Genomic DNA, 56651 nt, shown 5'->3' with positions numbered 1-56651 from the left:
AGCATGATGGTAGACCAAAAATCCTCCACCACCGATCCCTGTGGAAGAAGGACGGGTAACGGAAACTGCAAAAGAAGAAGCGACTGCAACATCGATCGTGTTTCCTCCCTTTTTATAAATTTCCAGTCCCACCTTGGAGGCATCTATAGAATCCGTAGAGATCATGATCTTTTTGGATTCCGCAAATAAAGTGTTCGGATCTATACCGAATTTAGGGGCTACAAGATTCTGGGTAGAAACTTCCCTACCTTCGATGAATAGTACATTCTTCTTGCAAGATCCGAAAACAAGAAGAATCAAAATAGAAAGTAGGAAGAAACTTTGGGGACTAGGTCTAACCGTTCTAAAAGACATTATTTTTCTCTAGAACGGAAGACTAATTTAAGTTCCTCGTTTTGTATTTCCAAATTCACATCCCCGCCGTTTTTTAATTCTCCGAACAAGATCTCTTCGGATAGTTTTTTGGAAATATTGGAATCAATCCACCTTTGGACAGGTCTTGCCCCGAAAAGTGGATCATAGGATTTTTTAGCGATCCAGATCAGAACATCCTCTCCATAATGAAGTTGGATACTTTTCTCCTTCAATCTAGTTTCCAAAAGTTCTAATTGTTTACGAACCACCTTAGAAACGGTTCCTTCATCCAATGATGCAAATTCGATCACTGCAGTTAGCCTATTTCGGAACTCCGGAGAAAACTGCTTTTCGATGGCTTTTAGTCCTCGATCGGTCAAAGCAGTATTATCAAATCCTAATGGATTAGAAGCCCTTTCCCTTGCGCCGGTATTCGTGGTCATGATCAGGATGACCTGTTTGAAATCAGCCTTTCTACCGTTATTATCTGTGAGAGTAGCATGGTCCATGATCTGTAGAAGAATATTATAAATATCCTCATGCGCCTTTTCAATCTCATCCAATAGAAGAACACAATGAGGAGTGCGGACTATCGCATCCGTCAATTGTCCACCTTGTTCAAAGCCCACATAACCAGGAGGAGAACCGATTAGGCGAGAAACAGTATGTTTCTCCATATATTCACTCATATCGAACCGGATGAATTCCACTCCCAATATGGCAGCGAGTTGTTTAGATAATTCCGTTTTTCCCACACCGGTAGGTCCTGCGAATAAGAAAGACCCCACAGGTTTTCCAGGCTCAGAAAGCCCACTTCTAGAAAGTCGGATTGCTTGGACGAGCTCGATTACGGCCTTGTCTTGGCCATAAATTTTACCTTTTAATTCCTCGTCCAAGTTTTTGAGTTTTTCCCTATCATCTGCTTTCACGGTTCTTGGAGGAATTTTAGAAATTTTAGATACTAGTTCTTCAATTTCTTTTACACTCACTATCTTTGACTTGGAACTTTCTCTAAGTTTTACTTTTGCTCCCGCTTCATCTATCAGGTCGATCGCTTTGTCCGGAAGTTTACGATCTAAAATATAACGTTCTGCGAGTTTTGCAGCTTCTTCTACTGCCCCAGCGGAATATTTTACCGAGTGGAATTGTTCGTATTTAGGAAGAAGTCCCTTTAAGATCTGGATGGTCTCTTCTACGCTTGGTTCATTTACTTCTAATTTTTGGAATCTTCTAGAAAGTGCGTGGTCTTTTTCAAAGATCGCTTTGTATTCTTTATAGGTTGTAGTTCCAATACAACGTAGTTCTCCATTTGAGAGTGCAGGTTTTAAAAGGTTAGAAGCATCCAAAGAACCTCCGGATACTGCTCCCGCACCTATAATTGTATGGATCTCATCCACAAAAAGTATATTGTCCGGATCGGAAGAAATAGCCTGTACTACATTCTTCAATCTTTCCTCGAATTCTCCTCTGAACTTTGTTCCTGCCAGAAGTAATCCCATATCCAAAGAATATACTTTCGTATTTTTTAATACATCCGGGACTTTTCCGTTAACGATCTGAAGAGCAAGCCCTTCTACAATTGCAGTTTTTCCAACCCCGGCATCGCCTACGAAGATCGGATTATTTTTCCTTCTTCTTGCAAGAATATGTATAGTCCGTTCAATCTCTTCTGCTCTTCCTACAAGAGGATCTAATTTACCAAGACTTGCTTTTTCAGTTAAATTTACGCAGAAATCCGCAAGCGCATCCCCACTTTGTTTTTTAGAAGTCTCGTCCGTAGAATTTCCTTCTCCTACCTTCTCCCCTGATTTTTTGATCCCGTGAGAAATATAACGCACCACATCGAAGCGGGAAATATCCTGTCTTCCTAAAAAGAAAACTGCGTGAGACTGATCTTCTCTGAATAGAGAGGCTAATACGTAACCTCCATCTAATTTTTTCTTTTCGGTAGACTGCACATGGAATGCAGCTAATTGAAGAACTCTCTGAGCACCAATTGTATATTCAGGCTCTATCTCTCCAAAAGATTCAGGAACAGATTCCATCTCAGTATCTAAATATTCTTTCAATTCGGAGCGTAACTGATCCAGATCCGCGCCACATGCGAGAAGAACTTCCGCTGCGACAGGATCATAAGTTAAAGAAAGAAGAATATGCTCAAGTGTGATGTACTCGTTTCTTCTTTTGAGGGCTTCCGTTCTCGCTTGGCCCAGAGATTTTTCTAGTTCTTCGGATAATGTCATGATTCTTCCCCCTCTTCAATTTCCATCTGGCAATGCAAAGGATGTCCATGTTCCTCTGCAAGCATATGAGTCTCGTTCACTTTTGTTCTTGCAATATCATGAGAATAGACTCCGCAAAGTGCCTTCCCGGTAGTATGTGCCTGCAACATTATTTGTTCGCTCTCGACCTGGGTCCTATAGAATACCACGCGAAGTATCCAGACCACAAATTCCATAGGAGTATAATCGTCATTCAAGATCACTACCCTATACTTGGCTGGTTTTTTGAGTTTCAGCTTCTCTTTTGTGAGAACCTGCTCTTCCGTTTTTAAATCGCTCATCGGTCTTCGGATTCTCCCCTTACTGCCTCATCCTTTAGTGGGGAAGATAAATTGGTTTCTCTTATCATTTCCTGCATATGCATTCTTTCGCTTTCTAAAAAACGTTCAATCGCATTTCGAGCCTGGTCATGGAAAATAAAATGGGAGCTATAAGTTGGAACGGCAGGAAATCCTCGTAAAAATTTCTGCTCTCCTTGCGCCCCTGCTTCAAAAATTTCAAAACCATTCTTGATCGCGTATTCGATCGGAGCATAATAACAACATTCGAAATGTAGAAAAGGAAAATGCCCAGAAGATCCCCAGTACCTTCCATATAACTTCTTTCCCTTTTTCAGGTTGAATGTTCCGCCTATCGTGTCTCCGTCCTTTCGTGCTAAAAATAATACCAGATTTTGGGAAAACTTCTCCAAAATGATCTTAAAAAATTTTCGATTCAAATAAGGAGATCCCCATTTTCTGGAATAAGTCTCCGTATAAAAAGAATAGATGGAATCCATATCTTTTTCAGAGATATCTTTGCCTTCTTTACATAGGATCTCGATCCCTGATCCTTTGATGGTCTCTCTTTCCTTTTTGATCTGTATCCTTTTTTTGGATCTGAAATCTCCTAAAAAATTTTCGAAATCGGTATATGCTCTATTCTTCCAATGGAATTGGTGAGTGATTCGAGTAGAAAATCCCCTTCTCTCTAAAGCTTTCGCTTCTTCTTCCTCTAAAAAAAGGAAATGAATACTGGATAAGCCTTCCGTTTTTGCACTCTCTAATAAGGGGGGAAGTAGGATATCCAACGCTTCATCAGCAGAGACATTATTTCTTCTTAATATTTTTTTACCGTTCACAGGCGTAAACGGATAAGCAACAAGTCCCTTAGGATAATAAGAAAGTCCGTTCTGGGAGAAAAAATTTGCCCAGGAATGATCGAAAATATACTCACCATAAGAATCATACTTATGATAAAAAGGAAGAGAGGAATGTATCCCATCTTCGTCCTCAGCCACCCAATACTCGGGATGCCAACTGGTCCTTCCACCTACGCAGGAAGAAAGTTCCAGAGAATATAAAAACTCATGATTGGAAAAAGGATTTTCTGGATCTCCCAAAAGATTCCACTCCTCCGCTGAAATTTCTTGGAGAGAGGATATCCTGGTGACCTTTGTTTTGCCGGGCATTTTCTATTTCTTGGACGTTTTTGAGCCTTCTATCGTTCTCTCAGACTCGGAAAAAAATCGTTTTAACTTTTCCAGAGAACGATGGACGATCACTTTTACATTGGATTCCGAAAGTCCGGTGGTTTCCGAAATCTCCCTGACCGACTTTCCCTCTAATTTAGCCATAGTCAGGATCCTTCTCTGTCTGGGTTCCAATACATTTAGCCAAGATTCTAGTCCTTGTTGGACCTCCCACTTGTCTTCAATGGAAGTTTTTTCTTCCTGAGCAAAACCGTCCATCTCCGTGGAGACCATTCTATCCCTGGTTCCTTTCCTGCGGATATAGTCTATGGTCTTATATCTGGCGATGGAGAAAAACCAGGGTGCAAAGGGTTTTTCTTTCCTATACGTGGCCCGAGCTTTGTGGATCCCGATCAGAATATCCTGGATCAGATCCTCTCTATCTTCCTTGTCACGAACCTTGGAGCTCAAATGATTGTTTAATATTTCCCTGCATTTGGAAAGTAGGAGTTCATATTCCTTGGAATCTCCTTCTTGGGCTAAGCGCATTCTTTCCGAAAGAATTTGCCAGATTTCTTGCTTTTCCGCCATGTAACCTTATGCAGTTTGACTCGAATGAATTAATGAGTCGTATAAAGAAAAGCTATTGGACTGGATTTTTTAAGGATGTCCAATCTTTCTTATATTAATGCGGAAAATCTAAACCAGGAGGAAGTATGTCAAATTCAGAATCGGACAAGACCAAACAACTGATCCAAACATTGAGTTCCGACCTGGAAAAGGGAAGCCTAAACATTTATACCCTTTTCCTTTCCTGTTTGGGTTTAGTGATTTTCGGAATTCTATTAGGCTGGTCCGTTTCCAATCTGGTAGGTAAAAGTAGCGCGTTTCCTGGCTGGTGGCCGGAGCCTACATTATTGCTAATCTGGGGAATTGTCTCCGCTTATCTATTCTGCAGACTTGCCTTCCCTGAGGAAAGATCTGCTTGGGCATTCTGGGCAGCAGGGGCTTTTTTATTCGTTTGGGTCGTATTTATATTAAGTAGATTTTTTACGGAAGAAGTTCCGGACCATGTTCATGTAGGACTCTGTTCTGTAATTATTGCGACTATATCGATTTTATTTGGAGCCGGTGCTTGGTTCCTTTTGAAAAATACCGCGAGTTCCAGACCAGGACTTTCGGGTTTTTTATTTTTAAATCTTCTATTAGCAAGTTCTAATCTATGTTTAAAGTTTATTTGTTCGGTCCAAGATCCTTCTCATATTCTGATCTCTCATTTGGCGTTTACATTAGTTTGGATCGGGGTTTTATATATTCCAATCCGGAAAAAATTCAGTTGGTAAGTTTAATCTAAAAATTCCCAGGCAGTCCTAAGTTCTCCTGCCAATTCCACAGTCTCGAGTAGATCTTTAAAAAAATCATTTTGACCCAAAGTAGAGCCGTCACCAATCATCACTAAAAGTTTTTTAGCTCTAGTCATTCCGACATTCCATCTTCTGGTTTCAGACAAAAATCCGATCTGTCCTTCCGGATTGGAACGAACCAAACTAAAAATCACCGCATCCGATTCTCTTCCTTGAAAAGAATCCACAGTTTCTACTTCCAATTGAGAAGAATATTCCGGAAGTATTTCCTCCAATTTTTGTTTCAAAAGATATCTTTGGTATCTGTATGGAGAAAGAAGGATCAGATTTTTAGGTTCCCATCCGGACTCTAAAATTTTTTTGACTATATTAACCGTAAACTCAGCTTCCCAGGGATTTCCTAAACTTCCTTCTGAATTTTCTTCCGCGGTATCAGTTCCCGAACTATCTAAAAATACCAAGCTAGAGCCGAATGGTTCACCGGAATCAAATGGAATTTTTTCTCTAAAATTTTCTTCTAATCCTGATTTTAGTCGATTTTCATAAAATTTCAAATTTGGGAAAGTCTGGATAGGGTCCGTCATTCTGTATTGAGTATCTAATAGAAATACCCTTTCTTTGTCTTGAAAAACAGGAAGAAGTCTCTCCATTAAGGAAACTTTAAGTAACGGATCTTCAGAGATCACAGTAGGAGGAAGTTGGAACGGATCTCCTGCGATTACGAACTTCTCCGCTTTTAAGATTGGGATCCAAGAAGAAGGTTCAATCGCCTGGCTACCCTCATCTAAAATTGCATAATCAAATTCCAAATTATGAAGTTGGTAAGAAGAAGCTCCGGTATGTGTACAAACGATCACCGGATGGGACTCGAGCAGATATCGAATTAGGACCTTCTGCCTCTCTTTGATACTTTTCCGTAAGGAATCCGCCTCTTTATAAAGACTTCTTCTTTCTTCCGCTTCTTCTTTGCCGAAACTTCTTTTGTATTTGCGGGCCTTCTTCAATAATTCTTGGACTTCTTTTCTGTCCCTTTCTATCAGTTTCGCTTCCGGAGAATGATTTAATTTCATCTCCAAGGAGTTTTGAACTATATCCGGATGCATCCTAGCAGGATGACCTATTCTTAAAACAGGGACTTTCAGTTTTTCTAAAGATTCTACGAGCAGATCGGAAGCAGAATTCGTAGGGGCAGAAGCAAGTATTCTTTTACCTTCGGAGGCTAAGAGTCGAATCGCTTCTACGATTGTTTTGGTCTTACCGGTTCCAGGAGGCCCATGTACTAAAATAAAATCTTCCGTTTGTAAAATCGCGGATACTGCCTTTTTTTGGGAGTCGTTCAGAGTCTCCGGAAGATTTGTAAGAGCCTTAAAATTCGGTTTAGAAACTTCTAATTGATTGGAAAACAGATCTGCAAAGTATTTTTCTCTGGAGCCCTTTTTAGCGGAGATTACTTTCTCTAAGGCTCGATCCCATTCCTTAAAACTTGTCTCGTCCGGAAGTATTTCCAGAGCAAGTTTGCCCTCTTCTACCCAGTCCGGAACTTCTTCCATATAAACTAAGTACGAATCTTCATTTGCTTTCAGTAAAACTGAGATATATTCTTCAGACTCTTTTACAATTCGGACAGGTGTTCCTGGTCGGAATAGTTCTGGAATATTTTTGGATTTTGTGGGCTTGAGTAGTACTTTCCAGTTTCCATCCGCACTTAATTCGGCATCTTCGAATACTAATGGAAATACGGTGAATCCGTCTTGGACCCTTTTGTTCAGATCGGAGGAGGAAATTTCTTCCTTATACTTATCCAGCTCCGCTTTTCTTTCTTTTTTTAAAGATTCACGTAAGGCGGAATAATAAGATTCTTCCATTCCAATTAGAGTCGGTCAGGAGAAAGAACTACAATCTTATAGCTAGGAGTTTTTTGATCCTCACGAGTAGGAAGACTTTCCGCATAATGAATAGCGGAAGCTAGCGTAGTTCCCGTAGTCAGTCCTGCAAAAATTCCTTCTTTTTGGTAGAGCTCGGATTGATAACGAAGAGCCTCGTCTCTATCTACTCCAATATACTGATCAGTCACTTTTGGATCGAAAGATTCAGGAAGGCGGATACTGGAATCACCTTGGATCATTTTACGGATGAAGCGAGAATTTTTACTCACTCCCATAATCACTCGAAGAGAAGGTTTTTTACTTTTTAAATATCTTCCAACGCCGGAAAGAGTTCCACCGGAACCTCCACCAGCAACGAATGCGTCCACATTTCCAGCAAGATCTCTCCAGATCTCAGGCCCGGTAAATAAGAAGTGTGCATTCGTATTTGCCATGTCCTTAAATTCATTCAGGATCACGCTGTTTTTCTCTTTATCTTTTGCTGCCTTCGCAGTTTCTAAAAGAGAATCATCCCAGTTACCTTTTGCTAGTTGTACAACTTCAACATTGGCACCGTAAGATTTTAATTCTTTGATCTTTTCCTGATCCGTATCAGGAGCTAAAAATACTTTAAACTTGTATTGGCGAAGAGTAGAGATCCAAGCTAAAGAGATTGCGGTGGTATTATAACCTGCTTGGAAAATAGAACCGCCCGGTTTTAATTCCCCTCTTCTTTCTGCGGCAAGCACCATAGAAAGTGCAGTTCTATCTTTTACACTTCCTGTAGGATTACAGAACTCCGCTTTCAGATAAATTTCCACATTCGGAATATGAGAACCGATCTGATTGAGTCGGATCAAAGGAGTATTGCCGATCATCTGGAGAACATTCTCCTTGATCGGTTTAGCTACGCTCAGCTCCCTGCCGAAAGCGTTTTGGACATTATTCAAAGCCCCCAGAAGGCTATTGCCGAATTCATCTATGGAGCGTGAAATTTCGTCGAACATAGTCTTCTAGAGTCCTGTATTTAGAAAATTACTTATGAGAAGCGTACAACCATGGAACGTCTTTTCGATTTTTCTCTTCGTAAGTAGAGATCTCTACAACGTGTTGCAGAGTTAAACCGATATCGTCCAAACCGTTGAACAAACAATACTTACGGAAAGAATCCACTTCAAAATTGTAAACGTTTCCGGAAGGACTGATCACATTCTGTTTGTCCAGATCGATCTTAATTTTGGCTCCCGGAGTCTTATCTACGATCTTAAAAATTTCGTCCACTTCTTCCGGCTTTAAAACAACTGGAAGCATACCGTTTTTGAAACAATTATTATAAAAAATATCAGCGTAAGAAGGAGCAATAATCGCTCTAAATCCGTAATCTTCTAATGCCCAAGGAGCATGCTCTCTGGAAGAACCGCATCCAAAATTGTCTCTGGTTACAAGAACGGAAGCGCCTTTGTATCTATCTTGGTTCAGGCTGAATTCAGGATTCGGTTTAGTTCCTTCGTCATCCAGATATCTCCAATCATGGAATAGGTGGACCCCGAAACCGGTACGTTCTATCTTCTTTAAAAATTGTTTAGGAATGATTGCATCCGTATCTATATTTGGGCGATCAATTAGGACCGCTAAACCTTCGTGTTGAGTAAAAGCTTTCATATAAATCCAGTATCCTTATTTCCAGTTCCGTATATCTACAAAATGTCCTTCGACTGCAGCAGCGGCCGCCATTGCAGGACCGACTAGGTGAGTTCTTCCACCTTTTCCCTGTCTTCCTTCGAAGTTACGATTGGAAGTAGAAGCACATCTGTCTCCCGGTTGTAAAACGTCGTCGTTCATAGCAAGGCACATGGAACAACCCGGTTGTCTCCACTCAAAGCCTGCTTCTATAAAAATTTTATCCAGTCCTTCCGCTTCCGCTTGGCGTTTCACTCTTCCGGAACCTGGAACAACGATTGCCTGGACTTTATTGGAAACCTTCTTACCTTTTACGGTAGTCGCAGCTACTCTAAGATCTTCAATTCTAGAGTTTGTGCAAGAACCGATAAATACCTTATTCACAAAGACATCTTCCATCTTCTGACCAGGTTTCAGGTCCATATATTTAAGTGCGTTTTCGATACTGATTTTTTCTACAGCATCAGGAGCATCTTTTGGATCAGGAACAATTCCGGTTACAGGAACTACTTGTCCTGGAGAAGTTCCCCAAGTGACTTGAGGAGCGATCTCTTCTGCTTTTAATACTATGCTAGTATCAAATTTTGCTCCCTCGTCTGTCACATAACGTTTCCATCTTTGGACAGCCAGATCCCATTCTGCACCTTTAGGTGCGAAATCTTTACCTTTTAGATAATCAAAAGTGGTTTGGTCCGGAGCGATAAGTCCTGCTCTTGCACCGGCCTCGATGGACATATTACAAACAGTCATACGAGCTTCCATACTTAAGGAAGAAATTGCAGATCCTCTATATTCGATTACATATCCGGTTGCTCCGCCAGTACCGATCTTACCGATAATCGCAAGAACGATATCCTTAGCGGTTACATGAGGAGAAAGTTGACCATCTACTCTGATTTCCATGGTCTTTGCTCTTCTTTGTAAAAGAGTTTGTGTAGCAAGCACATGCTCTACTTCGGAAGTTCCTATTCCGAAAGCAAGTGCTCCAAAAGCTCCATGAGTAGAAGTATGAGAGTCACCACAAACGATAGTCATGCCCGGATGAGTGAGTCCCATCTCAGGAGCGATCACATGGATGATCCCCTGGTCAGGGTGATTTAGATCGTAAAGAGTAATACCGTTTTCATTACAATTCTTGATAAGAGTTTTCATCTGATTGGCAGAGATTGGATCGGCCAATTCCAGGTCACGGATCCGAGTGGAAACGTTATGGTCCATGGTAGCAAAAGTAGCTTCCGGACGGCGGACCTTTCTTTGCGCCATACGAATACCGTCAAAAGCCTGGGGACTAGTTACCTCATGGATCAGATGTCTATCTATATAAATAAGATACGACCCTCCTTCCAATTCACCGACCAAATGGTCTTCCCAGATTTTTTCGAACATCGTTTTCATGGTGCGCAGATCCCCCAGGGGGTAATTCAAGAGTAAAGATTAGACTTCCTTACGGAAGCTCTCTTCCATGCTAAAAATCAGGTGTTTTTCGTAAAGAAGGTTCCGGGAAGAAGGCCCCGAATCTATCATTTGCCGCGGAAAACGAGCAGAGCCTTACCGATTCCGATCTCATCAAAATCATACAAGATCCTCGGTCTCAGAATTTTTTTACCGTTTAAGAAGGTCCCGGATTCTGAAACCAGATCATATAGAACATAGCGGTTACGAACCTTCCTGATCCTTGCATGATTTTTACTGACAGATTGTTCGTATAAAACCAGATCGCAAAGGTCTGAATTCCCGATATTTGTCTCGGCTCTTGCGAGTGAGTATTGTTTACCTGGATTTCTTCCCTCTTTAAAAACAAGTGTCGCCTTTTCGTAAGATTCACCTTGTTCGAATTCTTTTAGCGCAACAGGGGCCGCCCTTTCGGTTTCGATCCGATCTTCTTCCGAGTAAACGAGCTGGTACTGGTTTCCATACATTTTACGGTAAGCATCTTGTTCGAATTCTATCGTATGAAGTCTTTCTTCCGGGCTTACAGTCCCTTCCGGATGCTGTTTTTTCCCTTTTTTTAAAACTACAATAAGGGCTACCAAGGTAAGAACGAGTAAGAATGTAAAGCTAGGCAAAAAGATAGAAGGATGTAATAAGAAAACGAATAGCCTGGTTCTAAATGGAAGATCATAGGAAAAGCTAAGTCTTCTGGAATTTTTAGTCTCCAGTTCCACTTCCAAATTTCCACTTCCCTGGAATTGCCATTCATCCTGAAAAGGAGACTCGTAAACCAAGGACCAAGGTTCTTTTCTGAAATAATCTAAATCTCCGAAAACTTGGGTCCTAAAATCGGGTGTATTCAAAGAATAAAATGTTCCACCATATCTTTTGGCTAAAAACTTTGCTCCGTTGGAAGGGAAAGAAAGAACATTGATCGGAATATTCGGAGTGTATTCTCCATTCTGCGCTTCATTAGAAGGGATTAAATCCTGATCGTAAAATAGAGTCAGAATATAATCTGTCTCTTTCAAACGAGTAGAGATCTTTTGAAAAACATAGTCCAGGTTTGCGGATGTATTCCTGTTGGACTTTCCACCCGGTACCTTAGCTTCTTTCAAGGCATCCGATTTACTCAGGTCATCTTTGGAGAAGAATACATCATCCGTAAAAAATATAAAACTGAATCTGTCAGCAGAATCCGATCTTTCTACAATTGTTTTTAATATCTCTGTGGCTTGCACATTATGATCGAATGAATTCGTCATCTGAGTGATCAGATAAATATGTACGGGTCTTGTGCCTTCCGGTCTTTGGATTTTAAGAGGTCCTACTCTTCTGGAACGATTTTCTTTCTGTTCCGAAACTGTGAGTATCTCCTGGTCCAAGGATACTCCCTTACCGCCCTTCAATTTTAATTCCACTTTAGGATATCTGGAAATATCGTATTCTTCTAAATGGATACTTTCCGCCCCGACAAACGTTGGATATACGAAAGCCGCTAAGATCAGAAAGTGTAAGTAGAAGGAGCGGATCATAAGGTTTTGCAATTTAAGCGGAATTTTCATCCAAAGTAAACAGTTTTCTGGAATACTCTAAATGAGGCTCAAAGGACCCATTTTTGCTTTTTAGGGTTTCTAGTTTTTCTCCAGATCTCATCACAGTTATAGTATCGGCCAGTTCTTTAGCAGAACTAAGATCATGGCTGATAAATAGAAGCCCGGCTCCCAGATCTTTCACTCTGGATTTCAATAGATCCAGTATCGATTTTCCAGTGATCGGATCCAAAGCGGATGTGGGCTCGTCTGCCAGAATGAGTTCTGCTCCTGAATACACCGAAAGTAGTATTAAAATCCTTTGTCTTTCCCCTCCGGAAAGTTGGTGAGGCCTCGCCTCCCAAGCCGCACCTGGATCAGAAAGTCCGAATTCTTTAAGCAGCCTAATTCCAGTTTCCGGATTTGCAAGTTCCGGTTGGATGAGAGAAAAATATTCCAAGATCTGAGATCCAATACTTAAAAATGGATGAAGTCCGATAGCTGCCGTTTGCGGGATTAAGCTGATCCTTTTTCCTCGCCAATTTTTCCAAGGAGAAAAATCCCCGTTAGGTATATCTTGGGAGAAGATATTGAATTTTTTCCAGGTTACCGAAGCTTCTTCATTTAGAAGTCCGAGGACTGTACTTGCAAAAGTGGATTTTCCACTTCCGGATTCTCCTACCAATGCATGTATTTCTTTTTTAGAAATTTGGAAATCGAAGTTTTTAAGAATATGAGAAGACCCGATTTTTACATTCAGGTCTTGTATAGAAAGAATTGTTTCGGCGAGGTGTTGGCTCTCCAAGTTTTATCCTAACTGAAAGAGTTCATATTCTACAATCGAACAAAGAATATGACCGATCAGAATATGGGATTCTTGGATACGCGCGGTTTCCTTTCGAGGAACGATCAGATCTAAATCAGCCATTCCTTTCATCTTTCCACCATCTCCCCCTAAGAAAGAGATTGTTTTCATCCCGATCTTTTTGGCTGCATCCATTGCTGCGATCACGTTTTTGGAATTCCCGCTGGTGGAAAGTCCAACCAGAAGATCTCCCGGTTTTCCAAAAGCTTCTACCTGACGTGAAAACACGAACTCGTAGCCATAATCATTGGAACAAGCTGTTAGAACTGCCGAGTCTGCATTCAATGCAAGTGCAGGAAGTGCTCTTCTTTCGTTTCCGGATTTATAACGAACCACAAGTTCTGCTGCAATATGAGATGCATCACAAGAAGAACCACCATTTCCGCAAAAAAGGATCGTATTCCCTTTTTTTAATACTTCGGAAGCGATTTTTCCTGCCTCTTCGATTTCAGGAAGAAGTGTATCCAATACAGCTTTTTTGGTCTCGATTGAGTCTTGGATCTGTTTGGATGCGATTTCTTTTAAGTTCATTCTCATTTATCCTTTTTAGACCGAATTTTAGAGAGCACTGACTCAAAATCTTTTTTAGCAGAATCGAATTCATACAGTGTCAAATTTTCGGAATGCGGAGAATTCCTATTTCCGCTTACGTTTAAAAAATACAATTCTTTGGAAACGATCTGTTTCACTCTTTCAGAAGAATTTGCCTGGAAAACATCTTCAAATTCTTTTCCTAAAAATACCAACAATACTGCAATGGTACTCGGTCTGAGATTAATCAATATCTGTTGTTTCCAAATTGGATCCCAGATTAAGATCTCTTTCCAGGAATCTGCAGAACGTTTTAGGTCAGGTTCTTCTTGTAGAACAGCCCAAGATTCTTCGTCCCAATTCGGAGTGTTGATCCCGGATAAGATACTTTTTAGACTTTTATGATCACCACTCAAAAGTCGGTTTAAATCAGCTTCTCCTAGAAAAATCACACCACTTATCTTATCACCTTGTTCGGTTAGATAGTTTCCGGTCGAGATTACTAAAGAATATTCTCTGCCTGATTTTTCCTTACCTTCTAAACGAAATAAGTTACGATTGTTTTTAGTAAGTTTAAGAGACGGATTTTCAAAAATTACTCCGGACGGTTTTTTGCGGGTAACAAAAAAACGGTCCGCCTTTTCTCTTAGGTCTTTTAATTCCCAGGTATAACCGCGACTATCTCTAACGACTTCTTTTTCCGTTTCGTTAGAGATAGTCTTTTTCTTTCTCCAGAAAAAGAGTTTATTCCAAAAACCTGATTTTTGTTTGCCCTTGGCCATCTTATTTCCCGTAATCTTTCCGGAGATTAGATGGGCGTTCTATCAATTTTTTCCCCATTTCATAAACCTTTGCTTCTTTCAGAAAAGTGGAATATGCAGAAGAGATAGCGATCGTAAATCCGGGAAATCCATCCAAGAACCCAAGTTTGAAAAAATAAATTTCTACAAATTTTCCGAATGGTTTGATGATTGTTCGAGCAAGTGAGAAGTTCTTATTTTTCTTCCATCGAGTCCAGGAAACGATAGAAGAGAATTTATTGATTGTATCTACTTGCTGTGCAAGGTCGGCAAAACTATAATGTAGGATATCCCCTTTTATCTTCTTGCCCTTCCCCTCAACCACCAGATAATCATGAGGATTCTCTCCAGTCCATTTTGACTTTGACTTTCGGATAATTCGATATTTGGTTTGAGGATACCATCCAGAGAAACGAATAAACCTTCCCATATGGAATGTAAGCCTGGAAACTTTGAGTCCGTTTAAGGCAGGATCTTCCGGGCTTTCCAAAAATGTTCTGATAGAATCTCTTAATTCCTCACTCAGACGTTCATCCGCGTCCAAAGACAAGATCCATTCATTCTTACAGAGAGAGATTGCGTCATTCTTCTGTTCTACATGCCCTTTAAAATTCTGAGAGGAAAAACGAACCTCTGGGAAGGACTCACTGATCTCTTTCGTTTTGTCTGTGCTATTTGAATCTAAAACGATGATCTCGTCCGCAATATCTCTACAGGATTTGATACAGTCCCCGATATTTGATTCTTCATTATAAGTAATGATCGCAACAGAAAGTTTTTTTAGAAATCTTTCACGGACCTCGTTTCTGCTGAGAGCCGCCTTAGCTTTAGATTTCTTTTTTTTGGGGGAAGAAGATTCCTTGGTTTTAACGGATTCTGCCATATATTCGAATATCGCCATAAGCGAATGAATTCCTAAAATAGTAGGTTTTCCTTCTTTGTCAGCGGTTTTTTCTGGAAATCTGAGAGGAAAAGGAAAGTCTGGGGACCGGTGAAACCTAGCTTCTTTTCTCGAATTTCAGAAACCTCCGGAAAGATCTCATTCTATTCCTTATTATTATTTTTAGTAGCATTTCCACTTTCCGTTTCTGCCTCTCAAATCTTGGCAGGCCTAAGCATTTTCTGTTTTATATTCTCCCCTAAAGAGAATTTCCAGAAGATCAAATCTTACCTTCTGCCTTGGGGATTCATTTTAGGTGCCTATTCACTTGTATTCATTTCATCCCTGTATCATTGGGAAGAATATTCCAATTTTTGGAAAACATTTACTAGGCAATCAGAAGCGGGAGATTTTTGGCTTTCGATCTTATTCCCGATCGCTGCAGTACATTCTTCAGAGGAAAAAAATAGAAAGCTGATCTATAAATATCTTTGGATCTCTTTTCTGTTCATATTGATCTCTGGGATCGCATCAGTCTTCAGCGAATATAGACTCGGAAAATATATCTCAAACGGTTTTACACCAGCTCCTGGAGATAGAAGGCAACATCCTGCAGGACCACTTTTTGGTTTCGAAACGTATCTTCCGATCGGACTAATGAACACTCATTTGACCTATGGTGGATTGATTTCTTTTTATATTCCTGGACTTATACTTCTTGTTTTACAAAAGATAAGGGAGAAGGATCTAAAACGCACAGTGGGATTTGGTGCCCTTCTTCTATTAGCGCTTTGGGTATTTTTGCTCAACCAAAGTAAATCTGCCTGGCTCGGGGTGCTTGCTGTCACAGTTTATTTTATTCTGAGTAAATGGAAAGATTTCTCAGGAAAATTTCCAAAGATTACTATAGGACGAGTTTCGATCTTGATCGCTCTTTTGATCGCTCTCGGAGGAACAGTTCGATTTTTTTACCAAAAGAATTGGCTATTACAAAGAACTCTTGCCCAACTCACCGAGATCCAAACTCCCGAAAACCAAAGATATTGGATTTATAAACTTAGTCTTCCCTTACTTGCAGAAAATCCAGTCTTAGGGACCGGAGGAGGAAGATTCAAGGAAACCAGTTCGGAAGTTTCTAAAACTTTCATAGAAAAGGATGAACAACTTTGGTACGAGCTATATATCACTCCGAATAAACATGCTCATAATGATATTTTAGAATTTGCAATCGTCGGTGGTTGGCTTTCCGGAATTTTATGGATCGGATTTTTCTATCTTTTATTCAGAAAAATCTCTGATTCTAGTTTAGAAAAAGGGAATTTTCCTTTGGTAGGGATCGGATTTATCTGGGTCGCCGGATTTTTCCAATGTTATCTTTTGGACGATGAGGTTGCACTTCCCTTCTTTGCTTTGGCAGGACTTTTATGGGGAAGAGAGAAAGAAACTTCTTCCAAATTCTCCATCGCTTCTACGACCTTCTTAACCATTACTTTACTTTTAAATACTTCCTTTTGGATTTGGAGACTTTCTATTCCTGCGGAACTTGCCTATGGAAGACAGGTATTTGCTTCTTCTTCTACACTTGCTAAAAAGATAGAAAGGCGCATCCTTCCTTTTAGAAACCAAACGGAAGAAAGAGAAAAAAGAATTTCAGAAATCATCTCAGTTTCTGCTTCAGAAGGAAATTCAGAGTTTTCTCTGGAAGGTTGCCTCACTCATAGATACCCAAATCCAGCAAAATTAAGAGAAGAAGATTATTCTTTTGGGATTTATATTTCTCCGAACTGGGTAAACCCTCCGAGTAAGATAAACGTCACTGTATTTTCGGAAGAATCTTTTGATGAGGACAAACTCTATTGGTCTCACAGAAAATATGATTTGGAAACTAAGGAATTGGATCTAAAACCTGGCTGGAATTCATTCGTTTGGAAAGAGACCATGGGACTTTCTAAAATTACGATCTTTCCAGATATCGTATTTTTCAGGAGTTTTAAGATCCAATTTGAGGGGTTTAATCCGGAGAAGCAGATGGATCTACCAGTCTTAGACTTAGGAGATCTCTGCGATTTTAAATTATAGTAAGTTGGTACCTGGAGCGGGACTTGAACCCGCACGAGCGTGAACTCACAGGATTTTAAGTCCTGGGTGTCTACCTATTCCACCATCCAGGCGTTTGAGAGACTCTGCCAGGCGTCGCCCGGATTCGAACCGGGGATCAAGCTTTTGCAGAGCCATGCCTTACCACTTGGCCACGACGCCGATATGAGGTATGATTTTGTGTGTGGGCAAGGTGTCAATAGAAAAGTGGAGGAAAGACTTTGAGGATCTATTTCTATCGAATCGACTCGAATTCTAGACTTTTCCACGAAGACTCGGAGCTGACGGATAAAAAGTTTTTAGACTTCTTTTTCACTCATCTAGAAAAAAACCGGACAGGCAAATATCCTGAATGCGCCTATATCTCTCCTTGCGGAAAAGAAATGAATTTTGTGCAAACGGAACATTATCCGGTTCTGTTTAAACATAGAATTGGAGATAAACTCTATTATGGAGGAGAAAAAGGGATCTTATTCCAGCCTGAAAATTTGAAATTTGATACTTTCGGAAATTTACTCCACCCTTTCCATAAAGAGATCTGGGGAAGGATCTCTACCGAAATCCTATTAGATCCTGAGTTAGAATGGAGAGAAAATCCTGAAAATTGGGATCTGATTTGGGGCGAGAAAAAATTCAATATCCCAAAATTCAGGTCCAATCTTTCATATTAAGCTTTGGCTCGAGTTGAATTTATTCCCACTCGATTGTGCCGGGTGGTTTATTAGTAAGATCAAAAAACAAATATTCAATTTGAGGAATTTTTAGAACTTCTGAGACCAATTCATCCAAAACATCTTTTTCCAATCGGAAAAAACTAGCAGTCATTGCTTCTTGAGAATCCACAGGTCTAAGAACGATACTTCTTTTCCCGGATTCTGAGCCCAAAGGAAGAAGTACCACAGGCATTTGCCAGATCTGGTCATAGATCTTTCTTTTCTGAAGAACCTTCTCCACTGCCGCGTCTGCTTCTCTCAAAATATCAGAGTCTTTTTTGTCCAAGTCGATTGCCTGGAATTTGAAGTTTGCTTTTGAGAAGGATTCGGAATTTCCTAAAAATAGAACGACTCGATTTACGGAAGAGATTTGGTTTGTAATCGCAGTGGAAATTTTATCCAACTCATCCCAAGTTTTATCTCCGGAAATTGCAGCACAATGTGCATAAGATCTTTGGTCCCCTTTTACTCCCACGGAAGCCACAGGAAGAAGTTTTGCTTTTAGGGAATTATCAGAACCTACTAGCTCATCTAATTTTTTCTGTACGGATTCTTCGACAGGCTTTTCTTGCGCGATCATTCGAACCACAAGTCCAGGCCCAGGGAAAGGATGTCTTCCGGTCCATTCTTTTGGAAGTCCTAGGTAATTCCCGAGTTCTCTCACCTCGTCTTTGTAAAGGTCTTTGATAGGCTCTACTACCTTGCCTTCTTCCATTAATTTTTGGATGGCTTCTACCCTATTATGATGGGTCTTGATTGTATGAGAATGTTTTGTCCCGCCACTTTCTATCGTGTCCGGATAGATGGTCCCTTGTCCAAGCAACCATTCGTCTGCATTCAATCCTAAACTTTTAGCACAATCTGCCTGTGCTTGTAAGAATAGATTTCCGACGATCTTACGTTTTTCTTCCGGATCTTTTTTACCTTTTAAAGCAGAATAAAAAAGTTCGGAAGAATCATGGACATGCAACTGGATCCCTTGCGGAGAAAGTTTTTCCTGTAGACCCGCAACCTCATCCTTTCTCATAAATCCGGTGTCGATCAGAACACCTTTAACTCTGTCTTTTCCCAAGGCTCTGGAAAGAAGAAGATACGAAACAGTGGAATCCACTCCTCCGGATACGAGTAAAAAGATCTTTTTATCTGCAGGAACGATTGAATGTAATTCCTCTTCTTTTAGATCTAAGAACTGTTTTAGGTTCCAGGTGCCTTCTGCCCCTGAAATTTTTACAAAGTTTTCTAGAAGGACTGAACCTTTTTCAGTATGAGTCACTTCCGGGTGCAGTTGTATCCCGAACCATTTCTGGGTTAGATTTTCGACCACTGCGTATTCGCAGTCTTGGCTGGAAGCGGTGCGAGTAAAACCGTCCGGCAAACGAGTTACCTCGTCTCCATGGCTCATCCATACAACTTCCCCACCTGCAAAACCTTTGAGTAATTGTGTTTTAGGAGTATCAATAAAATCTAAAGCGGCTCTTCCATATTCTGCTATGCCTGCTTTTTTAACTTCCCCACCTAAAAGTTTCATCATGAGTTGGTGGCCGTAACAAATCCCTAAAACAGGAATTCCAAGTTTTAAGACCTCGACCGGTAGAGAAGGAGAATCCGGTTCATATACACTTTCAGGCCCACCGGAAAGAATAATCCCCGAAAGTTTGGAATATGTTTCAATAGGTTCGTCGTTACCTAAAATTTCGGAATAAGCCCCCAAACGACGAATTCTGGACGCGATCAAATGGGCGTACTGCCCTCCAAAATCCACAATCCCAATTACATTTTGGTGCTTCATTCCAAGGTATCCTTAACGTTTCCTTTATGTGAGTTGTAAAAAGATTCCCAGAGACAAAGTCCGGAAAACTCTGGTTTAAAGAGGGAATCATGAGCCATCAACAAGAGTCGATAGGAATTTCCGCTTATGAGGGAAGACAGGACCATATCCCCAGTCTAAAACTTCCCGAGATAGAATCTTTCGCCAATGTGTACGAAGGTAAGGATTACACAATCGATTTTACCATTCCAGAATTCACTGCGGTTTGTCCTAAGACAGGGCTGCCTGATTTTGGAGTGATAGAGATCAGCTATATACCAAAGGCGAAATGTATAGAGTTAAAATCACTGAAAGAGTATATTCTCGCCTACCGAAATCTTGGGATCTTTCATGAGAATGTGGTGAATCGGATCCTAGAAGATCTGATCCAATCGGTGGATCCTAAATACATCAAGGTAAAGGGTGATTATAACCTAAGAGGTGGGATCAAAACTGTAGTCTCAAGAGAGTATTCAAGCAAATGATAGATCCGATCTCTTTGCTTGGGTTTATCGCTTGTACTCTGACTACTCTAGCATTTCTTCCACAGCTCATAAAAGTGATCCTGGAAAAAAGGACCAGGGATATTTCCAGAAACATGTATCTTGTTCTTTCTGTGGGAGTGTTTTTCTGGCTTTGTTACGGGATATTAAAGAATGATTTTCCGATCATTCTCGCAAACGGTTTCACCCTAATTTTTACTACAACAATTCTCTGGTACAAACTTCGTTCAAAAGAAGAAGAATAAAAAAAGCCGCTTCCTTACGGAAACGGCCCTTTGTTTTTTAGAATGGAAGCTCCGATTATTTAGGAGCTGCTTGGTCTTTTAAAGACTTACGCTGGTTTTCCAATTCTTTCTTGGCATCATCCATAGAAGATTTTACTTTTTCTTTCTCTTCTTTGCCTGCCTTTTGGATGGCTTCTTTTTCTTCTTTTCCAGCGCTCTTAGCTTCTTCTAGAAGTTTACGATTTTCTTCTTTTGCGCCTTCGATCAGTTCTCTATTTCTTTGTTTTTGTTCTTCCAAACCTTGGAGGATTCGAGCCTTATTCTCTTGGAAATCTTTTAGGATCTCTTGGATACGAGCTCTTTGTTCTTCCGTAATGGATTGGATAGTAGCAGAATCGTCTTTTAACTCTTGTGCTTCGTCCTCTGTTAGAGGTTGCTCTTTGAATGTATCGCCGTTTGAACTAACGTTTTCTCCTGCGTCCGCAATAGCTTGGCTTTCCGGATTATCGGCGTCAGCAACTTCCACTGATCCGTCGGAAACTCTAGTGCTTGTTCCTTTGCCCGATTCTTCTACGATGAACTCAGTTCCTCTAACGGAAGCTACGACTGTAGGAGTAGAAACGGTGAACTTGGAAGTTTTTGTAAGTTTACCCGCAACCTTGGTGAAAATTTTTCCCTTGGTTAGGCCCATATCTGCAAAGGTTTCCCCATTTGCGGAATCGATAAAAATTTTCTTCAGAGTTAGGCTTGTGTTTTCTTTGATCCTAACAAGAACTCCCTCAGTCAATTGAAGGTCCGCATAAGAATCCTTTCCGGTTTCTATCTTATCTTCCGGTAAAAGGAATGTATCCATGGATACCGCTTTCTCTTTTCCGGCCTTATCAAAAATTTTTACTGTTCCCTTGGTGAATGTGATCACTCCACCTTGGAGATCTTCTTTGGCTTTCTTACAATCTACAAATACAATGCTGAGGGCCAGAAAGAAGGTTATGGCAATCCGTTTCATTTAGTTCTGATTCTCCCTTGGAATAAGGTTTGAGAAGAATATCGATGAAAGAAATTTCCGTCCACATTTTTACTCCGGGCCTTCGAATTATTCTGGAAGTATCTTGTCTAATTGATATAAGGCCTTAAACCCATTGAGACTGGCAATCAGTGGCGGAATCTGAAACGAAAAGGTATTGCGCCATAGCCCTAGTCTAGAAATTGTAGCCCTAGACCGCCAAATCGAAGAACTATTAAGTTCCAAAGGAGTGACAGAATGAGCAAAATAGCCTATGTAGATAAGGACAACTGTACTTCTTGCAACCAGTGTGCAGACAATCTACCTAAGTACTTTCAAATGGACGATAACGATACTTCCGAGACTCATATCGGAGGAGAGAGTGTAAATCAAGCTCAGATCCCTGAGGAAGATTGGAAAACAGTTCAGAAAGAAATGGATGAATGTCCCGGTGAATGTATTCACTGGAGAAAGTAATCGTTTTCCGATTCCTATATTCTATAAAAAACAAAAGCGGGAATTTTTCCCGCTTTTTTTGTGCCTTGTGAAAAACTCATGATCTGGACCAAAAGTTTTTGTTAGAGCTTGTTTCCTCAGTATTCTTGTTCCGATCTAGTAGAACCAAGTAATTCATCCGGAATATCTTCTACTCGATCTCCGATTTGGATAGCAAGCCTATTTCCAACTCGTCCTGGAAGACATTTGAACTTCTTACGTTCCCCTACTTTCACAAGCATATCGGATCTGGTAGTGGTGTTTTCTAATTTAACAACATCACCTACAGTTAGGTTCATAAAATCCAAAATAGATATATCTACTGAACCAACTTCCGCAATCACGGGGATTTGCACCTGATCCAAACGTTCTTGGATGATCGCCCTGTTCTCATCCAATTCACCCTTACGGATAGAGGAATACCAGTACTGAGCGGACAGTTTATTAATGATAGGTTCGATTGTGATATACGGAATACAAAGGTTGGTAAGACCTTCTACCTCGCCGATTTTGGTCTCTAAGTTGATCAAAACCACCATGTCGTTCGGAGGCACAACCTGAGCGAACTGAGGGTTTGTTTCGATATTCCCCAGACGAGGCCTAAGGTCGATCACTGTGGACCACGCCTCTCTCATATTCCCTAAGATACGAACGATAATCCCTTCCATTACGCTCATCTCTATCTCTGAAAGTTCTCGGGAGATCTTTGCAGTCTCTCCTTTACCACCGAAAAGACGGTCAATGATCGTAAATGAAATAGAAGGATCTATTTCTAAAATTGCGGAACCCCTAAGCGGGTCCATATTGATCACAGCAAGTGTGGTCGGGTTCGGAATAGAACGAATAAATTCTTCGTAAGTTAACTGATCCACTGCGGCTACGTGAACGTGAACTAAAGCTCGGAGCTGAGCAGAAAGTCCGGTGGTCGCCAAACGAGCAAATGTCTCGTGCATCATCTGAAGAGTACGGATCTGGTCTTTGGAAAATTTGTCGGGACGTTTGAAGTCGTAAATTTTGACCTTCTTCTGTTCCCCAACGGAAGAATACTCATCTTCCGCTACCTCTCCACTGGAGATCGCGTTTAATAATGCGTCTATCTCGTCTTGGGATAAAATTTCGGTCATTTTCTTACCTTCGCTAATAGATTAGCCACTTTCCAAAACATTCCGTTTTCTTCCGGCATTCTTCTTAAAGTAAATTCGTATTCGTATCGGACAGGGACTTTATTCACTCTTCTTTCCACAGCGACTCTTACTTTGGAAAGATTTGAATTCACCTTCTCCGTTCCCAAGATCTTATAGTATTGTAACATACCTGATCTATTTTCCGCCAGATAATTTCTGAATTCTTCCAGAACAAAATCCTTTTCGGCTTCTTCTGACTGTTGCCAATCTCTGGCAAATCTGTCGTATGCTTGTATGTATTCCGGGAAATGGATCCATTTAAAATGGAGCTTCCAGTTTTTCTTTTTTTCAGCGCCTAAGAATAGATGGATCACTTCTTCCGGTTCGAGTCCGTCTGTTGCAGGATCCTGGTAAGGAACTCCAGGAAGAACCCAATCTTTTTTACGCTCTTCTACACTAAAATAAGGATGGCTTTCCGATCTTACAAAATGGTCCCCATATTCCGAAATATTTGGATAGAAGTAAGCGGTTACGAAATATTTTTTACCAGGCTCCAACTCGTATAGATGATCAATTCGGATCTCTTTTGAGAATGTCTCATCTTTATGAAGAATGATCTCTTTGACCTCATCACCTACAAGGTTCTCAACTTTGCTCCTTCTTCGTAAAACCGGATCCTGTTTTCTTTCTTCTTCTATTCTTGTAACGGTTCTTCCGTCTTCATCTCTTACGATTACTTGGAAAGAACGTAGATCTTTCCCATAAGGGAAAATTCGCAGGACCTCGTTCCCTGTGTTCCGAACGGAAAGTACTGCGGAGATCGGTTCCTTTTCTCGGAATTGCATTTTAGGAAGTTTGATATCCACGATGCCTTGGGCTTGGATATAATTTTCGGAAACTTCTCCCCTTGCATTCCTGTTTGGATAAGATCCCAAGCTGAATGTATTCAGAAGAATTAGTATGATCAGAATTTGTTTCATTCTAAAATTTCAGTCCGTGTGGACGCAAAATCTATGGTCCTCTTTTAGATTTCGGCAAAAAGAGACAAAACCTACTAAAAAATACGGGAAAATTATGAAGGAAACAGGGCCTTTTTAGGCTTCTGCGTCTTCTATAATATAGTCTGCAATCCGGATCAATCTGCCAAGTACAGGCTTGAGTTTACTGTATTCCTGGTAACATTCCTCGTATTTTTCCAGAATTGGGTCTATTTGAGCCACCGATTTGGGAGATAAGTTCAGACTAGCAATATTGGCTTCTGAGAGTTTTTCTGCGGATTCCAGACTATCAAAAAATCTTGTGATCTCTTTTAAGATAGATTCATCCGCCCTATCATTCTTTTCGAAATTGGATTCTATTTTGAGGATATAGTCGGTAAGAGTTTGTTTGAGTCTGACTTCTTCTTCGTTTGCTTTTCGTTTTGCAGTTAGGTTGTTTACCTTACTGTACCGAGCCATTGCTTCTTCGTAGGAATGGCTGACGGACTGCCTGTTTTGTTGGATGAGGCGGACTAGAGAAACTACTGAGCGGAAATCCCAAGAAGTGTCTTTTTTGCTCCGGATCTCAGGGAACATTTCTCCACCTCGAGAGTCGTCCACCTGCAATCCGGAAAGTTTTTCTAATATTCTTCCCGTGGAGCCAGAGCCCTGTATCTCTCGGGCCACCGAAAGAAAAATAGGATTTTGGTCCAGGGAAGCGCTCATTATTTTGCCCTCTTATCGTAGATGGACACTTTGCGAATTGTAGTTTTGCCGTTCCCGGAAGCGATGATCTTATCTACTATATCAGCGCCTTGGACGATCTGTCCGAAAACAGTGTGTAATCCGTCCAAATGAGGAGTGTCTACTTGGTTGATGAAAAACTGAGAACCGTTCGTATTCGGTCCTGCATTTGCCATTGCCAATGCGCCTTTGATCGCCTTCTTACTTTTGACTACGTTATTATAACGATATCCTAGTCTGTAGAGGATTTCCATAACGGAAAGATTTTTGGCCTTTTCTAAATTGCTTTCGAGCTCTTCTCTTCTTTCGTCCGCTTCTCTTTGGCTGCGAATTCCAAGTTCTCCACCGATGTATCTGTAAAGGTAACCGGTATAATATTGTGACTGCCCGATTTTAGCCTGGTCTAAACCCAAACTTGCGGCATTGATCTCATCAGCAAATCTGTATCCTGGAGTTCCGGATCCATCTCCATAAGGACATCCACCTTGGATCATAAAACCTTCGATCACTCTATGAAAAGTTAATCCATCATAGAACGGTCTTTTCTGAGGTTGTCCATTTCTAAGAGTGAATTCTTTCTCCCCTTGTGCAAGGTCGATAAAGTTTTGAACTGTTTTGGAAGCATCCTTATCATACAGTTCAAAAAGCATATTTCCCTGGGTAGTTTCTATTAAAGCATAGATGGCAGGCTTTTCAGGAAGAGCCACACGAGGTTTTTCCTCTTTTCTAACGACTACCTCGACAGGGCTATATGCTTCCGGAACATATCTTTGTTCCGCATATGGGTTTGCCTTACAGGCAAAAGAAAATAATAAAATCGTAAACCATGCTAAGGCACCTAAAATTCCGGGCTTAGAATTCGATTTTACATTCGGATAATTCATTTCGTATTCCTTTGGATTGAGTTGATAGATTGTTTCGCGAGTTCCAATTGTTCTAACTGTCTGGATCTAGAAGTTCCGCCATAGCTAGATTTTTTGTCAGTAGAAAGTTCCAGACTTACTGCCTTGGAATATTCTTCTCCAATAAAATAAGGAGAAATTCCTTTTCGAACCTCTTCTGAGATTGTGAATAAATTCTCTTTTCTTTCCACACATTCGGATACAAGTCTTCCTACAAGTTCATGTGCAGTTCTAAATGGGACTTTTTTCTCTCCCACTAGATAGTCAGCCAAATCAGTAGCCGTAGCAAATCCTTCCTTCAGGGATCTTTCTCCCCTTTCCGGTCTGAATTGCATTTCGGAAACCATTGCTTCTAAACCTTCTAGGCTGAGTAAAACAGTTTCCACAGCATCAAAAACGGCTAACTTGTCTTCTTGTAAATCACGATTATAAGTAAGAGGCAATCCCTTTAAAAGCCCGATGAGATGATTTAAATTACCCGCAACCCTCGCAGATTTTCCACGGATCAGTTCCGCGATATCCGGATTTTTTTTCTGGGGCATGATAGAAGATCCCGTAGTTAAAGAATCAGGCAGTTTTACAAGACCGAATTCCTGGGAGGAATATAGAACTATATCCTCGCAAAAACGAGACGCATGAGACATTGTCTGTACTGCGGCGAATAAAAACTGAAGTAAATGATCCCGATTCGAAACAGCGTCCATGCTATTTGGAGAAATAGAATCTACTTTTAACTCAGAGGCCAAAAATTCCCTATCGTTTTGGTAATTCACTCCAGCCATAGCACCGGAGCCGAGTACTAGAATGTTTGCGGTCTTCTTGGCGAATTCGAAAAATTCCAAATCACGGGTGAACATCCAAAAATAGGTTAATAAAAAGTGAGAGGCTCTGATCGGTTGTGCAACTTGTAAATGAGTATAACCTGGAATGATCGTATCTATATTTTTAGAGGCTTGTTCGTAAAGCGCGCCTCTTAGAGAATCTAAACGAACTAAAATTTCTTGGATCCGATTTCTTACATAGAGCCTTGTGTCTTGTGAGACTTGGTCATTTCTAGATCTGGCTGTATGTAATTTTTTTCCAACTTCTCCTTTCAATTCCGTGAGTCTGGATTCCACATGCATGTGAATATCTTCCAACTCGGAACTGAATTTGAAATTTCCGGATTCTATTTCTTCTTCTACCTGATTTAATCCATCTAGTATGTCTTTTAATTCTGTAGAGTTTAAGATGCCCATCTTTGCAAGCATCTTGGCATGAGCCCTACTTCCTTCTAGATCTTCTTTGTACAATTTTTGGTCGAAAGAAATGGATTCTCCTATCCTTTCCATAATGGAAGAAGCTTTTTCTTTAAATCTTCCTCCCCAAAGTTTAGAGTTCTTGTCCTCAGATGTGTTCATTAAAATGACAGATGCCTTTATTGATTTTCCGCAAATGTTTGGAGCCAGTCTTTTAGGATCTCTATTTCTTCTTGATCCAGTTTAGAATTAGAATGTAAGAAAATATAATCCTTGGGAGGCATATGACCTTCTTCCACTTCTTCTAATATTTCTTCCGCCAGATCCGCCTTTTTTTCCTGTTTTAAGCTTTCCCATTCGGAAAAATTTAATTCTTCCCGGCCTTCTTCTATATGATGAGAGATATATAAAGAAACCGGAAAAACCTTAGAATACCAAGGCCATTCTACTAGATCCGAATGGCAGTCATAACAAGACTTTCGAAAAATCTTTTTGACGCGTTCTTCCGTTTTGATTTCATTAGCATTCTTTCCCAACGGAGGTTGTACGGGGATTAACTGTAGAACAAGGAATAAGACTAGTAGTCCAATTCCGAGACGAATCCAAATTTTTCTCATCACTTCCCGCTAAGAATATGGACGGGAATGTTTTTGAAAATAGAATTTTTCCCCTTTCTTCTACCTAAAACCATGGACTTTTTGCAAGACGGACATAACCTTTCTTATCTTTGGATCGCCTCCGGGATCATTCTCATGGTGGCGGAACTTTTTGTCCCTGGAACCTTCGTATTCTTTCTAGGTCTATCTGCAACAATCGTAGGAAGTATTTCCTATTTTTATGAAAGTGGATTTTGGACCCAAGCAATCATATGGGCGGGACTTTCAGGAATTCTAATCTGGACAGGAGGAAATTTTCTTAGAAAATTTTTCCCTTCTTCTTCTGAAACAGCCACTCTGAATCCGGAAGAAGGTCCGGGAAGGATCGTTCTAGTTTCCAAAGATATTCTTGTAGAAAGGAAAGGTGGTAGGGTCGTATTCCAAGGCACGGAATGGGATGCGATCAGCAAATCCAAACGTATTCCGGCCGGAAAAAGAGCTAGAATATTGGAGAGAGAAAACCTTACGTTCGTTGTGGAGCCGATCGAGCTTCCTGAAATATAATCATTTTTGAATAGGAGTTAGAAACAGACAAAATGGACCCATTTCTATTTTTTACGCTAATCGTTATAGCAGCAATCTACCTCATTATGAAAACCTGTATCGTCGTTCCCCAAACGTATAGTTTTGTAGTGGAAAGGCTGGGAGTGTTCCGTGGAGCATTCGGCGCAGGTTTTCATTTTCTCATTCCGATCATAGATCAGATCAGATACAAACAGCTCTTAAAGGAAATCGCTATCGATATTCCTCCTCAGACTTGTATCACCAAGGATAACGTTTCCATTTTGGTGGATGGTATTCTGTATATAAGGGTCATGGATGCTTATAAAGCTTCTTATGAGATCGAGAACTTTAGAAACGCAACGATCCAGCTAGCCCAAACCACTCTTCGTTCCGAGATTGGTAAATTGGTATTGGATCATACATTCTCTGAAAGAGATGATATCAACGCCAACGTGGTTCGAGCTTTGGATGAGGCAACAGATCCTTGGGGAATCAAGGTAACTCGTTACGAGATCAAAAATATTTCTCCACCTAAAGAGATCCTTCATGAGATGGAAGAACAAGTAAAGGCAGAACGTGTAAAACGTGCTGAGATCACCATATCAGAAGGAGAAAAAGCATCTAGGATCAATCGCTCTATGGGTGAAAGACAAGAAGCGATCAACCTCTCTGAAGGTGAAAAGATCAAGAAGGTAAACGAGGCAGAAGGTAAAGCTAAGGAGATTGAATTCATTGCTAAAGCCAAAGCAAAAGGGATCCATATGATCGCAGAAGCCAGTGGAAATGAAGGCGGATCAGAAGCAGTCAATCTTCAGATCACAGAGGATTATCTTTCAGGTTTAGGTATCATTTTAGAAAAAGCTAAAACCACTGTTCTTCCTACGGAAATGGCAAACGTAGTCGGTTTCTTTGAAGGAATCTCCAAGGTGACCAACAAATTCCCGGGACTGGATTCAGAGAAGGAGTAATACTTAATATGTTTGTTTCAGTATTTTTATGGATATTCTGGCTCGGATTTCTACTCTACCTTGCCTATAAGTTATATCGTTCTTTGAGAATTGTTTCTGCTCAGGAATGTATCATTGTAGAAAGACTCGGAAAATACAGCAGAACCCTTCATGCAGGGTTTCATATTCTCATTCCTTTTATAGATTATGATGCTTACTATCATACTTTAAAAGAGCAAGCGATAGATGTTCCTCCTCAAACTTGTATTACTAAAGACAATGTTAAGGTGGAGATGGATGGAATTCTTTATCTAAGAGTTCTTGATCCTCAGAAAGCAAGTTACGGGATAGAAGATTATAGATTCGCAGTTACCCAACTCGTGCAAACTACTATGAGAGCGATCATTGGAACCATGGATCTGGATACTACATTCGAGACCAGAGAAGTGATCAATAGTAAGATCCTAGAGGTTTTGGACCAAGCAGGAGAACCTTGGGGAGTTAGAGTGAATCGTTATGAGATCGTGAACATCGCTCCTCCTAAATCTATCATTGAAGCAATGGAAAGGGAGAAAAAAGCACAGATCACCAAGAAGGCTCAGATCTCTCTTTCGGAAGGAGATAGAGATTCTAGGATCAACCGCTCTTTAGGTATTAAAGAAGAAGCGATCAATAAGTCTGAAGGTGAAAAACAAAAAAGGATCAATGAGGCAGAAGGACAAGCTGCAGAAATTGAATCTATTGCCACTGCTACTGCAAAAGGTATCGAGCTACTTGCAGCTTCTATCAAAACAAAAGGTGGAAAAGAAGCAGTCAAACTCAGGATTGCTCAGAGATTTATCAAAGAGGTGGAAAAATTAGGACAAGATGGAACAGAACTTGTTCTTCCATTAAACCTATCTAATTTTAAATCCGTGATGAAATCAGTACTCGGAAGCGAGGACAAAAAAGTTTAAGACGATCATCGTATCCGGAGTTCATCTCCGGATACGAACATTCACCTTAGAGCATTCTTCTAGATGGATCTACTATCTCGGTAATTCGAATCCCGTAATAATCATCCAATAAAACCAGTTTTCCTTTTCCAACCAGTTTGCCGTTTGCTAAAATATCTAAGTCTTCGCCGACTGCATTGTCTAATTCTACAACTGCACCTTCATTCAGACCTAGGACATCTTTAATGTACATATTGGTCCTACCTAATTCCACAGTAAGAGCCACATTTACATCTAATAATAGATTTAAATTTGCAGTATTGGAAGAAACAGAACTAGAGCGAGCACTTGCTTTCGGAGGAGCTGGGGTAGAAGAAGGTCCCAAAGCCGCGGCAATATCCGCGAAAGATGGGGCGCCTCCAGATGCCGGAGAAGTAGAAGAGCCTGCTCCACCGCCGGAATCTCCTAATAGTGAATCCAATTCTCCGCTCAGATTAAAATCAGCCGAGCCACCGCCCCCACCTCCCGGACTGGACCCGGTTAGTAATGCGTCTATATCGTCTTGTGAAAGGGAGCCTTCACCCATTAGGACTTGCCTCCAAAGGTTCTTTCTAAATTCTTCGACAGAACCGAAAGATTATACAAGAGAAATTCTAGGGAAGAATGAATGAAACCTGAAGATTTGACCAGTGTGCCCCCTCGAAATTCCGGAAATATTCTGGATTTTACCCAGGCTAAAAACCTGCTTTATTCGGAGCTCAAAGGTCTAGGAGTTAAGGATTCCGAACTTCCTGCATTTGTGCCCGATAAAAAAGATCTTAGGATAGAATTTCCAATCCCAGGCGCAGACAAAAGCCAACTTTTGGACTGTATCCAAATCGTTCGAAATCATATAGAAAATCTAAGGATCCATACGTTCGAACCTGGATATGTTTGTCTCCAAGCATTGAATGAGAATCTATTCGAGACCAAAAACATTTTAGACAATGCAAAGTTCCGTTTCTATTCAGGAAGGAACCAAAGCAAGATAGAGATCACTAAAAAGGGAGATTTCCATAGAGAGGAAGTTTTTTCCGCAATAGACCTATTTAAATATCTCAGACTTTCCAAACAAGAGTCCGTCCAAAATCCAAAGGAACTTCTGCTCAGACTAGGAATCGATGTATTCGATCCGATAGAAGCAAAGAAGAAGGGAGACTGGATGACATTCGAAACCATAGCAGGTTACGAAGACGTCAAAAGACAAATATTAGAATCCATTATACTTCCTTTAAAATCTCCTGAAACTCTAGAAGAACTTTCCAAACTCACTCGAAAGTTCCCGGGTAGAACAAAACCAAGGGCAATTCTTTTAGAAGGAGAACCAGGGGTCGGAAAAACCACCATGGCAAAAGTGATTTCCTGCATGACGGAGATCCCTCTTATCTATGTGCCTGTGGAATCTATTTTAAGTAAATATTATGGGGAAAGCGCTCAGAACATGGCTTATGTCTTCGACGTGGCTTCCCTATTCCCTTCCTGCCTTTTATTTTTGGACGAAATAGATTCTTTGGCTGGATCCAGGGACGACGGTCTATTCGAGGCCACCCGGAACATTCTATCCGTATTATTACGAAAATTGGATGGTTTCGAAGGGGGACAAAAATCAATCACCTTAGGTGCCACAAACAGAAAACAGGACTTGGATAAGGCTTTAGTCTCCAGATTCGACAGATCCGTATTCTTCCCCCTTCCAAACGAAAAAGAAAGAGCTGCGATATTAGGAAATTATGCTAAACATTTACAGGATTCAGAGCGTTTAACAATTTCACAACGATTAGGATCGCATTCTGGACGGGATTTAAGGGATTTCTGCGATTTTGTAGAAAGAAGATGGGCGGCCAATCTGATTGAAAAAGGATTGAAACCGACTCCTCCCCCCTATGAACTGTATCTGGAAACCAGTTCAAAATCCGGAAAATAAAAGTTTTCGGTGCGAAAATGTAAGTCTTGGATTTAATCGGGAGTCTATTTTACCGATACTAGAGACAGGGTATTCTCGACTTTCGGGAAACCCAAACGCAGAAGAGACCAAGGAAATAGGGTACAATGAAACGCAAAATCGCATTTTGCCTGGCAATTTTTTCAATCGCAGGCATACTCAACGCTCAAGACAACCAAGCCCAAAAGAAGGAAGACGGCCAAGTAGGTGCTGCCATTTTGGATACTGAAAAAGGTCTGGATCAAAGAGCATCCGCTCTAAACGAAAGACTGAAACGTCATACCGTACTCATGAAAATGAAAGTGCGTATTCTTCCATTCCGCACTGTTCTTTTCAAAGGAAAAGCAAACAACGACGAATGTGTGCCTGCTAATAGCAACGCACAAGAAGATGCAGCAAACAACTGTATCCGCGTAGAAGTTTACGATTTCATTAAGGACGAGGAAAGAGGACAAGGTAAGATCGTTCAAGGTGGACTTTCCAAATATATGGAAATCTACTTCGAAGGACCGAACACTAATGATCCCGATCCTAGAATGGAACCTCCTCGTAAAATTAGCAAAATTATAAGCAAAGTTTATAAAAACAACTTCCTAATCGAAGATAAATCGGTTTCCGAGATCATCGACAGGGCTCCAAATGATCAACCAGGACATAACGATAAGATCGAACTATTCTATCAAAAGAACGGTTATCCTGAAGGTGGTCGCCCTGAAACTCCTAGTGAAAAAGGTGTTGGTAAATATGTTCTTGCTAACGTAGAGAACACTAAGACCCACCCTATCCGTAACTCTTTCAAAAAGACTTTCTACATTAAACATTTGGATTCATTCGACAGATTGTTTACCAAAATTTTCGATTATAATGACCAATTGGGTAATGAGAACTACAAAGAGAACGTAAACACGCTCAAGGAATCCCTGAAATACTAAGCTAAGTGCGGTATATTCTTCCTTGTTCTTCCTGCGGCACTGAACTCAGGATTCCCATGGATTTGGGAAGACTGACTGTTCGGTGTCCTAGATGTTATCATTCTTTCGTTTTTGATCCGGAAGACCCGGCCAGTTTTAGAGGCGGAAGATACGATCTCCCCGGAGGAGACTCCGGAACCCAGAGTCCCCGTTCAGCACGGGGATTTTTTCGTTTTTTAGAAGGCAAATTCGAATCCATCAAATCCAGATTCAGTCGAAATAGATCCTACGGTTGGCAAAATCCAGGAGAACGTATTCAATCATTCGAAAATTATAATGATGATCCGAATCGTACAGGATTCGGCCCCCTACTCGCAAAATATATTCTATTCATTCTGATCCTGATCGGGGTCGCAAGAGCCTGTTTCTTTTCTTCTCAAAACTGGAATGACTCAGTTCCTAATTGGAACCAGCCTGAGACGCAGGAACCTTCTGTTCCTACTCCTAATGAAGAAGATGATAAGGCCCCTCAAGTAGAAATTTAAACTTATGAATTATCTAATATTGGATCCCTCTCAGAAAACAAATTCTGGGGAATTCAAGATCATCAATCCGGATCGGATCATTCATATTCTAAAAGTTTTACAAAAAAAAGAAGGAAATAAGATCAAAGCAGGTCTCCTAAATGAGAGTTTAGGATTTTTTAAAATTATAAATATATCTTCTCGGGAAATTTTAGGATCATATACTCCCATTATTAAACCTAAAAGAAGAAGTCCCGGTATTCATCTAATCGTTTCCGTCCAAAGACCCCCCACTGTGGAAAAGATCTTAGAACTTGCGGGTGTCTGGGGTGTACAATCCTTGGAATTCAGACTTGCTACACTTTCTAGAACCGAATACCTCACCTCCCCCGTATGGAAAGAAGAGAATATAAAAGAAAAACTGATCCTTGGAATGGAACAAGGTGGTAATGTTTTTCTACCTAAATTAGAACTTGGATTTGTTCCACCAGGCCAAAAAACAAGTTTCGAGAAGAAGGGATCGATCTCGGAAATAGTATCTTCTTCCCGTAAATTTTTCTACTTGGATAAAAAAGGAAAATTTATCCAAGAAAGTCTTCCTTTGGAGGAAAAAGAATATTCTATATTGGTAGGCCCCGAACCTGGCTGGACAAAAAAAGAATTGGAAGTGTTCAGAAAATCGAATATTTCAGGAGTCAGGCTTTCTTCTTCCGTTTTGAGATCGGAACAAGCTGTGTCCTTCTTCCTTTCCCAATGGGAAAACTCCTTGCCTCGTGTTAGAAGGACAAAGAGTTAGAAAATAGGACCTTCTGCTCGTCCTGCGCCACGAAACTATTCGAGGTGCTATCGTACACCCATCTACGAATATCCTGGACTCTGATCGAAATGAATCCCAGATTAAGAGCAGCTTCAATTGCTCCTACTGAATTATCATCTACCTTGAATGCGTCTTTATTTTGATCAAAGTTTTTACGCGTATAATAACCGGAGATCATGAATAATGAACCGATCGGGAAATATAAACCTACGAATATCCTAGAATTATTCGGTCCGGAATAATTTTCATAGTTAGCTTCCAGGGAAATCCTGTAAAAACTTAATACGACTGAAGTGAAATAACCTTTCAGTCTTGCAGCATCCGGATCCATTAGTTTAGCAGCTTCCAATTTCGTCATTGGAAGCTGGGAGTTCACATTAGCCTGATATCTTTCTAATTCATAAAAGCTATCGAAATACATAGGAATATAGTTCGCATCCATATTCCTATATTCAGGTTTAATCTTTGCGTAGATATCTTTTCCACCGAAGCGGAACATTGCGCCCGTATGAGTTCCTTTAGAATTCAATATTTTGATCGTGTTTACATCGTAGTATGGAGTGATCTCCACATACTTTGAGCTAATCAGTTTGTATTCGGCATCCATACCTTGGATGACTAATTTTTCAGACTGTTCTACGAGTGGATTATTATTAGAATCCAAACGTAAACGACCAGTTGTATCAAATGAAAGTTGTGTTGGTGCTTTTGTATCGAAAGCAGTCGTATATCCGATAGAGAATCTATTTGCGAAATTATCCTGATTGAAGAACTCTTTTAACTTTTCCTTACGAGATTCGGGTTTTTTCTCGATCGGGATCATTTCTTCTTTCATTTGGTGAGTCTTTTGATCTTCCACCAAAGCCCTGTATTTCTCTCTGTCTTCCGGATCTACTCCAGCTTCTTCATAAACTTTTTTTCTACCGGCTTCGTCTGCTACGTTTCCTTGTCCAAGCTGCAACATCCCGAATAACTGGGATCTGCCGGTAAATAGATCAAATAATTTGAATGCGATTGCAAATGGACGGACATATCCTCGAGCAGCACCAATCTCATGTGTATAAACCGAGTTTGTGAATACCTGCACTCCTCCATAATCATTATTAAAATCAGCCATAAGACCCACATTATAAATGTCTATCCTTTGGTTGTTCACATAACGGTTTACGATTGTTCCATGACCTATATATCCATCAAAAAGTTTTCCGGCATAAAAGGAGAAGGTTGTCTCCCCAGGTTTATAAAGTCCGTAGGTCCCGTACCAAATATTATTAATGAGCCTGAGATAATCGCTTTTCTGGTCATAGTCGATTTTACGGATACTTCCTACCTTTAAGGTTGGGTCCTTTGGATCCTGGTCATAGGCGAGAAAGTTCATCGGAGCCGTAAGAGATAATCCGAATTCTCCACCGAAATTCAAATTTAAGGTAGGAGCAAGATATAGATAATAGTCGTTATTAAACTTGTTCACCCCTGCATCGAATGTGAATGGATCAGGAGGCTGCATGAACTGTCTTCCCGGAGGCATCCAGAGTTGTGCTTCAAGTTCTTCTCCCGGTATTAGATAAAGTGAGAGAAGGATAATTCCAGGAAGTATTAGAGATCTTTTAATTAAATTCAAAAAGTTTAATTTCATATTTGAGCCGGAATATTCCGGGGACCGTATTTCAATTCATCCAAAAATAGTACCACTAGTATCGTATTACATACGTGGAATCTAAATGACTTACCGATTCTACCAGAACCTTGCGTTGAAAAACCAATAAAACAGGAACATTTCTCGTATTTTAGAAAATATTTTCCAGAATTTACTGAATTTCACTTCTTAAGGGATGAATTTTAGAAAGAATTTTCAGTTTAGTTCTGAAATCCATATTGTTCGCTATAGCGATTATTTTATCCTATTTATTAAATTTTAGATGGACATTGTGGAGCAAATTTCTACGCTCAGTAAAAAGGAGCCCTAGCGATGGCAAGAAACTATAAACCAGAAACAATCGTTCTTCACGGAGGACAGGCCCCGGATCCAACTACCACATCCAGGGCAGTCCCTATCTACCAAACTACGTCCTATGTTTTTAAGGACACAGATCATGCAGCGAGGCTATTCGGTCTCCAGGAATTCGGTAATATTTATACCAGGATCGGTAACCCGACTACTGATGTTTTAGAACAAAGAGTTGCAGCATTAGAAGGCGGAGTAGCAGCTCTTGCGACTGCTTCCGGTCAGTCCGCAGAAACATTAGCACTTTTGAATATAGTAGAAGCTGGACAAGAAATCGTAGCGTCTTCTTCCCTTTATGGTGGGACTTATAACCTTCTTCACTATACTTTCCCTAAACTCGGGATCAAAGTTCATTTTGTGGACCAGTCCAATCCTGAAAATTTCAAAAAAGCGATCAATGATAAGACTAGAGCCATCTTTGCCGAAACCTTAGGAAATCCTAAATTGGATACTTTGGATATCGAAGCGGTTGCAAAAGTTGCTCATGATGCAGGAGTTCCTCTTGTAATCGACAATACCCTACCTTCTCCTTATCTGATCCGTCCTATCGATTTTGGTGCGGACGTGGTAGTTCACTCCTTGACCAAGTTTTTAGGAGGTCACGGAACTTCCATCGGTGGAATCATCGTGGATTCAGGTAAATTCAATTGGGGGAACGGTAAATTTAAGAACTTCACAGAGCCGGATCCAAGTTATCATGGCCTAAAATTCTGGGATGTTTTCGGTAAATTCGAACCGTTTGGCGGAGTAAATATTGCGTTCATCATCAAGGCTCGTGTCCAAGGTTTAAGGGATTTAGGACCTGCAATTTCTCCTTTTAACGCGTTTAATATCCTGCAAGGTATTGAAACTTTGCCTTTGAGAATCACACAACATTCTCAAAATGCTCTGAAAGTTGCGGAATATCTTTCTAAACATCCTAAGGTGTCTTGGGTGAACTACCCTGGTCTTCCTTCCGACAAAAACTATGCTCTGGCTAAAAAATATCATACCAGAGGATTATTCGGAGCGATCATAGGATTCGGAGTGAAAGGTGGAATTCCGGAAGCTAAGAAGTTGATAGATGGCCTGGAATTATTCTCCTTGCTTGCAAACGTAGGAGATGCAAAATCACTTGCTATCCATCCGGCTTCCACTACTCACCAACAGTTGAGTCCGGAAGAACAATTGGCTGCAGGTGTGACTCCGGAGTTTATCAGACTCTCAGTTGGTCTAGAACATATAGACGATATTATTACGGACCTGGACGAAGCACTGAAAAAGGTGTGACTTCCGACTCCGTCCAAAAAATCGTCTAATAATCGGCCACTTTCTCTTTTTACTTTCCTAAGCTTGCTTGGGATCGTCTGAAAAAGGAAAGTGGCTTAGTTATTTGGAACTTAAATCATGGGATCGAATCAATCCATCGGCATAGTCGAACCAAAAACCGCAGTGCTGGGAGATCTACGCCTGGACAACGGTTCCATTCTTTCCCCCACCGTAGTTGCTTATGAAACCTACGGAACACTTTCTCCAAATAAGGACAATGCAATACTAATCTGCCATGCACTTTCGGGCGACGCTCATGCTGCGGGTTTTCATTCCGAATCAGAAAAACGTCCAGGTTGGTGGGATGAATATATCGGCCCGGGCAAAGCATTTGATACAAATCAATATTTCGTAATATCATCTAATGTGATCGGCGGATGTAAGGGTTCTTCCGGGCCTATGAGTATCAATCCTGTTAGCGGAAAACCTTATGGTTCCAGCTTTCCTTTCGTTTCCATCAAGGATATGGTAGCTGCTCAAAAACTTTTGGTAGAATCTTTCGGTATCCAAAGATTACTCTGTGTAGCCGGCGGTTCTATGGGTGGAATGCAGGCTTTACAATGGAGCATTTCTTATCCGGATGTTTTAGAAAATTGTATAATTCTCGCCTCTTCTGCAGAACATTCCGCAATGCAGATCGCTTTTAATGAAGTGGGAAGGCAGGCAATTCTTTCCGATCCGAATTGGAATAATGGACTGTACGAAGACAGTGCAACTCCTAGAAAAGGTCTTGCTTTAGCAAGGATGATGGGCCATATCACTTATCTTTCTGATCATAAGATGAGAGAAAAATTCGGCAGGAAACCGCCTATTGGAAACCTACTAAATTCTGATTTCGCGGTCGGAAGTTATCTAATCTATCAGGGAGAAAGTTTCGTAGATCGTTTTGATGCGAATTCTTATATCTATGTGACAAAGGCTTTGGATCATTTTAGCTTGGGAAAAGGCCAGGAACTTACTAAGGCACTTAGTCCTGCTCAATGTAGATTTTTAGTGGTTTCCTATAGTTCTGATTGGCTCTACCCTCCTTCTCAATCTAGAGAAATTGTAAAAAGTTTAGAAGCCTCCGACAAAAGAGTCTTTTATGTAGAGCTAACTACGAATGAAGGTCATGATAGTTTTCTTCTTCCGAACCAAAGGCAAGAGGATGTGATCCGAGGTTTTCTAAATATGCCGGTGAATGAATGATAGATTCTAAGATCTTAAGTAGTACTACTTTGAGAGAAAGACCGGACTTCGCTTATATTCTGGATACGATCTCACCAGGCTCTAGAGTTTTGGACCTTGGTTGCGGTAACGGAGACCTTCTCTATCTTCTAAAACAAAAAGGGATTAGAGGACAAGGCATCGAGAAGGACGAAGATGCTATTGTTGAATGTATCCGCAAAGGTGTATACGTTCACCATGGGGATATCGACGAAGGTTTAAGCCATCACGAAGATAAACGTTTTGATTATGTGATCTTAAACCAGACCATCCAAGAGACTAGACATCCGGGAGATATTATTAAGGAATGTTTAAGGATCGCGAAACGAGTGATCATCGTTTTTCCGAATTTTGGATATTGGGAAGTTCGTTTTAGGATTTTATTCCAGGGAAAAACTCCTGTTACGGATCTTCTTCCTTATCGTTGGTTCAATACACCCAATCTACACTTTTTATCCGTTTTAGATTTCCAAGAGTTCTGCGATATTCGAGGTTTCACTGTCGAAGATAGAGCATTCTTCACTGATCTGAAACAGGTGAAATTCAGTCCTAACTTTTTTGCAAAGTTGGCTTTATTTCAGATTCGTTAAAATGTAGGAGTTCCTACACGCGCGACCTAAGGCCAATTTAACCTACGGGCACCTTCCCTGCTCTTTCTAAAGCCTGGTCGATCAAAGACTGGTATAATGTTTGGATCGGAATCCCAGCTGCTTTTGCTTGTTGAGGGATAAGACTTGTCTCTGTCATTCCGGGTAACGTATTTGTTTCCAGAACGAATGGAGTTTCTCCTACGATTATAAAATCAGTTCTAGAATATCCTTCACATCCAAGTGTTTTATGAGCGAGAATGGATTGTTCTTGGATCTTAGAAATGATCTTTTCAGGTAAACGAGCCGGAGTGATCTCTTGGGAAAGTCCGGGTTTGTATTTGGATTCTACATCGAAAAATTCTCCACCTGGAATGATCTCAGTTGGAGGAAGCGCTTCTAATATTCTTTTAGAACCTTCTTTCTTTTCCCAAACTCCGCAGGAAACTTCCGTTCCTTTTAAGAATTTTTGTAAGATCGCATGTTCTTCCGCATCGAAAAATTCAGGTAATCTTTTACGAAGATCTTCGGGTCCTTCTATCCTAAATGTATGAAAACTGGAACCGCCTTCCACAGGTTTTAGAAAAAGCGGATATTCTAAACCTGAATTTTCGACCGAAGTCGGATTTTCAGAATATTCTTTTTTTCTCAATTCCCAAAATGGAGCTACAGACATTCCGGCAAGTTGGAATAACCGGTTTGCTCTGATCTTATCCATTGCAAGTGCAGATGCTTTTACATCTGATCCTGTGAATGGGATTCCTAGAACTTTTAAAAATCCTTGGACGGAACCGTCTTCTCCGCTAGTTCCATGTAATCCTAAAAATGCAACATCACAATCTAAAGAAGAGAATATTCCAGCGTTAGTAGAATGCAGTTCCTCGAATTCTTTTAGATACTCTTCAGGATTTTTGGAATTTCCTTCCGGAAACTCGGGTCGATACTCTTTAGGGATGACCCATCTACCATCTCTGGAAATGAGAATGGGTTTGACCGAATGTCCCATGGAAGACAAAGTTTTACTTATGAAAGTGCCTGTGCGCAGGGAAATTTCGTGTTCTGTGGAAGTTCCGCCGAATAAAACTGCAATTTTCAATGATCTAATCCCCTGTTGTTTAGGATTTTCCGGGAAGAATGATAAATAAGAATCTAGTACTGATCCTTTTCTTCCTAGTTTGTACGGAAAGTCTATTTTCGGAATACCCTTTCAAACCGGTTTCTCCTTATCCTTCCGAATACAAACAATTTTGGTTCTTATACCAATCCGAAAAAAGATTGGGAGAAGAAGAACAGATCTTCAGACCGTTCTTCTCCACTTATAAAGAAACTAAATCCAATTATAGATATGATACATTTTTATTCCCCATCTACTATTCCGAAAAGACTGATTATTGGAGGGTCTGGAGCTTTTTATTTTTTATTACCGGAACAGAGACCTATCATGATGATCTAGGCTGGGATGAGGATACTCTTTCTCCATTTCTGATTTGGGGAAAAGGAGAAACTGCTAGGGAATCCTATTTTGGATTTTTCCCTTTCTTCGGAAGGCTCAGAGGAAAGGCAAGTTATTCGGAGTTGAACTTCACTCTCTTCCCACTTTATTCGAATTGGAAATACAAAAATTATAATGCTCATGGGATCTTATGGCCTCTCATCATGTGGGGAGGTTCCGAAGTCAGAAACGATCTAAGGATCCTACCTTTCTATTCTCATAAGATCCATAAGGGAAAATACGAACGTTATTCCATCCTTTGGCCTTTTATACAATGGGGAAGTAACAACGAAGATAAAAGGGAACCTTTTACTTATAAAATGTTTTGGCCCTTATATCTTGCCAAGGATTCCGAATTCGGAAATATGAAAGCCAGGGCATTTCTTTGGTTCCCTATTTTCGGTTCTTTGTTTTCTTACGGGTATGATAAAAGAACTCACGAAAAAGATCTGAATATTCTATTTTTCTTTTTTCAATATGGTCAAAACGACGACGAAGATTACAGAAAGTTAATTTTATTTCCTTTTTACGGATATTATAGATTCGCGTATAAGGAGACCAGATTTTTCACTCCATTTTATTTTCGCTTGAGCACCGATAGTTATCATATCAAATCTTCCGAAACCTACTTTATCCCATTTTGGTGGAGAACGAATAGGACTTACGTTCAATGGGGAAGAGAAGAAAATTACTATAAACTCTGGCCTCTATTTCGTTGGCATGAAGACAGAGAAGGTAACCTGACTTGGAATCTTCTTTCTTTATTTCCTATAAAATCCGAACTTGTGGAAAGGATCTGGGATCCGGTCTGGTCTATTATTGAGTATCAAAAATTATCCAACGGAGAAAAAAGGCTCTCTTTTTTAATGAGGCTTTATACCCAGAGATGGAACGAAGAAGAACTGCATATCCATGTGCCATTGCTCGTGGAATACAGCTCTACTCCGGAAAAAACATCTTATCAATTTTTATACGGTCTATTCGGATTAGAAAAAAACAAGGATAAGACCACTGTGCAGATTTTTTGGTGGATTAGGCTCTAATCGAAATGTTGGATACCTTTAAAGAAAAAGCGAACGATACTCTTTATGCCGCAGGTTACACGATCGTTCTGATCGCGGAAACTTTTTTAAACCTAAGATTTACCGTCGAAAAACGGAAAGAAATTTTAGACCAAATGTTTATCGCAGGTGTTGGAAGTTTATTCGTAGTTTCTGTAGTAGCTGTTTTTACAGGGATGCTTCTTACATTAAACACAGGACTTGGCCTAAAAGATTTCGGAGCGGAAGGCCAGATCGGACTTCTTCTTACAATCACTCTCACTCGAGAAATGTCCCCTTTTATGACTGCATTGATCTTAGCTGCTTCCATAGGTTCGGCTATCGCTGCTGAAATCGGAACCATGAAAGTTTCGGAAGAAATTGACGCTCTGGAAGTGATGTCGATTGACCCGGTTCGATTTCTGGTATTTCCGAGAGTATTAGGTTTTTCTTTAATGGTTCCGGTCCTCTGCGTATATTCCAGCATCTTAGGAATTTTAGGCGGCGCAATCGTAGGTCATTTCCAATTGGGAATCGAATATATTGTGTATTTCCAAGACGTGAATGAAAGGATCACTTCAATTCCCGGTCTAAAAGATCTTTACACCGGTTTATTCAAAGGTTACGTATTCGGCCTGATCATTTCGGCAATTTCTTGTTCTCATGGTTTGAGGACTTCAGGTGGAGCGATCGGAGTCGGTAGAGCCACCCGAGAATCAGTGGTAACTTCTTTCTTGATGGTTATCTTTTTTGGTTATGTGATCACAGCGATCTTTTACAGGCAATAAGTCATGGAAGAATACGCAATTGAACTAATTAATCTGCATAAGGCTTTCGGCCAGAGAAAGATCCTAAAAGGAATGAATCTCCAAGTAAAAAAAGGAGAGACCTTGGTTGTACTTGGACCTTCCGGAACTGGAAAGTCAGTCACCTTAAAACATATCACAGGTCTATTAGATCCGGATGCAGGAGAATGTAAGATCTTCGGAGAAAAAATTTCAGGCGCAGAAATTCCGGAAAGAGAAAGGATCCGTTCTAAAATGGGTGTTCTATTCCAGTCCGGAGCACTTATCAACTGGATGACTGTTTTTGATAACGTTGCACTCCCCTTGAGAGAGCATAAATTATATCCTGAAGATGAGATCCAGCGGATCGTCGCCGAAAAACTTAGGTTAGTGGATATGACGGTGGCAAAAGACAATTTTCCGAATGATATCTCGGGCGGTATGAAGAAGAGAGCCGGTCTTGCAAGAGCGATCGCTTCCAATCCTGAAATCATTTTATATGATGAGCCTACATCCGGTCTGGATCCAGTTATGTCGAACGTAATCAACGAGTTGATTATTCGGATCAAAAAGGAGACCGGTGCGGCTCAAGTGGTGGTCACTCATGATATGTCCAGTGCATACATGATAGCCGACCGCATTTCATTTTTTTACGGTGGACAGGTATTATTTACGGGAACTCCGGAAGAAGTGCAGAATTCTCCAAACGAATTTATCCGTCAGTTTATCAACGGGCACACAAAGGGACCAATGATTCTGGAAACTAAGAATTGAAACCTGGGTCCTAGGAGAATATTCTGGATAAAAAGTCCGATATATATAGTAAGAGTTTTGGATCCTAAATGAAATCCTTTCGTTATCTTTTAGTAGGTGCTATCTTTTCCGTCGCCTTGGTCGTCGTAGGTTATTTTACCGTTATGACAGAAGGTGGCCCCGTTCAAAAAAGGGGAGAATTCCTAAAGATCAATTTCAAAAACTCAGAAGGGATCAAGGTAGGAAACAAGGTCACCGTCCAAGGCGTTCCATTCGGTTATGTTTCCAATATTCGACTCATCCAAATAGATGAAAATGGAGCAGTACTTCCCGCTGGAGAAGTGGGAGTCGCCACAAGGGTCGAAGTTACTATTCTTCTAAAAGAACCTGTACGTTTGTACGAAAATTATGATATTGCAATACGTAACGAAAGTTTACTTTCCGGGCGAGTGATTTCTATAGATCCAGGGACTTCCGAATCTACGGAAGAAGGTAAAGGTGCTCCAAGGACCTTCCAAGTTGTGGATTATAAATCCGGGGCTGCTTCTTTAAAAGGAAGAGTACTACAGGATCCACTTGTTTCTCTTTCCGAATTGATCGCAGAAAATAGAGGAGATATACGAAAAACTTTCTCTAACGTAGCGGATATCACTACTAAGATCAATAGCGGAGATGGGACCTTAGGCAGGTTAATTAACAGGGACGATCTTCATACGAATGTGAATACCGTATTGACGGATGCACAGATTGTTCTACGAGAACTGAGAGAAGGTCTGGAAGATACCCGCGAGCAAGCCCCTGTCACAAGCTTTATCCGCGCAGCACTCAGCTCTTTCTAAAACCTTTTTCTTGCCAAATCCGGTTATATGCGGGAGACTTTCCCAATGTCTTCTCGTAAAATTGCAATTATCGGAACTGGAATCATGGGCAGAGGGATTGCAAATAATCTCTCGAAAGAAGGTCATTCTCTCCAGTTATATGCTCGTTCTCCGGAAAAAATCCAAGATCTAAAGTCAGATAATATTTCCATTTACGGAAATATTCAAGAAGCAGTAAAAAATTCTGAAATTATAATACTCTGCCTAACGGAAGACCATGTGGTAGAAGAGTCGGTATTTTCCTCAGGACTTTTGGAAACAAAGGCAAAATATGTGATCGATATGGGCACCACCTCCCCTTCTCTCACTTTAAAACTAAATAATACATTCCAAAAACAGAATATTCAATTCTTAGACGCTCCTATGACCGGTTCTAAAAATGCTGCCAGAGATGGTCAGATTTTATTTATGGTAGGGGCAAAATCAAAAGCAGAGATTCAAGATATTTCATTTATATTCGAGGTCTGCGGTAAGAATACCGTATATTGCGGAGAAGTGGGAGACGGACAGAAAGCAAAAATCGCTCTCAATATGGTACAGGCAGGGATCTTTCAAGTTTATATGGAAGGTTTCCTATTGGCGAAAAGCCAAGGTATAGATCCTTCTATCTTAAAATCTATCTTAGAACAATCCGCTGCTAAGTCTGGAATTTCAGAGTTTAAGTTTCCATTTGTATTCTCTGGAAATTACGAAACCCATTTTGCTTTGAAAAATATGTATAAGGATCTCAAACATGCACTCTCTTTAGGAAAGGAATCCGGAACAGAGCTTTCACTCTGCTCCGGTTTGGATGAGATTTACCGCGCCGGCATGGACGCGGGCTTTGGCGAGAAAGACTATTGTAGCCTGAACGAGGTTACTGCGAAGATACCTCCGGCCAAATAATCTTTTCGATCAGACCATTTCCATTTTCGTCTATTCTCAATTGGATTTTGGCTCCTGGCTCTCGGAGTTTTTCCTCTAGCTCTTTTGCGCTCGCTTCCGGAATAAAGTATTTGCGGAAAGGATAATTAAAGTTTCCGTAATTACATTCTCCTTTGACGTAATTCCAACATGATGTATCGTTTTTGAGTTCGTTACAATCCGAATAAAAACGAATTTCATACTCGGATGGTTCTCTGGAATCAAAACATACACAGGTTTCTTTTTTAGTCAGCTTGCTTCCGTCCGTTGTAGCAGCGACTGACTCAACCGAAGAAGAAACGTAATCTCCCTTTTGGCAGATATCATCCGAATATTTTCGATCTATCTGAAATCTTAGATATTGCCCGGAAAGTAAATCTCTAGGATCATATCCTGTAATCGGAAGGATCAGAATTTTTCCATTCCTAAGATCGAATTCCCTCTCTAAAGCAACTGATGCTAAAACGATAATCGGTAAAAATACCGCAAGAACTGAAATGCTAAACTTCTTCATATTCCTAGCTCCTCTTCTTCTGCAAAGAGTTGATTCGCAGCATCTCTGATCTTTTCTCTCATCCTAAATACTAAGATACTGAAACCTAAAATAAACGCTCCGGAAACTATCAGTCCAATTCCTGTTGCGAGTAAACTTCCGAATACTTCCAGATAGACTGATACGAATCGAAGACCTAAAATCAAAAGAGATAGATCAAACCATCTTCTGGATTGGAAAAATAAGAACGTAAACGGGATCCAAGACAGAAAGAAAAATACCATAGCTGGATATTTTCCATACCAATGAAACAACTGAGGATAATTCAAAAATCCTAAGAAGAGTCCTGAGATGGAAAGTAATATGATCTTTCTGCGAGAGAAACGTTTTCTGAAAATCTGAGAAACTGCGATTAACAGAATTGGAAGAAGTAAAGGCCAATACCAAGAAAAAGGTAAATCATATCTTCTGGCAAATTCAGGATCCTGATCTACGTTAGGAATATCATGAGTCTCGAAACTTCCCCAAATGGAAGAAGTTAAGAAAAAGCCGAAAGCCCAAAGTAAAAAAGGATTCACTAGGATAGAAGTTTTACTCTCTTTAGTTTCCAACCTTCTCTCCGTAAAGATCGCAATCCCGGCAAATAGCCAAGAAGCTATAAAGAAGAAGAGAGAAAAATAATGGCTTCTTTCTTTCCAACCGATATCAGGATGATTGTCTATCCAACTCAAGAACGAAGAACTGAATACTGCAATCCAAAGATGCTGCAATACCCTACCCGGATACATGATCACAAGTAAGATCGTAATTCCGGACCAAAGTAGTAGAGCCTGGTATAATTTTCCTTGGGTATGATAAATCTGGGAGACCAGACCGATATTCGCAAAAAATAATACACAAAGAAGTAAAACCAAAAGATAACGAATTGTATCGTTCCAAATCTCTTTACTTTGAGAATATAAGATTGCAATCCCTATCCCCGAAAGAAGTGTAAAACTTGCGACCAATTTAACCGAATAATGTATCTTATCCCAATTAGCAGCCACCATTGCGATGACTCCGAGTCCTATGACTACGATCCCTAAGGCTAAAAAGGAATAGAATACATAAGGAATTTTTTTAGAATCTTCGAATTTGAGAATGGACTCTGCCTGGGTCTGGCTAATGAGTCCGGAATCCACCCAAGTTTTTAATTTTTTCTTCCAATTCATAACGCGAAAGTTATCTAAATGGAATCAAAATCAGTCAATCTTTCTTTCTAGATTTTACCGATAGAATCAAGGGTTCTGAACGTTTATCAGACGAAGAATCAGTCTTCTTCTTTAGTTCCTAATGATTTTTCTATATTACTGCGGTATCTTTCTTTAAAATAAGATTTTGCATTTGGAGCACCTATCTTAGCATCTTTCAGTCTTTTTTCGTTTGCTGAAATTCTATCCTCATCCAATGGGTGAGTGCTCAAATATTTTTCCAGAGGAATATCCGTACCCTTTAACTCAGGATTTACCTTCTTCTCTTTTTGGATATCTTTGAAAAAGTCTGCGATTGCTCCCGGATAATAGGGAGTGGATCTCATATAATCAAATCCGTATTCGTCCGCTTCTTCTTCCATAGAGCGAGAATTTGCAAGACCCAATAGATTTGTAGAAAGACCAGCTATATCCGCCGCATGTTGTGCCAGATCAGGGCCCAATACATAAGAAAGTACAAAGTATAATGCAAAGTATAAAGTAAGATTCGTAGATAATTGTTTGGTAGAATGTCTTCTTTCCGCATGAGCAATTTCGTGAGAAAGAATTCCCGCAAGAGTAGCCTCATTTTTTACGAAATGAAGAAGACCCGTATATACGAATATATAACCTCCAGGCGCACAGATCGCATTGATTACCTTATCATCATCTATTATGGTTACTTTATATTTGAAATCATCCTTGTAATGGATGGATTTGGATTTTAAGATACGATCAACTATGGATTGAAGATATTTTTCTAAAGATTTGTCTTTATAAATTTCACCATGACCTTCGCCCGTTACAGCCGCCTTGTAAAATTGTTCTCCCAAAAATCGATCTACATCTAAAGGAAAAATAATATCAACCATCCAGCCGCAGCCTTGGAGGGAAAAAAGTAAAAATAGGACCAGGAAATATTTGCGAATAGAAGTTTTACTCATAAGATAACTTACTCCGAATACAAACGGATTTCGTAACCGCCATAGGCGCGGATATTGATAACTACATCCTCGAATAAAAGATATTGCCCTTTTATCCCGAGTAATTTGGAATCTATTTCTTTCTCCTTGTCCGGAGAGAAGGATTTGGATTTTTTGGGATATTCTGAAATAGGATAACTTAATTTTGTAATATTCTGTTCATCGGACTCATTATACGGAACCCCAAGATCCCAGGAATCCAGAACTTCAAGCAATTCTTTCTTTTTGGAAATCAGATCGAATGGGACAGAATCTTCCGTTACCATCTTTTGCCATTTGGTTTTATCATCTATAACCGTGGTAAATTGTTTTTCAATAAGACCTGCATCACGTCTGGAAGAAACTTCTAAAAGTGGAATTGCTTCTTGCGCCCCCTGGTCCACCCAACGATTGGAGACCGGTTTTTCCCGAGTGATCCCCACTTTCAATCCGCTCGTATTTGCAAGATAGACTGTATGTTTTTGGAAGCAATAACCTTCTCCCCATTCAGGTTCCCTACAAGTTCCCAAATGAAAATGACAGGTCTCAGGACGAAGAATACATAGATCATTCTCAGCTAATGTTTGGAAGCAGTTAAAACAACTTCCTTGGTTGAAACTTTTGCTTGTGACTTTTCCACAATTCACACAACGGATCTTTCCGGTAAATTCCAGTTTTATTCTTTTACCTACAAGACTTCCGATCTTAAAATTTGCAGGAACAAGTTGTTCCTTTTGTTTTCCGGATTCTGAAGAAGGATAAGAAGCTACTACCCAGATATATTCTACCGGGTTAATACCTTCGTGGTCCATCATTCGTAGGAAACCGGAAGAGAGTTCTTTCATGGAAAAAAATATTCCTTACCACCGAGTGGTCGTAACTTCGCATCCACTTTGACGGTTAGAATAGTGCTTAACTCCTGGCCTTTCCAGTCAAAAACCACTATTTTGTCTTCGTAAGAATAATGACTTAGCCTTCCATCCGTATGATAGAATAATTTCAAATCACTCTGCCCTTCTTTTCCAGGAAGAGAAAGTACGCCCTTACCTGCGAGTGTTCTTCCCTCATACCATTTTGCTTTTACCGGGATAGAAGGTATCGTTTTATTAGGGGTCAAACCGTTTGTAGTAGAAGTAGCGCTCGGAGTTGCAGGTTCAGAACTTTCCGCTAATTTAGCTTCGAATGTAGAAACTTTTAATAATGCACATTGGAAATTTCCCTCTAATACCGGAAAATCATGGGCGCATGGAGTTTCTTTTACATACAATTCTTGGTCAAAGTAAGCGCCTGTGCGAACACTTTGCGCGATCTTAGCGAATGCATAAAATTTCAAACGACCTAAAACTTCTTTTAAACCGTATTCTTTCCATTCTCCAATTTCATTTTCCGCGAAAAGGGAGAAGGAAAAACAAAACAATATTATAACGACGAATCTAGTTCTCATAATCTATCTTTCGAAATTTATCTATAAAACATTAGTAGATCAGATATTTTTGGATCAATCTATTTGTAGAAGATTCAGATTCCGCATAAGAAGCCTTAAATTGTTCGTATGTAAGACCTGCATCCACAGATTCTCTGAATTTTTCGGTTCCCCATAAAAAATCTATATTATGGGATCCGTCCGCATACTGTCTCCATTTGAAATCCTTATATTTCTTTTTCATAATGGTTGTTAAGTTATACGCCATTCGAATCGGATCATATTTACGATTTACAACAGTTAAACGAAGACCCCTGCAAATTTCTCCTTTAAAAGGACCGAAAACCGGTTTAAAGAATACACTTTGGTAATAATAATCACCTTTGCTATCTTCATTCAATTCATTGATAATATCTTCAGGCTCATTCATCCAAGGAGCACCGAAATATACGAAAGGAGCTTGAGTCCCTCTTCCTACGGAAACATTCACTCCCTCTAATAAAACTAAACCTAGATAATTCCTTGCAGAATCTAACATAGGAAGATTCGGAGAAGGAGTAGACCAAGCAATACCTTCTCTCTCCCAATCAAATCCCCTTTTCAAATTCTCAGGAGAAATGATATCCAGTTTCACTTTTCCACCTAGATATTCTCCATTATAGAATGCGGCAGCTTCTCCCAAAGTCATTCCGGTGAAAAATAAAGAAGGAAATTCTCCTGCGAAGTTTAAAAACTTCTTCTGTATACCTTCTCCCCTTGCGCCTAAATATAATGCCGGGTTTGGGTGATCCAAAAGAATAAACTTAGTGTTCGGATCGGGCAAATTATCCATCAAACGTTTGAGAACGCTTAAGTATGTATAACAACGCATTCCCATATCAACAACATCGAACACAACTGCGTCCGCACCTTTCAGGATTGCGGGGATTTCCGAGTTTTTAACCTTATAAATATGATAGATAGGAAGCTGAAATGTTTCATCCATTGTGACTGGAGATTTACTAAAGTCTTCTTCCAGTCCTAAAAATCCGTGTTCAAGTCCGATCAAATGTTTGATCTTAACTTTTTTATCCTTAAATTCTTTTAAGATCTTCTCAGGATGTCTCCCGATACCGGAAGGATTTGTAACAAGCACAACGGATTTACCTGCAAGACTAGGAAGGACTTGCTCGTAAAAGGAAACTTCGGCTGGAATAATTTTAGATTTAGAAATATGACTTCTGGATGACGCTTCTACGCAGGAGCCTGAGGAAATTGTCAGAAAAAAAATGAGTAAAGTTAGGATTTTTTTGTTTCTTTCTTTGAACCGCATGTAAGATACCTTATTTGTTCAGTAAATAGACAGAATTCAATACATCAAGGAGAAAAAGGAAGCGATATGGCAAAGCTGTCCATCCTGCGGATTACCGCTCTCACACTGATTTTAGGTTTCACTTTTGCATGCGCTACGGGAGACGGATCTCGTCGCAAGAAAAAAGAAGATTTCACTAGAGAAGGAAATACGATCACAGTAACCGGCGAGGCTCCGATTTACAACGGTGACATTGCGAACGCAAAACAAAGAGCGATCAAAGACGCTAAAGTAAATGCGGTTCGTAAAGTAGTCGGTGAAGAAATTTCAAATAAAAGCCAAGCTTCCGATGGAGAAAGTTTAGGCTCTAGTCTACTTTCCAAAACGGATGCATTCGTTAAATCTTATGATATCGTAGCCGAAGACCAAGGCAAGATCGATACTCAACCGATCTTAAAACTTACAGTTCGTTGTACGATCGAAGAAACGAAACTTTCCACTGCAGTCGAAGGACTTCTTGCTGATGTAGGAAATCCAAGAATCGTAGTTTTAGTTCCTTCTAAAGTAGGCGGAGCACCGGTTGCTCCTTTAAGCAATGGTAATATTGCAGAAGCAGAGATTATCAAAGGACTTAAAAAAGCAGGAAACAAGATCGTAGATCCTGGAACTGCTTCTAAAACAGTTAAACCTTCCGGCTTGAATGCGGATGCAGTAAACTCTTTGGATGCTGGAGCTGCGATTTTGATCCAAGCTCAATCTTCCGGAGCAGAAGTACTTGTAGTAGGATCTGTTGAAACAGAAGATCAAACACCTGTAACCGCAATCGGTGGAAAACAATTGGATAGACCTCTATTCAATACTGCGGCTACCGGACCTTATAAAGTAATCCTACTTTGGGGAGACGGAAAAGTGGTAGCATCCGGAAACGGAGATGCTCGTGGAGCGGATATCACTCAGAAAGTTTCCAGAGAAAAAGCACTTGCTGGCTGGGCAGAAGACGTAACCAAAAAAGTAAACAAACAACTTAAGGAAGAATGGTTTAATCTCACTGAGAACAATACTATCATTCTTAAGTTTACAGGTTTGGATGCAGATGAGTCCACTAAATTCAAAGATGATCTCGCAGAATTGACTGCTGCAAAAGACATCAATGTTAGAACTAGCAATGTAAGCGGCTCAGAGTGGGAAGTTACCTACCCTGGAAAAGACGCACTTTTTATGGACGAATTAGTCTATAAAAAAGACAGAGGGTTCACTTTCTTAGCTACTAAGAAGATGAATGTTAAGTCCGCTGCAAGAGGTGTGGTTACCTTGGAGTTTACTCCGAATAAATAATCGGTTTAACGATCGATTAAACAAAAAGCCGGCGAGTATTCGTCGGCTTTTTTATTTTAAGCTCTTATTTCTTAGCGATACTTTTCAATTTTTCACCATAAGCAGTTTCATGTTGGGTAAATGTCTGCCAGAATTTAGGGACCGATTCCTTATAAATTTTAGAAACCAGAATATCCAAATGAGTATGCCAACCGGAAGAAACCATAAGTTTACCGAACTCATCGGTGAGTTTATAATGGCGGAGAGTTAAAAGAACATCTTCTCCCTTCTCAACTAGTTCGAAGCTAACTTCAGAATTTGGATGCCAGGTAAAGCTTAAAAACCTAGGAGCATCGATTGCAGTAATCGTTTCTACTCCACTGATACCGTTTTCCATTTCCTTAAATCTATCCGGGTAAGTTTTTTCATCAGAAAGTGAAGAATGCAAAAAGTTTAATTCCACTTTTCCGCCCACCTTTAATTCCATAGTTCCGGAAGCAAGCCAGGTGCCACGCTTTTCAGAATCAGTTAAATATTCCCAAACAGTTTCTATCGGTCCGGGCAATAATCTTTGGAAACGAACTTCTGCCTCCGAAGTAAAGGTTCCATATGTTTTGTTTACAGATAGATCTTTCATCACTATCTTCTCCCCTTTCTCATTTTATTGGCTCTCAATTCCTTTTCCAGAAGATCCAGTCTTCCTTCCCAGAAAGTTTTTGCTCTATCAATCCAGTCTTGAATCTCTTTCCAACCTTTGTAATCCAAGGAGTGGATCCTTCTTTGACCATCCACTCTCACTTGGATCAGATTACATTCTTTCAAAACCTTAAGATGTTGGGAGATAGCAGCGGCACTTATATCAAAATGCCCTGCGATTTCTCCTGCTCCCATTTCACCTTGGAATAGTAGTTCTAAAATTTTGCGTCTGGTCGGGTCCGCAATCGCATCTAAAGCCTGCATAATCAAATATTTAAGTATATACTTAATTAAGTCAATACTTAAATACGAGATATGACGACCCATAGAAAAAAATTATTCTAAGGATCGGTGAGATGGATGAAAGAAAAACTAGGATTTAACGAAGTAAAAATTGAAATGCGTAAGTGTTTTTAGGATCAAGTTGGAGGGTTTTACAAAGATAAAAACGATTCTTGTCCTTATCTTTTAGATAATAAGCGGTTTCGGTCAGATAAGCATAGTTTTCTATCACGGATGGATGAGGACCTTGACTTCCGTCAGTGGTCATGGTTCCTCCGAAAAGAGATAGCTCCAAATATGATTCAGCAGTTTGCCACTCCGCCCTATCTAAATAAATTGTAGCAATTTTCCACTCCACATCATTAAAACCCAAAACTATAACTACTTCGTCTTTTTTTCGGACGCCGTCCTGCACATCAATTTCATGCTGAATACGTTTATGCAGATCCAAATAGAATGCGAGAAGTTTGTCTTCCTTCCCTCTATGTTGCAGACTCCAATACCAGGATTTGGCATATAATTCTCGAAGACTTAAATCCTGATCATACTTGGAGAGAAAGGGTTGTAATAAAGCCTTTACCTCGGAAAACTTTTTTGCCTGGTAATCATAGAGAGCCTTATCCCAGATTTTTCGATTTTCGCTTAAAAAGTTTTCATGAGCACCGGCGGGTACGGAATATTCCAAAAACCTTGTTACCGAAAAACTCCCCTTTCCTTTCATTACTGAGAAGTAATATGGATTTTTAGTATCGGAACAATCTAAGGTAAATGGTTCCGACCCGGTTTTTTTGCCGGAATTAGTGGTCGCACAATTTAAACCGAATAGTATCGCAAAAATAAATAAGCCTCGGAACATTCCATTCTACCTAAAGGAAAAGATGCTCGAGAATTTCCATAAATTAGCCAAAAGAGTCAAGCGAAATCATTCAACCTTGAAAGGTGATTATTTCCCTCACGAATATAATATTACCTGTATTTTTTTAGCATTCATTGTTTAGAAAAATCGAATTTAGACGAAGAAGTAAATAGGAAGAATTTATATAGAGATCTCGAATCATGAGATAAAAAAAGCCACCGGAGTTTTCATCCGGTGGCGCCTGTTCCCGAAAACTACATTTGTAGAAGTTTGAGGACCGAATTCGGTTTTAGGTTTGCTTGCACTAACATCGCCGTACCACTCTGCACGAGTATTTGTTTTGTAGTTAGAGCAACCATCTCCTCCGCCATATCAGCGTCACGAATTCTGGACTCGGAGGCTTGCATATTCTCATATGCTGCCATGAGACCTTTTGCGGAATGTTCCAGCCTATTAAAATAAGCTCCCATATCCGCCCTCTGCTTCATGATCTTTCCGAGCGCAGCATCGGCTAAGCCGATCACTTCATTCGCTTCCCCAGGAGAAGAAACCGCAATCGGTCTACCATCTGCCTTGGTAAGCTTTAAAGCTCGGGAAGTCATAGTTCCAATGAAGAACCTTTCCCTTTGGTTCTGGTTCGGTCCCATATGGAACCACATAGAAGCTCTTTTGGAACCTCTAGCGAAGTCACCTTCGAACAATTTGAATCTATTGAACTCTGCTTGAGAGGCAATACGATCCACTTCGTCGACAAGGGCGGAAACTTCCACCTGAACCAATTGTCTGTCTTCGGGGCTGTAAATCCCATTCGAGGTTTGGATGGCCAAAACCCGGATTCTTTGGATGATATCCGAAGACTGTTGAAGGAATCCTTCCGCAGTCTGGATGAAACTCATCCCATCTTCCGTATTTCTCTCCGCTTGTCTCAGTCCGTTGATCTGCGTTCTGAGTTTTTCGGAGACAGCCAAACCCGAAGCATCGTCACCGGCAGAATTGATCCGCATGCCGGAAGACAAAGCTTTCATGGTTTTATCCACAGCTAGCTCGTTGAACTTCAGAGAGCGGTGAGAATTCACCGCACTCAGGTTGTGATTGATAATCATCCTACACTCCTTGTAGAGAGTTTCCGGAGGATCTCCCTATCCTCCGATCGGACATGACCTGTCCGGTGCTCCGGGATGGACCCGGTCGGACCACCCGACAGGTCATTTTCTCCCGAGGAGAATGGATGTTTTCAATCAACCGCAAGAGCGCAAAACTACGTTATGCGATCCTACAAAAGTACAATAAGCTTTAGGTTATTACTAACCCGGTTCGGTTTCTTCGGAATTCCTCCTTGGAAAAGGAACCGGAAAAAAATTGGGGAAAGAAGAATATTAGACCCGACGTTTTTCCTGTACCTTTTCATTAGGTCCGTAGACGACGATAGCCGCATAAGCGGCTTCGGAGTTCTACAGAAAAGTTCCCGGTGCGGGAGCATCACTGCTCCCGCTGCCGGAAAGTCCTAATTACCTAAGTAACTGGAGGACAGACTGAGGTCTTACGTTAGCTTGTGCTAACATTGCAGTTCCTGATTGAACCAAAATTTGGTTCTTAGTGAATGCAACAGTTTCCTCTGCCATATCCGCGTCCCTGATTCTCGACTCTGAAGCTTGGATGTTCTCGTAAGCTACCATTAGGCCTTTAGATGCATGCTCTAAACGGTTATAGTAAGCTCCAAGATTTGCTCTTTGTTTGTTGATTTTCATTAAAGCATCGTCAAGAAAGCCGATTGCTTCGTTAGAAAGTTCAGCAGTAGAAAGAGTCAAAAGTGTTCCGTCAGACTTGATCAAATTCAGAGCCTTAGCGGTCATAGTTGCGATATAAACACGTTCCCTCTGGTGCTGGTTCGGTCCGATGTGGAACCACATAGAAGCGGTTCTTGATCCACGAGCGAAATCGCCTTGGAGCAATGCCATCTTGTTAAACTCTGCTTGGGAGGAAATGCGATCAATTTCGTCTATGAGCTGAGAAACTTCTACCTGGATCATCTGACGGTCTTCTGCACCGTAGATACCGTTGGAAGATTGGATAGCAAGTACACGGACCCTCTGGATGATATCATTAGTTTCCTGCAGATATCCTTCAGTTGTTTGGATCAGGGACATGCCGTCCTCAGTGTTTCTCTCCGCTTGGCGAAGTCCTTTCACCTGAGTTCTCATTTTCTCGGAAACGGCTAGACCGGATGCATCATCCCCGGCGCGGTTGATACGCATACCGGAAGAAAGTGCCTCCATGTTTTTCGCCACTTCGTTGTTCTGGAACTTCAGAACGCGGTGGGAGTTAATCGCGGCTAAGTTATGGTTAATGATCATTTGTTTCCTCCTTGAAACTGAGATCATGAGCCCGGCGTCCGTGCCGGGATCTGTGCTGGTTTGGTTTTGGTCTTTTTTTTATATGTTTAAATGAAGGCTGAGATCCGGGATAAACCTAGAAATTCAGGGTTTCCTTCAGATATATCTTCGGTGAAGGACCTGGCCTAGATTAATTTTAACGAAAATGGAACTTTTTGTAGATTTTAGCTAATTTTCGCTGATTTTCAGCGATTTTTAAAGAAGAGAAGAAAAGGAATCGTAGATTTTTTGTAAAAAAAATTCAGCTTTTTAGGGCTCATCTAAAGGTTCGATCGAATCGGAAATTTCCATAAGCATTTTTTTAGAAAAAGAAGCTCCCCTTCTCCGCATCTGAGCATTTTTCAAAAAATTTCGGAAATCAGTTTGCATATCCTAGTTCTAAGAAGATATTTTGCGATTGTTTTCGTATTTCCTAAAGTACTATGAGCCAACCTAAAACAAAAAAAGAAACCGAAGATCTACTAGAATTATACAGACAAATGCTTTTGATCCGCCGCTTCGAAGAAGCTTCCGCAAAAGCGTACAGCATGGGCAAAATCGGCGGCTTCTGCCATTTGTACATCGGTCAAGAGGCAGTGGGCGTGGGGGCAATCTCCGCTTTAGAGCAAAAAGATTATAT

General features: G+C 40.5%; 59 protein-coding genes and 2 tRNA genes (2 of these 61 cut by a window edge). 23 read left to right on the top strand and 38 right to left on the bottom strand.

Annotation, left to right across the window (positions count from 1 at the left end):
- The 5 genes in view from ggt to EHO58_RS16710 are tightly spaced (at most 3 nt apart) and all read right to left on the bottom strand, a layout consistent with a single transcriptional unit that may run on beyond the window.
- Window positions 1-354: the beginning of a gamma-glutamyltransferase gene (gene ggt / locus EHO58_RS16730; protein WP_135680675.1), read on the bottom strand. Its footprint begins 1410 nt before the window's first position; the window shows 354 of its 1764 coding nt (coding positions 1-354); its start codon is at window positions 352-354; the stop codon falls past the left edge of the window.
- Window positions 354-2597, bottom strand: a complete 2244-nt coding sequence (gene clpA / locus EHO58_RS16725) for an ATP-dependent Clp protease ATP-binding subunit ClpA (protein ID WP_135680674.1) — start codon at window positions 2595-2597, stop codon at window positions 354-356. Before clpA ends, ggt begins: the two co-directional genes overlap by 1 nt.
- The gene (clpS, locus tag EHO58_RS16720; RefSeq protein ID WP_135626540.1) at window positions 2594-2917 is read right to left on the bottom strand and encodes an ATP-dependent Clp protease adapter ClpS; all 324 of its coding nucleotides are present in this window, start codon (window positions 2915-2917) and stop codon (window positions 2594-2596) included. Before clpS ends, clpA begins: the two co-directional genes overlap by 4 nt.
- On the bottom strand, window positions 2914-4086 hold the full coding sequence (locus EHO58_RS16715; protein WP_135680673.1) for a GNAT family N-acetyltransferase: 1173 nt from the start codon (window positions 4084-4086) through the stop codon (window positions 2914-2916). The genes clpS and EHO58_RS16715 overlap by 4 nt, the downstream gene beginning before the upstream one ends.
- Before the next feature lie 3 nt (window positions 4087-4089).
- On the bottom strand, window positions 4090-4677 hold the full coding sequence (locus tag EHO58_RS16710) for an RNA polymerase sigma factor (RefSeq protein ID WP_135680672.1): 588 nt from the start codon (window positions 4675-4677) through the stop codon (window positions 4090-4092).
- A 125-nt stretch (window positions 4678-4802) separates the two neighbouring features.
- Here EHO58_RS16710 and EHO58_RS16705 point away from each other — a divergent pair, with 125 nt between their 5' ends.
- Window positions 4803-5429, top strand: coding sequence for an NrsF family protein (locus tag EHO58_RS16705; RefSeq protein ID WP_135680671.1), 627 nt, complete (start codon window positions 4803-4805; stop codon window positions 5427-5429).
- Window positions 5430-5431: 2 nt separating this feature from the next.
- Here the strand turns inward: EHO58_RS16705 and EHO58_RS16700 are convergent, their stop codons facing one another.
- The 9 genes from EHO58_RS16700 to EHO58_RS16660 form a co-directional block, all read right to left on the bottom strand.
- Entirely contained in the window at window positions 5432-7315 is a 1884-nt protein-coding gene (locus EHO58_RS16700; protein ID WP_135680670.1) for an AAA domain-containing protein, read from the bottom strand.
- A gap of 5 nt (window positions 7316-7320) precedes the next feature.
- Complete coding sequence (locus EHO58_RS16695; protein WP_135626535.1) at window positions 7321-8322, bottom strand: PLP-dependent cysteine synthase family protein; 1002 nt, start codon at window positions 8320-8322, stop codon at window positions 7321-7323.
- A 28-nt stretch (window positions 8323-8350) separates the two neighbouring features.
- Window positions 8351-8977 carry a 3-isopropylmalate dehydratase small subunit gene (gene leuD, locus EHO58_RS16690; protein ID WP_135680669.1) on the bottom strand — a complete coding sequence of 209 codons (627 nt, stop codon included), beginning with the start codon at window positions 8975-8977 and terminating at the stop codon, window positions 8351-8353.
- 15 nt (window positions 8978-8992) lie between these two features.
- Window positions 8993-10390, bottom strand: coding sequence for a 3-isopropylmalate dehydratase large subunit (gene leuC, locus EHO58_RS16685; protein ID WP_135680668.1), 1398 nt, complete (start codon window positions 10388-10390; stop codon window positions 8993-8995).
- Between the two features lie 125 nt (window positions 10391-10515).
- Window positions 10516-11991: an FHA domain-containing protein gene (locus EHO58_RS16680; protein ID WP_135680667.1), complete on the bottom strand. Its 1476-nt coding sequence runs from the start codon at window positions 11989-11991 to the stop codon at window positions 10516-10518.
- Window positions 11975-12763: an ATP-binding cassette domain-containing protein gene (locus tag EHO58_RS16675; RefSeq protein WP_135680666.1), complete on the bottom strand. Its 789-nt coding sequence runs from the start codon at window positions 12761-12763 to the stop codon at window positions 11975-11977. The genes EHO58_RS16680 and EHO58_RS16675 overlap by 17 nt, the downstream gene beginning before the upstream one ends.
- Window positions 12764-12766: 3 nt before the next feature.
- Complete coding sequence (gmhA, locus tag EHO58_RS16670) at window positions 12767-13354, bottom strand: D-sedoheptulose 7-phosphate isomerase (RefSeq protein WP_135626530.1); 588 nt, start codon at window positions 13352-13354, stop codon at window positions 12767-12769.
- Between the two features lie 2 nt (window positions 13355-13356).
- Window positions 13357-14136 carry an LBBP_01157 family protein gene (locus tag EHO58_RS16665; RefSeq protein WP_135680665.1) on the bottom strand — a complete coding sequence of 260 codons (780 nt, stop codon included), beginning with the start codon at window positions 14134-14136 and terminating at the stop codon, window positions 13357-13359.
- Window position 14137: 1 nt separating this feature from the next.
- Window positions 14138-15037 carry a glycosyltransferase family 2 protein gene (locus tag EHO58_RS16660; RefSeq protein ID WP_135680828.1) on the bottom strand — a complete coding sequence of 300 codons (900 nt, stop codon included), beginning with the start codon at window positions 15035-15037 and terminating at the stop codon, window positions 14138-14140.
- 108 nt (window positions 15038-15145) lie between these two features.
- Between EHO58_RS16660 and EHO58_RS16655 the strand changes: the two genes are divergently transcribed.
- Entirely contained in the window at window positions 15146-17113 is a 1968-nt protein-coding gene (locus EHO58_RS16655; RefSeq protein WP_135680664.1) for an O-antigen ligase family protein, read from the top strand.
- 5 nt (window positions 17114-17118) lie between these two features.
- Here EHO58_RS16655 and EHO58_RS16650 read toward each other — a convergent pair.
- Together EHO58_RS16650 and EHO58_RS16645 are read right to left on the bottom strand one after the other, a co-directional pair.
- A tRNA-Leu gene (locus tag EHO58_RS16650) sits at window positions 17119-17205 on the bottom strand.
- Window positions 17206-17222: 17 nt separating this feature from the next.
- Window positions 17223-17293 (bottom strand) — tRNA-Cys (locus EHO58_RS16645).
- A 59-nt stretch (window positions 17294-17352) separates the two neighbouring features.
- Here EHO58_RS16645 and EHO58_RS16640 point away from each other — a divergent pair.
- Window positions 17353-17802, top strand: coding sequence for a DUF4505 family protein (locus tag EHO58_RS16640; RefSeq protein ID WP_135680663.1), 450 nt, complete (start codon window positions 17353-17355; stop codon window positions 17800-17802).
- A 19-nt stretch (window positions 17803-17821) separates the two neighbouring features.
- On the opposite strand, the gene guaA is transcribed toward EHO58_RS16640, so the two are convergent.
- A complete protein-coding gene (gene guaA / locus EHO58_RS16635) occupies window positions 17822-19633 on the bottom strand; it encodes a glutamine-hydrolyzing GMP synthase (RefSeq protein ID WP_135680662.1) in 1812 nt (603 codons plus the stop codon).
- Between the two features lie 89 nt (window positions 19634-19722).
- Between guaA and queF the strand changes: the two genes are divergently transcribed.
- Entirely contained in the window at window positions 19723-20136 is a 414-nt protein-coding gene (gene queF, locus EHO58_RS16630; RefSeq protein WP_135626510.1) for a preQ(1) synthase, read from the top strand.
- Entirely contained in the window at window positions 20136-20399 is a 264-nt protein-coding gene (locus tag EHO58_RS16625; protein ID WP_165780499.1) for a SemiSWEET transporter, read from the top strand. The genes queF and EHO58_RS16625 overlap by 1 nt, the downstream gene beginning before the upstream one ends.
- Window positions 20400-20454: 55 nt before the next feature.
- Here EHO58_RS16625 and lsa33 read toward each other — a convergent pair whose 3' ends face one another.
- A complete protein-coding gene (gene lsa33 / locus EHO58_RS16620) occupies window positions 20455-21384 on the bottom strand; it encodes a surface adhesin Lsa33 (RefSeq protein ID WP_135626509.1) in 930 nt (309 codons plus the stop codon).
- 255 nt (window positions 21385-21639) lie between these two features.
- Between lsa33 and EHO58_RS16615 the strand changes: the two genes are divergently transcribed.
- Window positions 21640-21858: a ferredoxin gene (locus EHO58_RS16615; protein ID WP_086448887.1), complete on the top strand. Its 219-nt coding sequence runs from the start codon at window positions 21640-21642 to the stop codon at window positions 21856-21858.
- Between the two features lie 116 nt (window positions 21859-21974).
- Here EHO58_RS16615 and fliM read toward each other — a convergent pair whose 3' ends face one another.
- From fliM to EHO58_RS16585, 6 genes are all read right to left on the bottom strand, one after another.
- Window positions 21975-23000, bottom strand: coding sequence for a flagellar motor switch protein FliM (gene fliM, locus EHO58_RS16610; protein ID WP_020768525.1), 1026 nt, complete (start codon window positions 22998-23000; stop codon window positions 21975-21977).
- Window positions 22997-23980 carry a hypothetical protein gene (locus EHO58_RS16605; protein WP_135680661.1) on the bottom strand — a complete coding sequence of 328 codons (984 nt, stop codon included), beginning with the start codon at window positions 23978-23980 and terminating at the stop codon, window positions 22997-22999. Before EHO58_RS16605 ends, fliM begins: the two co-directional genes overlap by 4 nt.
- Before the next feature lie 114 nt (window positions 23981-24094).
- A complete protein-coding gene (locus tag EHO58_RS16600) occupies window positions 24095-24703 on the bottom strand; it encodes a hypothetical protein (RefSeq protein WP_135627005.1) in 609 nt (202 codons plus the stop codon).
- The gene (locus EHO58_RS16595; protein WP_135680660.1) at window positions 24703-25605 is read right to left on the bottom strand and encodes a peptidylprolyl isomerase; all 903 of its coding nucleotides are present in this window, start codon (window positions 25603-25605) and stop codon (window positions 24703-24705) included. The genes EHO58_RS16600 and EHO58_RS16595 overlap by 1 nt, the downstream gene beginning before the upstream one ends.
- Complete coding sequence (argH, locus tag EHO58_RS16590; RefSeq protein WP_135680659.1) at window positions 25602-27023, bottom strand: argininosuccinate lyase; 1422 nt, start codon at window positions 27021-27023, stop codon at window positions 25602-25604. The genes EHO58_RS16595 and argH overlap by 4 nt, the downstream gene beginning before the upstream one ends.
- A 17-nt stretch (window positions 27024-27040) precedes the next feature.
- Window positions 27041-27478 (bottom strand): heme-binding domain-containing protein, encoded by a 438-nt coding sequence (locus tag EHO58_RS16585; RefSeq protein ID WP_135627008.1) that lies wholly within the window; start codon window positions 27476-27478, stop codon window positions 27041-27043.
- A 72-nt stretch (window positions 27479-27550) separates the two neighbouring features.
- Between EHO58_RS16585 and EHO58_RS16580 the strand changes: the two genes are divergently transcribed.
- Genes EHO58_RS16580 through EHO58_RS16570 form a run of 3 tightly spaced genes read left to right on the top strand, consistent with a single transcriptional unit; the run spans window position 27551 to window position 29924 of the window.
- Window positions 27551-28021, top strand: coding sequence for an NfeD family protein (locus EHO58_RS16580; RefSeq protein ID WP_208728851.1), 471 nt, complete (start codon window positions 27551-27553; stop codon window positions 28019-28021).
- 32 nt (window positions 28022-28053) lie between these two features.
- Window positions 28054-28989, top strand: coding sequence for an SPFH domain-containing protein (locus tag EHO58_RS16575; RefSeq protein ID WP_135680657.1), 936 nt, complete (start codon window positions 28054-28056; stop codon window positions 28987-28989).
- A gap of 8 nt (window positions 28990-28997) precedes the next feature.
- Window positions 28998-29924: an SPFH domain-containing protein gene (locus EHO58_RS16570; RefSeq protein ID WP_135627011.1), complete on the top strand. Its 927-nt coding sequence runs from the start codon at window positions 28998-29000 to the stop codon at window positions 29922-29924.
- A gap of 46 nt (window positions 29925-29970) precedes the next feature.
- On the opposite strand, the gene fliN is transcribed toward EHO58_RS16570, so the two are convergent.
- Window positions 29971-30489: a flagellar motor switch protein FliN gene (gene fliN / locus EHO58_RS16565; protein ID WP_135627012.1), complete on the bottom strand. Its 519-nt coding sequence runs from the start codon at window positions 30487-30489 to the stop codon at window positions 29971-29973.
- An 81-nt stretch (window positions 30490-30570) separates the two neighbouring features.
- On the opposite strand from fliN, the gene EHO58_RS16560 reads away from it, so the two are divergent.
- The 4 genes from EHO58_RS16560 (at window position 30571) to EHO58_RS16545 (ending at window position 34115) form a co-directional block, all read left to right on the top strand.
- Window positions 30571-31866, top strand: coding sequence for an AAA family ATPase (locus tag EHO58_RS16560; protein WP_135627013.1), 1296 nt, complete (start codon window positions 30571-30573; stop codon window positions 31864-31866).
- A gap of 125 nt (window positions 31867-31991) precedes the next feature.
- Window positions 31992-32816, top strand: coding sequence for a flagellar-coiling protein FcpB (fcpB, locus tag EHO58_RS16555; RefSeq protein ID WP_135680656.1), 825 nt, complete (start codon window positions 31992-31994; stop codon window positions 32814-32816).
- Window positions 32817-32821: 5 nt separating this feature from the next.
- Window positions 32822-33340: a zinc ribbon domain-containing protein gene (locus EHO58_RS16550; protein ID WP_425269461.1), complete on the top strand. Its 519-nt coding sequence runs from the start codon at window positions 32822-32824 to the stop codon at window positions 33338-33340.
- Between the two features lie 4 nt (window positions 33341-33344).
- Window positions 33345-34115: an RsmE family RNA methyltransferase gene (locus EHO58_RS16545; protein WP_135680655.1), complete on the top strand. Its 771-nt coding sequence runs from the start codon at window positions 33345-33347 to the stop codon at window positions 34113-34115.
- Here EHO58_RS16545 and impL63 read toward each other — a convergent pair.
- The gene (gene impL63, locus EHO58_RS16540; protein ID WP_244241222.1) at window positions 34096-35664 is read right to left on the bottom strand and encodes a cytoplasmic membrane protein ImpL63; all 1569 of its coding nucleotides are present in this window, start codon (window positions 35662-35664) and stop codon (window positions 34096-34098) included. The two genes, EHO58_RS16545 and impL63, sit on opposite strands and share 20 nt — an antisense overlap.
- 441 nt (window positions 35665-36105) lie before the next feature.
- On the opposite strand from impL63, the gene EHO58_RS16535 reads away from it, so the two are divergent.
- The 3 genes from EHO58_RS16535 to metW all read left to right on the top strand — a co-directional run bounded on the left by EHO58_RS16535 (window position 36106) and on the right by metW (window position 39245).
- The gene (locus EHO58_RS16535; protein ID WP_135627017.1) at window positions 36106-37410 is read left to right on the top strand and encodes an O-acetylhomoserine aminocarboxypropyltransferase/cysteine synthase family protein; all 1305 of its coding nucleotides are present in this window, start codon (window positions 36106-36108) and stop codon (window positions 37408-37410) included.
- Window positions 37411-37527: 117 nt separating this feature from the next.
- On the top strand, window positions 37528-38637 hold the full coding sequence (gene metX, locus EHO58_RS16530; protein ID WP_135627018.1) for a homoserine O-acetyltransferase MetX: 1110 nt from the start codon (window positions 37528-37530) through the stop codon (window positions 38635-38637).
- A complete protein-coding gene (metW, locus tag EHO58_RS16525) occupies window positions 38634-39245 on the top strand; it encodes a methionine biosynthesis protein MetW (RefSeq protein ID WP_100710025.1) in 612 nt (203 codons plus the stop codon). Before metX ends, metW begins: the two co-directional genes overlap by 4 nt.
- 37 nt (window positions 39246-39282) lie before the next feature.
- Here metW and EHO58_RS16520 read toward each other — a convergent pair whose 3' ends face one another.
- Window positions 39283-40338 carry a D-alanine--D-alanine ligase gene (locus EHO58_RS16520; RefSeq protein ID WP_135680654.1) on the bottom strand — a complete coding sequence of 352 codons (1056 nt, stop codon included), beginning with the start codon at window positions 40336-40338 and terminating at the stop codon, window positions 39283-39285.
- 38 nt (window positions 40339-40376) lie between these two features.
- On the opposite strand from EHO58_RS16520, the gene EHO58_RS16515 reads away from it, so the two are divergent.
- The 5 genes from EHO58_RS16515 to EHO58_RS16495 all read left to right on the top strand — a co-directional run bounded on the left by EHO58_RS16515 (window position 40377) and on the right by EHO58_RS16495 (window position 45075).
- On the top strand, window positions 40377-41777 hold the full coding sequence (locus tag EHO58_RS16515; protein WP_135680653.1) for a hypothetical protein: 1401 nt from the start codon (window positions 40377-40379) through the stop codon (window positions 41775-41777).
- Between the two features lie 5 nt (window positions 41778-41782).
- Entirely contained in the window at window positions 41783-42562 is a 780-nt protein-coding gene (locus EHO58_RS16510; protein WP_100723388.1) for an MlaE family ABC transporter permease, read from the top strand.
- Window positions 42563-42565: 3 nt separating this feature from the next.
- On the top strand, window positions 42566-43333 hold the full coding sequence (locus EHO58_RS16505) for an ABC transporter ATP-binding protein (protein ID WP_135627021.1): 768 nt from the start codon (window positions 42566-42568) through the stop codon (window positions 43331-43333).
- A 68-nt stretch (window positions 43334-43401) separates the two neighbouring features.
- A complete protein-coding gene (gene mce / locus EHO58_RS16500; protein WP_135627022.1) occupies window positions 43402-44151 on the top strand; it encodes a mammalian cell entry protein Mce in 750 nt (249 codons plus the stop codon).
- Window positions 44152-44196: 45 nt separating this feature from the next.
- Window positions 44197-45075 carry an NAD(P)-dependent oxidoreductase gene (locus EHO58_RS16495; RefSeq protein WP_135680652.1) on the top strand — a complete coding sequence of 293 codons (879 nt, stop codon included), beginning with the start codon at window positions 44197-44199 and terminating at the stop codon, window positions 45073-45075.
- Here the strand turns inward: EHO58_RS16495 and EHO58_RS16490 are convergent.
- The 6 genes from EHO58_RS16490 to EHO58_RS16465 all read right to left on the bottom strand — a co-directional run bounded on the left by EHO58_RS16490 (window position 45047) and on the right by EHO58_RS16465 (window position 50512).
- Complete coding sequence (locus EHO58_RS16490) at window positions 45047-45607, bottom strand: GDYXXLXY domain-containing protein (RefSeq protein ID WP_135680651.1); 561 nt, start codon at window positions 45605-45607, stop codon at window positions 45047-45049. The two genes, EHO58_RS16495 and EHO58_RS16490, sit on opposite strands and share 29 nt — an antisense overlap.
- On the bottom strand, window positions 45604-46797 hold the full coding sequence (locus EHO58_RS16485) for a DUF2157 domain-containing protein (RefSeq protein ID WP_135680650.1): 1194 nt from the start codon (window positions 46795-46797) through the stop codon (window positions 45604-45606). Before EHO58_RS16485 ends, EHO58_RS16490 begins: the two co-directional genes overlap by 4 nt.
- A gap of 98 nt (window positions 46798-46895) precedes the next feature.
- Window positions 46896-47759 (bottom strand): M48 family metalloprotease, encoded by an 864-nt coding sequence (locus tag EHO58_RS16480; RefSeq protein WP_135680649.1) that lies wholly within the window; start codon window positions 47757-47759, stop codon window positions 46896-46898.
- Window positions 47760-47767: 8 nt separating this feature from the next.
- Complete coding sequence (locus EHO58_RS16475) at window positions 47768-48622, bottom strand: DUF2797 domain-containing protein (protein WP_135680648.1); 855 nt, start codon at window positions 48620-48622, stop codon at window positions 47768-47770.
- Window positions 48619-49221, bottom strand: a complete 603-nt coding sequence (locus EHO58_RS16470; protein WP_135680647.1) for an LIC_11883 family protein — start codon at window positions 49219-49221, stop codon at window positions 48619-48621. The genes EHO58_RS16475 and EHO58_RS16470 overlap by 4 nt, the downstream gene beginning before the upstream one ends.
- A gap of 31 nt (window positions 49222-49252) precedes the next feature.
- Window positions 49253-50512 carry an exo-beta-N-acetylmuramidase NamZ family protein gene (locus tag EHO58_RS16465; protein WP_135680646.1) on the bottom strand — a complete coding sequence of 420 codons (1260 nt, stop codon included), beginning with the start codon at window positions 50510-50512 and terminating at the stop codon, window positions 49253-49255.
- A gap of 66 nt (window positions 50513-50578) precedes the next feature.
- Here EHO58_RS16465 and EHO58_RS16460 point away from each other — a divergent pair, with 66 nt between their 5' ends.
- Window positions 50579-51826, top strand: a complete 1248-nt coding sequence (locus EHO58_RS16460; RefSeq protein ID WP_135627030.1) for a lipoprotein LipL46 — start codon at window positions 50579-50581, stop codon at window positions 51824-51826.
- A 64-nt stretch (window positions 51827-51890) separates the two neighbouring features.
- Here the strand turns inward: EHO58_RS16460 and EHO58_RS16455 are convergent, their stop codons facing one another.
- The 5 genes from EHO58_RS16455 to EHO58_RS16435 form a co-directional block, all read right to left on the bottom strand.
- Window positions 51891-52442 (bottom strand): SRPBCC family protein, encoded by a 552-nt coding sequence (locus EHO58_RS16455; protein ID WP_135680645.1) that lies wholly within the window; start codon window positions 52440-52442, stop codon window positions 51891-51893.
- 2 nt (window positions 52443-52444) lie between these two features.
- On the bottom strand, window positions 52445-52828 hold the full coding sequence (locus tag EHO58_RS16450) for an ArsR/SmtB family transcription factor (RefSeq protein ID WP_280101468.1): 384 nt from the start codon (window positions 52826-52828) through the stop codon (window positions 52445-52447).
- A 52-nt stretch (window positions 52829-52880) separates the two neighbouring features.
- The gene (locus tag EHO58_RS16445; protein ID WP_135680644.1) at window positions 52881-53639 is read right to left on the bottom strand and encodes a hypothetical protein; all 759 of its coding nucleotides are present in this window, start codon (window positions 53637-53639) and stop codon (window positions 52881-52883) included.
- 254 nt (window positions 53640-53893) lie between these two features.
- Window positions 53894-54742 carry a flagellin N-terminal helical domain-containing protein gene (locus EHO58_RS16440; RefSeq protein WP_008590488.1) on the bottom strand — a complete coding sequence of 283 codons (849 nt, stop codon included), beginning with the start codon at window positions 54740-54742 and terminating at the stop codon, window positions 53894-53896.
- 405 nt (window positions 54743-55147) lie between these two features.
- Window positions 55148-55993 carry a flagellin N-terminal helical domain-containing protein gene (locus tag EHO58_RS16435; RefSeq protein ID WP_008591598.1) on the bottom strand — a complete coding sequence of 282 codons (846 nt, stop codon included), beginning with the start codon at window positions 55991-55993 and terminating at the stop codon, window positions 55148-55150.
- A 461-nt stretch (window positions 55994-56454) separates the two neighbouring features.
- Here EHO58_RS16435 and pdhA point away from each other — a divergent pair, with 461 nt between their 5' ends.
- Window positions 56455-56651, top strand: partial view of a pyruvate dehydrogenase (acetyl-transferring) E1 component subunit alpha gene (gene pdhA / locus EHO58_RS16425; protein ID WP_135627033.1) — the beginning only. Its footprint extends 784 nt past the window's final position; 197 of the gene's 981 nt are visible here — the first part of the coding sequence; its start codon is at window positions 56455-56457; its stop codon lies off the right edge, out of view.

Source organism: Leptospira selangorensis (assembly GCF_004769405.1).
In the GTDB taxonomy this organism is placed as follows: domain Bacteria; phylum Spirochaetota; class Leptospiria; order Leptospirales; family Leptospiraceae; genus Leptospira_B; species Leptospira_B selangorensis.
The sequence above is the reverse complement of the archived record's forward strand: the minus strand, read 5'-3'. Positions and strand labels throughout refer to the sequence as shown.

Bases quoted from the DNA above. Each gene is read 5' to 3' on its own strand.
- EHO58_RS16485 (WP_135680650.1), bottom strand. From the start codon at position 46,797: ATGAATTGGAAGAAAAAATTAAAAACTTGGGTGGATTCCGGACTCATT.
- EHO58_RS16470 (WP_135680647.1), bottom strand. From the start codon at position 49,221: ATGAGAACTAGATTCGTCGTTATAATATTGTTTTGTTTTTCCTTCTCC.
- EHO58_RS16465 (WP_135680646.1), bottom strand. From the start codon at position 50,512: ATGCGGTTCAAAGAAAGAAACAAAAAAATCCTAACTTTACTCATTTTT.
- EHO58_RS16535 (WP_135627017.1), top strand. From the start codon at position 36,106: ATGGCAAGAAACTATAAACCAGAAACAATCGTTCTTCACGGAGGACAG.
- EHO58_RS16605 (WP_135680661.1), bottom strand. From the start codon at position 23,980: ATGAAACAAATTCTGATCATACTAATTCTTCTGAATACATTCAGCTTG.
- EHO58_RS16660 (WP_135680828.1), bottom strand. From the start codon at position 15,037: ATGGCAGAATCCGTTAAAACCAAGGAATCTTCTTCCCCCAAAAAAAAG.
- EHO58_RS16495 (WP_135680652.1), top strand. From the start codon at position 44,197: ATGTCTTCTCGTAAAATTGCAATTATCGGAACTGGAATCATGGGCAGA.
- EHO58_RS16445 (WP_135680644.1), bottom strand. From the start codon at position 53,639: ATGTTCCGAGGCTTATTTATTTTTGCGATACTATTCGGTTTAAATTGT.
- EHO58_RS16545 (WP_135680655.1), top strand. From the start codon at position 33,345: ATGAATTATCTAATATTGGATCCCTCTCAGAAAACAAATTCTGGGGAA.
- argH (WP_135680659.1), bottom strand. From the start codon at position 27,023: ATGAACACATCTGAGGACAAGAACTCTAAACTTTGGGGAGGAAGATTT.
- fcpB (WP_135680656.1), top strand. From the start codon at position 31,992: ATGAAACGCAAAATCGCATTTTGCCTGGCAATTTTTTCAATCGCAGGC.
- EHO58_RS16575 (WP_135680657.1), top strand. From the start codon at position 28,054: ATGGACCCATTTCTATTTTTTACGCTAATCGTTATAGCAGCAATCTAC.
- EHO58_RS16700 (WP_135680670.1), bottom strand. From the start codon at position 7,315: ATGGAAGAATCTTATTATTCCGCCTTACGTGAATCTTTAAAAAAAGAA.
- queF (WP_135626510.1), top strand. From the start codon at position 19,723: ATGAGCCATCAACAAGAGTCGATAGGAATTTCCGCTTATGAGGGAAGA.
- fliN (WP_135627012.1), bottom strand. From the start codon at position 30,489: ATGGGTGAAGGCTCCCTTTCACAAGACGATATAGACGCATTACTAACC.
- EHO58_RS16665 (WP_135680665.1), bottom strand. From the start codon at position 14,136: ATGGCCAAGGGCAAACAAAAATCAGGTTTTTGGAATAAACTCTTTTTC.
- EHO58_RS16710 (WP_135680672.1), bottom strand. From the start codon at position 4,677: ATGGCGGAAAAGCAAGAAATCTGGCAAATTCTTTCGGAAAGAATGCGC.
- leuD (WP_135680669.1), bottom strand. From the start codon at position 8,977: ATGAAAGCTTTTACTCAACACGAAGGTTTAGCGGTCCTAATTGATCGC.
- EHO58_RS16510 (WP_100723388.1), top strand. From the start codon at position 41,783: ATGTTGGATACCTTTAAAGAAAAAGCGAACGATACTCTTTATGCCGCA.
- EHO58_RS16585 (WP_135627008.1), bottom strand. From the start codon at position 27,478: ATGAGAAAAATTTGGATTCGTCTCGGAATTGGACTACTAGTCTTATTC.
- EHO58_RS16460 (WP_135627030.1), top strand. From the start codon at position 50,579: ATGGCAAAGCTGTCCATCCTGCGGATTACCGCTCTCACACTGATTTTA.
- EHO58_RS16515 (WP_135680653.1), top strand. From the start codon at position 40,377: ATGATAAATAAGAATCTAGTACTGATCCTTTTCTTCCTAGTTTGTACG.
- gmhA (WP_135626530.1), bottom strand. From the start codon at position 13,354: ATGAACTTAAAAGAAATCGCATCCAAACAGATCCAAGACTCAATCGAG.
- EHO58_RS16600 (WP_135627005.1), bottom strand. From the start codon at position 24,703: ATGAGCGCTTCCCTGGACCAAAATCCTATTTTTCTTTCGGTGGCCCGA.
- clpA (WP_135680674.1), bottom strand. From the start codon at position 2,597: ATGACATTATCCGAAGAACTAGAAAAATCTCTGGGCCAAGCGAGAACG.
- EHO58_RS16435 (WP_008591598.1), bottom strand. From the start codon at position 55,993: ATGATCATTAACCATAACTTAGCCGCGATTAACTCCCACCGCGTTCTG.
- EHO58_RS16580 (WP_208728851.1), top strand. From the start codon at position 27,551: ATGGACTTTTTGCAAGACGGACATAACCTTTCTTATCTTTGGATCGCC.
- EHO58_RS16480 (WP_135680649.1), bottom strand. From the start codon at position 47,759: ATGAGTAAAACTTCTATTCGCAAATATTTCCTGGTCCTATTTTTACTT.
- EHO58_RS16695 (WP_135626535.1), bottom strand. From the start codon at position 8,322: ATGTTCGACGAAATTTCACGCTCCATAGATGAATTCGGCAATAGCCTT.
- EHO58_RS16490 (WP_135680651.1), bottom strand. From the start codon at position 45,607: ATGAAGAAGTTTAGCATTTCAGTTCTTGCGGTATTTTTACCGATTATC.
- EHO58_RS16505 (WP_135627021.1), top strand. From the start codon at position 42,566: ATGGAAGAATACGCAATTGAACTAATTAATCTGCATAAGGCTTTCGGC.
- EHO58_RS16450 (WP_280101468.1), bottom strand. From the start codon at position 52,828: ATGGGTCGTCATATCTCGTATTTAAGTATTGACTTAATTAAGTATATA.
- EHO58_RS16705 (WP_135680671.1), top strand. From the start codon at position 4,803: ATGTCAAATTCAGAATCGGACAAGACCAAACAACTGATCCAAACATTG.
- EHO58_RS16570 (WP_135627011.1), top strand. From the start codon at position 28,998: ATGTTTGTTTCAGTATTTTTATGGATATTCTGGCTCGGATTTCTACTC.
- EHO58_RS16615 (WP_086448887.1), top strand. From the start codon at position 21,640: ATGAGCAAAATAGCCTATGTAGATAAGGACAACTGTACTTCTTGCAAC.
- metW (WP_100710025.1), top strand. From the start codon at position 38,634: ATGATAGATTCTAAGATCTTAAGTAGTACTACTTTGAGAGAAAGACCG.
- EHO58_RS16455 (WP_135680645.1), bottom strand. From the start codon at position 52,442: ATGAAAGATCTATCTGTAAACAAAACATATGGAACCTTTACTTCGGAG.
- lsa33 (WP_135626509.1), bottom strand. From the start codon at position 21,384: ATGAAACGGATTGCCATAACCTTCTTTCTGGCCCTCAGCATTGTATTT.
- impL63 (WP_244241222.1), bottom strand. From the start codon at position 35,664: ATGCCTCCGGGAAGACAGTTCATGCAGCCTCCTGATCCATTCACATTC.
- guaA (WP_135680662.1), bottom strand. From the start codon at position 19,633: ATGAAGCACCAAAATGTAATTGGGATTGTGGATTTTGGAGGGCAGTAC.
- EHO58_RS16680 (WP_135680667.1), bottom strand. From the start codon at position 11,991: ATGAAAATTCCGCTTAAATTGCAAAACCTTATGATCCGCTCCTTCTAC.
- mce (WP_135627022.1), top strand. From the start codon at position 43,402: ATGAAATCCTTTCGTTATCTTTTAGTAGGTGCTATCTTTTCCGTCGCC.
- clpS (WP_135626540.1), bottom strand. From the start codon at position 2,917: ATGAGCGATTTAAAAACGGAAGAGCAGGTTCTCACAAAAGAGAAGCTG.
- EHO58_RS16715 (WP_135680673.1), bottom strand. From the start codon at position 4,086: ATGCCCGGCAAAACAAAGGTCACCAGGATATCCTCTCTCCAAGAAATT.
- leuC (WP_135680668.1), bottom strand. From the start codon at position 10,390: ATGAAAACGATGTTCGAAAAAATCTGGGAAGACCATTTGGTCGGTGAA.
- EHO58_RS16595 (WP_135680660.1), bottom strand. From the start codon at position 25,605: ATGAATTATCCGAATGTAAAATCGAATTCTAAGCCCGGAATTTTAGGT.
- fliM (WP_020768525.1), bottom strand. From the start codon at position 23,000: ATGACCGAAATTTTATCCCAAGACGAGATAGACGCATTATTAAACGCG.
- EHO58_RS16440 (WP_008590488.1), bottom strand. From the start codon at position 54,742: ATGATTATCAATCACAACCTGAGTGCGGTGAATTCTCACCGCTCTCTG.
- EHO58_RS16475 (WP_135680648.1), bottom strand. From the start codon at position 48,622: ATGAAAGAACTCTCTTCCGGTTTCCTACGAATGATGGACCACGAAGGT.
- metX (WP_135627018.1), top strand. From the start codon at position 37,528: ATGGGATCGAATCAATCCATCGGCATAGTCGAACCAAAAACCGCAGTG.
- EHO58_RS16560 (WP_135627013.1), top strand. From the start codon at position 30,571: ATGAAACCTGAAGATTTGACCAGTGTGCCCCCTCGAAATTCCGGAAAT.